The sequence below is a fragment of the Pseudoalteromonas denitrificans DSM 6059 genome (assembly GCF_900112265.1).
Taxonomy (GTDB): Bacteria; Pseudomonadota; Gammaproteobacteria; order Enterobacterales; family Alteromonadaceae; genus Pseudoalteromonas; species Pseudoalteromonas denitrificans.
In genome coordinates, this window is record NZ_FOLO01000010.1 from 57,672 (window position 1) to 115,342 (window position 57,671).

Consider the following 57,671-nt stretch of genomic DNA (forward strand, 5'->3'; position numbering starts at 1 on the left):
CCGGAATGTGATTGTAATTATCTTCATCATTATCAAAAACATAGTGTTTAAATAATTCAAACCATGATTCACGCTGCCCTTTAGGTAAATCTTTAATCGTCATTAAACTATGCTTAAAAGCGCTGTAAGGTGAACCTATATATTTAGCTTGCTGGTTCCACCAGTAATTAACCAATATATTTAAAGTTTCTAATCCTTCAACTTGATGCCACCACATACTAGGTATAAATATAGCGTCACCGGGTTCTAATTCAGCAATTTGTGCATGTTCTAATGCCGTTTTAAAATTTGGATACTTATCATAATCAGGGGCATCAAAGTCCACTAAACTCATAGATCGTCCACCAGGACCATTGTTTAAACCACCAATATAAAGGTTTTTAATTTGTGCTGGTGGAAATAATGTAAATCGCCTTTTTCCTGCCACAACACACGCAATATTGTCAGGTTCATCATAATGCGCTGCAACCCTTGTTTGATTACCAATCCAAATACTCGTTGTTGATTCTGTTCCAGGAATTACCAGATCATTAATATCTTTAAACCCAGGTAAACATGATTCGATAGCCGTTGACCCTATATAAAAAGCAGGAGGAGTATCATCTTTTTGATATTTTTGTATATTATCTAAAATTGTAGTGAGTTTGGTACGAGTATGAGTAAAGTTAAAACCGTTATTATCTTTATTATAAAAAAAACGCCCCTTGATATCAGGCTCACCAATAAGTGCATCTAAATCTGCATTTTTATAAAAAAAATTTAAATACTGAACAGTTTCGACTACTGATTTATTACAGGCCTTCACAGCAGGCCAGTTTTTAACTAAACCTTTAAGGAGAATAGGCTCTTCTGAAAGAGTTATATATTCACTAATTTCATCTGGCTGGCAATTTTCAACTATTTTTATGTTTTTCATACAACAACTTAACGTTATAAAAATAAGGAAGGGTATCGTTATTTGTTCAATTTTATAATTTAGTCACAATGAACAAACCCTTTATTATAAATTACAAAAAGTGAGGCTCTGAAAATTAATATCCAGTACCCCACATTAAATTTATAAAATAGGCTTTATTTTGTAGGGCAAATTACACCACAACAATCATCACTATCAGCTTTAGTACCAGGAGCAAACACATCTTCATCGTAAAGACGTTCAGGATGTGCATTCACAGAAGGTTTTATATTTTCCATGTCTATCGGTTCAGGATCATCATCAATCCAAACTAAACCACCTTTAGCAATTAAATCCATATGAACGTCACAATGATAATCAATTATTCCTCCTTGATTATGCTGACCAAAACCTAAATGGATCCCAGGTCTGCGCTCATTAACATGCGAGTTTTCAGGAACAGCAATATCAACACCATAATTAGTGCCAAAACCTAATTCACCAACATTTTTAGCATTTTCTTTATTAAAGCTTTTATCAATGATTTCGTAAATATCAGGGTTATCACAGTGATAACTAATCACTTTATTGTCTTTTATTTCTATCGTTACCGGGCACTCATTTAGACGCGTATCAATTTTAGTAATCATATTAATATGCAAAGCAAAATTTGCGACTAATGTACCGCTTATTTTTCCAGGGTACGTAGCAACTTCACCTGCTGGTAATATAAGAAAATTCCCTGGTCTAAATATACCTCTGTTACTTATCCATCTATGCTCTTTACTTAATTCAATATGAAGGTCTGAGCCACTTTCACTGGTTAGATGTAAATGCTTAGCGCCCATACAACGCTCTAAAATAGTTGTATTTCTTGCTGAAAGCTCTTGAGGGTCGGCTTGAATACCATAATTAAAGAAACCATATGCTTCACTCATAGCACGAACAATAATACATTTATCATCGGGATACTGTTTCATCGCTTCTCTTAGCTCAGTCGTATTTGACATAGTATCGCGTTCTAATGTGATAATAACGAGCTTGCCTTTTAGGCTATTAACTTTAGGTAAAATTGATTCAAGTTTAGCTGAGAATTCATTATCGGTAAGGGGTTTTGTTCTGACTAGCTTCGCTGAGATCCCTCTTTGTTCTAACGCTGTAGAAATCCAACCTGTTGCTTCTATAGAATCAGGAGCATATACAATAACTACGACATCTTCTTTTTCAACATGTGCATAGTTATCTAGTAATATATTGACCCCGTCCCAAAGTTTTTGATTTAGCATGTGTGAGATACCCTTTTCTTGCCGATATTATTATTGATTTATTCAAAAAACGTATAACAAACAAGGTTCCGAGGAACCTTGTTATGCTTTCAGCTTATACTGGCGAAGACGCAGTACTGTAGCTGATGCTCCAAGAAACTTGGTCTTGCTCTTGAGCGCCACCAGCAACATCTTCAAGAAGATCTGAACTTTCTGTTTCATTAAGGTCTTGAATTACTTCTGCTGCTTTTTTTGCTTGCTCTGCTGTAAGTGTTTTATTAGTCATTATTTTTTACCTTTAAAATAATTTGATATGAATTTCTTCTTAAATGAAGAAAAGAAGTACTAAAACGTTATTAAGAACGACATTTCAGGTACATCTAAATAGTACAAGAAACAAAATTCTTATCGAATCAAATTAAAGCCAAACATGGGAAGATATCAGACAAGATAACAAAAATTATGATTTAGATTCAGAAAAAATATTAATATTTATTGTAGGCCAAACTATCAGGAATAATTGATGTTATAAATTGAGAAATCACAAGAAAATTAACAAAGATTAATTACTTAGTGAACAATAAAAAAGCCGCTAATTTTATTAAAATTAGCGGCTTTTTAAAATATAACAGCTTATTATTCTAAGTGATTATTTAGATGCAATGAGTGAGGTTTTACCACTTTTATCTTTTAAATATTGAATAGCCACATTTAAAACAAGATCTTTTTTGGTTAAATAATAAGACATTTTACGTTCTACATTTATATCTGGTTCTATGCCAAAACCCACAAAATCACGGCCATCTGCATAAGTATCACGTTTCGTACAAATTTTAGCCGTTCCATTACCTGGTAAGTCAATTATTAATGGCTGTCCTGTACTACCAAATGTAGGCTCACCTATTGTTGTGAAATGTTCAGCTCCACTGGCATAAATTAAGAAGTTTTCAGCTGAACTTGAGGTATTTCGACCAATAAGTATCGCTGTTGGCACAACTATTTTATCTAGTTTATTTACATCATCAGAAGATATAATATCTGGGTCTAACTCAGTCCAAGCTTGATCAAGAAAATAAGACTCATACTTCTTAGCCCAAGTATAGTTTTGAGCAAATTTACCCCATGCTTTAAATGTCGCATTGTGGATGCGCATTTTACTTTTTGCGCCAGTCAAATCATGAAATGTTAGATATTTAAGTATATCTTCAACTATCATAGTATTGCCGCCACGATTAAAACGTAAATCTAAAATGAGCCCTTTAGCAGATTGCATTTTTGGTATTAATTTTTTAAATTTATCAACAAGTTCAATATCATTAAAATTATTCAAAGCAATATAAACAACATCTTTATCAAGAAAACGAACCGAAATAGCTTCTTTATTTTCTATTTCTTTACGTGCGACTCCCTCAGAAGAATGCCAGGTTATTTTATTAGCAGCTAAATCTCGTTTTAGCTGTACATTTTTAATACTTGCATCTGGAAGCTGAAGTTTAATATCAACAATACTTCCCGGTTTTCCAGCTAATAATCCATAGCCATGGCTTTTGTTTCCCTTAATCGCCCAATCAAGCCTAATGTGATCTGTAGAGCTACTGATATACGGAAAAACATCTGTTTTTAATACATCTAATGTTTTTAGTCCATCAACTTCTAGTACAATTGAGCCTAAAGGAATTTGTTGTTTATATTTGTCTTCTACGGCAATAACAATCGCCATACCTTCAGCTTCAGCTAATTTAACTCTAGGAAAATCAACATATTGATTTACTAGCGATTCAGGGATCTTAATATAAGTCATGCCATCATTAAGTTTTGCGGCAAACTTGCTCATTACTCTATAGTATTCAAAGTTATTTTTTGTCGCTTTTACTTTTGGAATATACGATAAATAAGTGGCATCCCAATCTAAATCTTCTACCTGATCGAAATATGCAAAATTATAGCTAACCTCTTTCCAAAATAGAGAAAGACCATAAATTTTTTCTTCACTGGTTAAATTATTGCCTGAACTTGCATGAGACAGTCCAAAAAAATTACTTATCAAAAATATTGTCAGCAATAACATTTTTACTTTATTCATGAAAAACATCCTCAAATATGAGTTATATATATTATTTAACAATCTTCAATTTAGAATGAGTACTTTCTGATTCTGGCTTAATTTGGTGATCGTCATTATTTAACTTACTCAGATCTATGATCCGATCAGCCATATTAATTGTTTCTTGCCTGTGTGAGATCATTATGCGTGTTATGCCCATATTTTTAAGAGCAATGTTAATTTGCCTTTCAGTTTGAGTATCCAATGCACTACTTGCTTCATCTAAGAAAAGTATCTTTGGATCTTTATATAGGGCTCTTGCTATCAAAATTCGCTGAACTTGTCCCCCTGAAAGTGTACTGCCCATATCACCTGCCAAAGAGTGAAATCCCATTGGCATAGCCGTAATATCGTCATAAATAAATGCATTTTTTGCGACGGCTTCTAGCCTCTCCATATCTTGTTCAATGGAAAAAAAGCTAATATTGTCACCCAAAGAACCTGATAACAGATCATCACCTTGCATTACAGCAGACGTAACATTTCTATAGTTGCTCAGCCCTATTTGTAAAATATCTTTACCATCAAGCAAAACAGAACCTGTAGAAGGTGGCAATAAACCCATTATTATTTTCATTAATGTTGTTTTACCAAACCCTGAAGGTGCTATTAATGCAACACATTCACCAGACTTAATAGTTAATGATAGATTTTCAAATATATAAGGTTCATTGTCGTTGTACCTATATGAAACATTTTTAAGTTCAATTTTACCTTCAACACGCTCTAATTCAGGATGCTCTGTTTCAAGTGCAGATTCTTGCTCTTCTAATGCAATATCAGCAATTCGACTTAAATGTAACCCCATCATTCGCCACTCGAATAATTTTTCGATCAGTATTTGTGCACTTGTAGTGAATTGCTGTCTATAAGCTAAAAACGCAAATAATATACCTACAGTCATATCTCCATCGAGAATTAAATAAGCGCCAATCCAAATTAATAGTACGTATTCCATGCCATGTAATAATTCTTTAAATGTGACATAAGCGATTGTTAACTTTCCTAACTTTATGTCTGCATTCATCCAATCTGCATTAGCATTTTCAAGTTTTGACTGACGAATTGCTTCACCACTGAAAATTTTAACCGGTTGAACCGATCTAACCGATTCATAAAATAAGCTATCTGAAACAGCCTTTAACTGTAATTTTTCCTTAGTGTGATTACGCATGGGCTGAAACAAAGCAAATCTTGAAATAGTATAAAAAATGAATGCCGTTGTTGTCAGTAATGCTAACTGAGGAGAAAATACATACATCATGATCAAAGTGATAATAGCCATCATGCCATCAACGATCCCCTCAACAAAACCACCACTTAATAATTGTTTTATATACTCTAAAGAGTTAAATCTTGAAGTAATATCGCCGATAAAACGCTTACCAAACCAAGACATGGGGAGTCTTAACATATGCCTAAATAAATTAGATACTAACTGTATTCCCAGTGTTGTTCTTAGATAAACCACAACCCATGAGCGTATAGCTTGAGTAGCAACTTTAAGTAATAACAACAAAGAAAACCCTAACCCTAATACAAATAGAAATCGCCGGTCATCTGTGATTACAACATTGTCTACCACTAACTGAATAAAATAAGGCGCTAACAAAGCAAGAAACTGTAATACCAAAGATAAAACAATAACTTGTGCTAGACTACGTTTTAATCCTGTAATACTTTTCCATAAAACCCCTAAACCTAACTTTAATTCCTCATCTTTTTCTATAAAATCATCTGTTGGTCGAATTTCCATTGCAATGCCTGTAAATGACTTTGAAGCCACTTCCATTGAAATAAAAACCTCCCCTTTAGCTGGATCATTAATGATTATACCGTTACGTTTCACAGCTTTTAAAACAACAAAATGATTTAGATCCCAATGTAAAATTACTGGTGTATTAAGACTTTTTAATTGATTAAGCTCGACTTTTAGCGCACGCCCAGTCATTTTTAACTGAGCAGCTATATTAACAAGCTGCTTAAGTGTTGCACCTTTCAAACTGATAGGGTATTTACGCCTTAAACTAAATAAATCAATTTTATGCCCATAATAATTAGCAATCATACAAATACAGGTTAATCCACATTCAGCGGCTTCACTTTGTAAAAGAACAGGAAGCTTTTTCTTATTGCTAAAGCTCAGCTTATTTATCACGTTATCCATACTAATTCCTGCTGATTAAAGAAATAACTGGTTCAAAAATCCAGCCAAACATGGTTCGAGTATCACCAATAACATCAGCATCAAGTAGCATACCTGTTTGCAAATGGATTGCTTTTTTATTATTAATTCCAATATTTTGATTTTTAAGTGCCACTGTCGCTTTATATGATGGACCTTGAACTAAATCTTCGACTTCTGCTTGAAATGGCTTTATGAGTGTTTTTGAAATACTCGAAATCTCACCTTCGAATAAACCAAATTTTTGATAAGGGAATGCATGGTATTTTAGGTTTATGGCCTGACCGACTTCCATTTGTCCTATCGCACTAGTTGGAATATATATTTCTGCTACCAGCAGGTCATCTTCTGGTAACAAAACCATCAAAGGTTTATTAATTTCAACAAAGTGACCCTGTCTATACAAAACATTAGCAACAATTCCTGAATTAGGTGCATTGATAATATAAAACTGCTGAGATTCTATATTTGCCAAATCGCGCTCTAAGTCAGCCACACTTTGCTGGTAGCCTACTATCATAGACTTACCCTGTAGCTTTATATTTCTTTTTGTTTTTTCAGATGTTTCTGCTTGATCTATCAGCTCTATACGGCTTCGAACAAGAGACTTTAAAGCTAATCTAGCCTCAAGAACTTGAGCATATTTAGCGTTGTACTCTACTTGAGATGCTTGTTGTGATGCCTTTAATTTTGAAATTATCGATAATTCAGAACGCAATAACTTCATATAATCTTTTTTTATTTCTATTTCTTCAACTGTTTGAACTGCTTTTTTTCTGTAAGTAGCAACAGCCCTTGTTATATCTTCAACTTCAAGTTTATTAAGCTCTTGTTGATAGTTTATTTTTTTATTAATAAGCGCAATGCTACCTGTAATACTGTCTATTAATTTATTATTAACTGAACCATCCTTTCCTTGTTTATCAGTTCTTATTTTATAAATAGGATCCCCTTGTTTAACGACAGCACCTTCTTTGATATACATCTGCTCAATAACCCCAGGTTGATAGGCCATAATTTCGGTATCACCTGCATAACTTTTTAAAACGCCTTTAACGGGTATAGAGCGTGTGTACTCACCAAAAGATAAAAATAACAAGACCATGAATAAAATACATAATATAAAACCCATAATTACACTAAAGCTGACAGGCCTGATCAATATAACTTCGCCATGTCTTGCAGTCATCGCTTCTATAACTTCTGTTCTAAATATTTGTCGTTTCTTTTTAACCATTATTTTTCTCGAAGTTAGGTTTTAATCAAAAGTTGTTATTATTGGAATATCTGAAATACTTTTTAAATTTGATTTTAAATTTTGCGCTGGACAAGCTAATTTTGATAAATTAATTTCTTCAAAACCTTCAGTCCAAAATGAAAATTTATTATCATCAACCTGCAATCTGCCATCATCACAAATTTTTCCAATTTTATTATCATCTTCATGAAGTTTTACAGTACATTTTGACAAGCTCCCATCGGCTCGAATAACAACATGTCTAGGCATGGATGCATAACAAATATAAATATCTTTTATATTTGGTGTATTTGTTAAATCTCTATAAATCGTTTTTAACTGTTCAAGTTTCTGTTTCAAGTTAATAGGAACAAGTGCTTTGACATTTCCTGAATTATGACCCGTACCAAAATCACTAATATTCTTTAAAATAACTGAAAATCTTTTATCTAAAGCAAAGTTACTTTTTATTTTTTTTCCAAGCAAAATCACTGAGGATAAGTTTTTTTCAGTAATATGTATTCGTAACTGAATATGAAAAGACAGATTTGAGTGTGAGAAAGCTAAAAGATTTGACCAAATTTGGTTGAAACTCCCCTTACCACTTAGTTGAACTCTTGTTGAATCATGTAATATTCGATCGCCATCTAATGAGATCTGAAACTCACTTACGCCAAACTTAACCAGCTGTTCAAGCATTGTAAGATCGAGTAAATAACCATTTGTTGTCATATTCGCACTATATTTGAAACCGAATTCAGATTGTAAAAGTAAAATATGCTCAGATATGTCAAATACTGCAGCTGTATTTAATGTAGGCTCACCACCAAACCAAGTAATCACCAAGTTTTTTAACGTTGGGGCAGAATGAGATAACAAGTTTTTTATAGCATGAACTGTTTTAACGTCCATCTTTCCAATTTGGAAGTCTTCATAACAATAAACACATCTAAAATTACATTTTTCTGTAGGCATTATGGTCAAAAATAAAAAGCCATCAGAACTTGCCTTGATATATTTTTTTTTAAAAGTGTCATCGAACTGCTGTTTTTGATATTTAGACATCTCGATATCAGCTAGAGAAATTTTATTATCAGGAGCACTCAATTCTTCAGGCTTAATTACAAGATCTTTTAGAAATTGAACTTTCCTATTCTGAATTAGTTCATTCACCTTGAGTGGTTTATATATATCCACAGTGCATCCCATTAGACTTTTAACTTTTATCTTACAATCTGCCATATCGCATTAAAAACAAAATCCAGCCAAGCACTGTAAAATATCAGCCAACAAAAAAGCGAGACAAATTTAAAGACAAATATAAATAATAACCAGACAACTTATTTTTAAAAACTTTTAAAATCAACTCATTCCTCTATGCTGATGTATGAATAATTTTACTTTTCAACTTAAAGGAACATAGTCATGCTTGATAAAAAAAATGAAGATTTAGATGATCAAATTGAATTAATCGATTTAGAAGATGATATTTTATTAGAAACAGGGGGTGGTAATAACCCTAATATCGGCTGTGAAATACAGTCTAGTAATAATGCAAATATCGGCTGCTCAATAGAAATTTCGTAATAGGGCATAAGGCTCTCAAATTTTTTCACGCAACACCTGCAAAATTTGATCTATATGTACTTGGCGAAATACCAATGCAAGATCTAAAATTATTTCGGAAATTAATGGCATTGGCAAACCCTGCAACTCCTGCAATTTCCTCAATACATAATTCAGTATCCTCTAAATATGTTTTTGCAAGTGACAGTCTTTTTTGAGTTAACCATTCTTTAGGACTCTGTTGATATACAGCCCGAAATTGTCGATCAAAATTTCTTCGAGACATAAAAGCACGATCGGCCAACATGTCTATTGAGTGAATATCGGTTAAATTAGCTTCAGCCCAGACTAATACTTTTTTTAACCTCATAGAGCATTTTGATAAATCTGAAGTATTCTTTTTTAATATAAGAGATACTTTATTAGGACATAAACTAAGACGCTCAGCCATATCTTGTGCAATATGTAATCCTTTTTTCTCAGCGACATACTCTATAGCCCATTCAAGAACACTTAAACCCGAATTTAAAAGTAATATCTGTTTTTTAGCACTAAATAAATCAATATTAATATGCTGTCTAAGTATATTTATTACACTCTCACCAACAACAACGATATTTCCCTTTTGATACAAAAATTCTTCTATTTTATTTATGACAATTCTTGATAAATTTACTTTTTGATCCCATCCACAAAATATGACTATGCTCGATTGATCCAAATTCAGAGGTAACTCGGAGTCTTTTGAAGCTTGCAATTCAATTCCACTATCTACAACTTGAGGTAATGAAAACACCTCATAAAGACAGCCTAAATCAAAACTTAAAAAATTTTCTGGAGATACAATATTAATTTTGTACATATCTTGCCTTTCAATTTTATTAAACGGAAATGTCATAATGGTATAAAAAAGAATGATGTACAAATCACAAAAAAAAAGATTAACTGATTAAAATTAGTAACTTAGATTTAATTGTTATTTTAAAATAACATTTAAATAGCTTATATATATGTTTATATTTTTAAGATAAAAAAACTAAAATAAAGATAACAGTTTGAACTGTATAAATGGCGACTTATAAAATCGATTGATGGGTACTGAACTATAAAATTAGTGAAGTAAAAATCTGTAGAATTTATTTTTGAATAAAAAAACAGCCTTTAAAGGCTGTTTATAGATTTAAGTTCTTATCAAGTTGTTAATTTACTCAATTTTAAACATATAATTCAACACCACATCTAGTTTCTGTAGGATCGCTTGTTTGAACAAAGTCACCTCTACCAGCAGCTATTTTTGCGGTCATTTCAACAGGTAATTTTTTATAGTCTTTAGATAAGTTTTTTAGTTTTTTCTTATTTAATTTAAATTTCATATTTTGCCCCTTTAAATAATACTAATTTTTAGTTAATAATTTTTTACTACGCGCAGCTATCTTACCAATATTTAAGAAAAAATTACTTATAAAATAATTATAAATTACCATAACAATCTAAACTAAAGTACTGATTATTATGATGATAATGTTTCAGTAACATTTCAAAGAATCACTTAAAACAACTGTTCTTTTATTTTCGTCATTTTTATAAGTGAATTAGGATTATTTTTCATTAAACTAAAATATAAAGTTTTTGAGTTAGAATTTTGATTACTTGATAATGAAGTAATTATTTCTAAATCTTTATTAACTTTGTAAACTTCCTCAACAGGAGATTTATCATGAATTTTTTTTCTATAGATAAAAACATGATCTGAGTAATACAAATTATCACCATCATGGGTCCATACAACTTCAGCCTCAGCTCCTAAGTCTAATATTTCCTCTATTTGATTATCTTCTAGATTTTGCAAAATAAACTGATATTGATCATCTAAATAAATGATATGTGTATCAGATATCATTTTTGCATCAAGAACATTTGAATTTGAAACCTGTTTATACTTTTGGTTATTAATATCATAAATCCAAATATACGCTTTATTTAAATCGGATGAAGATACAGTATAAATGACTGTTTTGTTATTAGCTCCCCAAGCTGCAGTTTGAATTTGCCCGTCAATTTCAACTTTATGAATAAGCTGATTATTTCCTAGAGAATAAAAATATAAGTAGTTATTTCGTGCTACTAATAATTGAGTTTCATTCGGAGAAACAGCAATCGCAACGGTATCTAAAAAATCTAACTCTATTATTTTTTTTCTTTGACTTGCTTGTACATGCCAAATAGCATGCTTTTTACCTTCAACTAATAAAATAGCATCCTGATGTTGCGCTAAAGGGGCTACTAACCTTTCTTTCAAAATCATATTTGAAAAACTAGAAACTTGTTTTGTATCTAACTCTAGATTTACTAAGTCATAATCACTCCACTTAGTTGTTATTAATAAATTATCATTTGCATCAAGAATTAAATCATTCACTTCTTCTTTAGAATTAATCACAAATCTATCTAAGTTGTTGGTAACGATATTATATTTATTTAGCTCTTTTTCAGTTCTGTTAAACCAAGTAATGTTTTTTGATGCCTCATCCCAACTGGCTGTTCTAATTATATAATTAACATCCGCAATCATTTTTTGATTGCTACCATCAATATTTGCAATAAAAACTTGAGTCCCATAATGTTGAAAACGTAAAAAAACTAACTTATCAAAGTTTTTTGAAATTTTAACAAAATAATCACCTAATGCTTTTTGACCTGGTAATGACACTTGAAATTCTTTTCCTGTTGATAGGTCTCGTGTCATTAAAGCTGCGGTATTTAGCCTACCTCTATATCCATATTTAGTATAAATTATCTTATTTTTATAACTACTCGCACTTAATATATAAGATGATTTACATTCAAAAAGCTTTTTATGTTTAGATTTATTTGGTTCAGCTAATAAATTTACCATCCAAATTTCACATAACTCAATATCACCTATACTGATCAATTGGTAAATTAAGTTATGACCTTTGTTTGACCAACCTATGGGATATACATCATATTGGCTTTCTACAATTGTATAATTTATTAAACTTTCCATATCTTTGACATGTAAATTACTTACAGGTGAATTAACCCCTTTAAATGCAAAACCTAAATACTTACCACTAGGAGATAAAGTTGGAAATTCATAAGTACCTTTTTTCCAAGAAAATATGTCTGATACATAATTAATATTATTGATGCTTGTATTTTCTTTTGGAGTTATAAAATAGTACGCGTAAAAAACTAAGCCTGTGACTAATAATATAACCATGAAAAAAAATAAATTTTTGGGTTGTTTTTTTTGCTTACCCACTAATTTTTTATCATTAGTAACTAGCTCATGGTTGGTATTAAGCTCCATATCATTAGCATCTATAGAGACATTTATATCATCCTTTTCTTGATATTCTACAAATTGAACATCAAGTAAAAAGCTATAGCCTTTCCTGTAATGGGTTTTTAATACAAGGCCTGGTTGCAAGTCTGACTTACATACCTTTCTCAGTTCACTCATTGCCCTATTAATCGCATTATCATCAACATAAGACTGTTGCCATACCTCATCGACTAACTCTTCTCTGGTAACAATACCTTGACGATTTAATATTAAATAGGTCAATAGTTTATACAAAAGCGGTTCAAGTTCCTTCTTCACATCGCCATCAGTTATTGTTTGTAATCTTGGATCCAAACACCAAGCTCCAAACTTTACCGTTTTAACATTTGTCGAAAAATTAACTTTTTTTATTTTCATTCTTCTTTATTTTATTATGTAACAGGTACGAAGGCTCAACCTAAAATAAAAAGTGCTTAAAAACAACTTTTTTATAACAATCGAAAGATTTAATAGGAGTTTTTCATTAAATTCTCATCAAATGATGAAATATTATTAATACTGCAGACTAAAAAGCTAATTTACAGACATAAAAAAACCACCCTAAGGTGGTTTTTTTATAACCTGAAAGGTTATTTACGCATCATTTGCAGTACTTTAAGTTGTGCTATTGCATGTGACAATTCTGCCGCTGCTTCTGCATAACTTAAATCTGTAGCTGATGAATTCGCTAAATGCTCTTCAGCTTTGCGTTTTGCATCAAGGGCTATTTGCTCATCTAAGTCTTCAGCTCTTGTTGCAATATCAGCTAACACGATTACAGATGAAGGTTGAACTTCAAGTGTACCGCCAGCAACAAAAATCACTTCTTCTTGACCATGTTGCTTTACTAAACGTACCATTCCAGGTTTTAGGGCTGTCAGTAATGGAGCGTGACCTGGGTGTATACCTAGCTCACCTTCACTTCCTGTTACTTGGATAGTTTCAACTAGCCCAGAAAAAATTGTTTCTTCTGCACTAACAACATCCAACTGTACAGTCATAGCCATGACAAACTCCTAATTACATGTTTTTAGCTTTTTCTATCGCTTCTTCGATAGAACCAACCATGTAGAATGCTTGCTCTGGAAGATCATCAAATTCACCGTTTAAGATGCCGTTGAAGCCAGCAATAGTATCTTTAAGAGATACATATTTACCAGAAGCACCAGTAAATACTTCAGCTACGAAGAAAGGTTGAGAAAGGAATTTCTCAATCTTACGTGCGCGCATTACTGTGTTCTTATCTTCATCAGACAATTCATCCATACCTAAGATAGCGATGATGTCTTTAAGCTCTTTATAACGTTGAAGTACTGTTTGAACACCACGTGCAGCATCGTAATGCTCTTGACCAATCACTAATGGATCAAGTTGACGTGAAGTTGAATCAAGTGGATCAACCGCTGGGTAGATACCTAGTGATGCGATATCACGAGATAATACTACTGTTGCATCTAAGTGAGCAAAGGTAGTAGCTGGAGATGGATCGGTTAAATCATCCGCAGGTACGTATACCGCTTGGATTGAAGTGATTGAACCATTTTTAGTAGAAGCGATACGCTCCTGTAAAACACCCATTTCTTCAGCTAATGTAGGCTGGTAACCTACCGCTGATGGCATACGACCTAGAAGTGCTGATACTTCTGTACCTGCTAGTGTGTAACGATAAATGTTATCTACGAAGAAAAGTACGTCACGACCTTCGTCACGGAACTTCTCAGCCATAGTAAGACCAGTTAGTGCTACACGTAAACGGTTTCCTGGTGGCTCATTCATTTGACCGTAAACTAGCGATACTTTATCAAGTACGTTAGATTCGTTCATTTCATGATAGAAATCGTTACCTTCACGAGTACGCTCACCAACACCAGCAAATACAGAGAAACCACTGTGCTCGATAGCGATGTTACGGATAAGTTCCATCATGTTTACAGTTTTACCAACACCGGCACCACCGAACAGACCAACTTTACCACCTTTAGCAAATGGACATACAAGATCGATAACCTTGATACCAGTTTCTAAAAGTTCTACAGAGCTTGATTGATCTTCATAGCTAGGTGCAGCGCGGTGAATAGCCATACGCTCTTCTTCACCAATTGGACCCGCTTCATCAATAGGTTCACCAAGTACGTTCATGATACGACCAAGCGTTGCTTGACCTACTGGAACTTGGATACCTTTACCTGTGTTTTCTACTTCAGCGCTACGACGTAAACCATCAGTAGTACCTAGTGCGATTGTACGAACCACACCGCCACCTAGCTGCTGTTGGACTTCTAGAGTCAAACCCGCTAAATCGCCATTTTTAATTTTTAGTGCGTCATAAACGGCTGGTACGCTATCTTGTGGAAATTCAATATCCACAACAGCGCCGATTATTTGGACGACCTTACCTAAACTCATGTCTATTCCTCTAGTTTAACTTTGCCTAAACAGTTTAAACTGCTGCTGAACCCGCTACAATCTCACTGATTTCTTGCGTGATTGCTGCCTGACGAGCCTTGTTATATACAAGTTGTAACTCGTCCATTAAATCGCCTGCATTATCTGTTGCGGCTTTCATCGCAACCATACGTGAGGCTTGTTCAGAAGCTGCATTTTCAACAACACCTTGATATACCTGAGATTCAACAAAACGAACCATTAATGTATCCAAAATTGCTTTTGGATCAGGTTCATATATGTAATCCCAACGGTGTGAAAGCGCTTGGCTTTCTGCTTTTGGCAAAGGCAACAACTGATCGATCTTTGGCTCTTGTTTCATCGTATTAACAAAGTTGTTATATACTAGGAACAAGCGGTCTAATTTTCCTTCATTATATGCATCAAGCATAATTTTCACAGGACCAATAACGTCTTGTATAGAAGGTGCATCTCCCAAACCTGAGGCTTGTGCAAGTACTTTATCTTCAAAACGGCTTAAGAAGTTAGCAGCTTTATTACCGATTGCGGCAAAATCCACTTCAACATCTTGAGCTTTAAACGCTTGAACATTTTGTACTAATGTTTTGAACATATTCGTGTTCAAACCACCACATAAACCACGATCTGTAGAGATAACAATATAACCAACACGTTTCGCTTCGCGCTCTTCCAAATATGGATGATTGTACTCTAAGCTACCGTGTGCAATGTGACCAATCACTTTGCGTATATTTTCAGCATATGGACGGCTTGAAGCCATACGTTCTTGCGCCTTTTTCATTTTAGACGCTGCAACTTTTTCCATTGCGCTGGTGATCTTCTGAGTATTTTTAATACTCCCGATCTTGCTTTTTATCTCTTTACCGCTGGCCATGGCTCTTCTCCGAATCTTGGTGATGTAACTGCTTTCGCTATCACATCACCTAACTAAATTACCAAGTTTGAGTAGCTTTGAACTTCTCTAGAAGTTCTTTAAGCTGAGCTTCAATCTCGGCGTTGTAGTTACCAGTTTCGTTAATTTGAGCCACAAGCTCTGCATTTGCGCTATTTGCATATGAAATAAGGCCTGCTTCAAAATCTAAAACCTTTTCGATTTCGATATCTTGCAAGTAACCTTTTTCAGCAGCAAATAAAGACAGAGACATATCAGCAACAGTCATTGGAGCATACTGTTTCTGTTTCATTAACTCTGTAACACGCTCACCATGCTCAAGCTGAGCACGAGTTGCATCATCAAGATCAGATGCGAACTGAGAGAAAGCCGCTAACTCACGGTACTGAGCTAACGCTAGACGGATACCACCACCTAGTTTCTTAACGATCTTAGTTTGCGCTGCACCACCAACACGAGATACCGAGATACCAGCATTTACAGCTGGACGGATACCTGCATTAAATAAATCAGTTTCTAAGAAAATCTGACCATCAGTGATTGAGATAACGTTAGTAGGTACGAACGCTGAAACGTCACCACCTTGAGTTTCAATGATAGGCAATGCTGTCAATGAACCTGTTTTACCTTTTACTGCGCCGTTAGTGAATTTTTCAACGTAATCTGCGTTTACACGAGATGCACGTTCAAGAAGACGACTGTGAAGATAGAAAACGTCACCTGGGTACGCTTCACGACCTGGTGGACGCTTAAGTAGTAATGAGATTTGACGGTAAGCAACTGCTTGCTTAGACAGATCATCATATACAATTAGTGCGTCTTCACCGCGGTCACGGAAGTATTCACCCATAGTACAACCAGAGAATGGTGCTAAGAATTGTAGTGCAGCTGATTCAGAAGCTGAAGCAACAACAACAATTGTGTTCTCTAAAGCGCCATGCTCTTCTAGCTTGCGTACTACGTTAGCAATTGTAGAAGCCTTTTGGCCTACAGCTACGTATACACATTTAACGCCAGTGTGTTTTTGAGCAATGATTGCATCGATTGCTAAAGCAGTTTTACCTGTTTGACGATCACCGATTACAAGTTCACGCTGGCCACGACCTACAGGGATCATCGCATCGATAGATTTGTAACCAGTTTGAACAGGCTCATCTACTGATTGACGTTCGATAACGCCTGGTGCGATTTTCTCTACTGGTTCGAAACCATCGTTGTCTACCGCGCCTTTACCATCGATCGGAGCACCTAGTGTGTTTACAACACGACCAAGTAAACCAGGACCTACTGGTACTTCAAGGATACGGCCTGTAGATAATACTTTAACGCCTTCTCTAAGGTCAGCGTAAGGGCCCATAACTACTGCACCTACTGAGTCACGCTCAAGGTTTAGTGCGATAGCATAACGGTTACCCGGAAGCTCAATCATCTCACCTTGCATACAGTCAGCAAGACCGTGGATGCGGATGATACCATCAGTAACAGATACAATTGTACCTTCGTTACGAGCTTCACTTACAACTTCGAACTGCTCAATACGTTTTTTGATTAGTTCTGAAATTTCAGTGGAATTAAGTTGCATGCTCTTTCTTCCTAATTACGATTGAAGTGTTGTGGCTAGACGGTCTAATTTACCGCGTATAGAGCCATCGATTACATTGTCACCAGCTTTTACTACAAGGCCACCAACAAGTGTTTCATCAACACTACAATTCAGCTTAATTTTGCGTGAAAAACGTTTTTCTAACGCGCTAACCAATGCTTCTTGCTGATTTACAGCAAGTTCTGTTGCAGAAGTGATGTCTACATCAATTTCTTTATCATATTCAGCTTTAAATTCAGTGAATAATTCAGCAACAGCTGGCAGAGCAATTAAACGTCCATTTTCGGCTAAAACTTTAATTAAGTTTTGGCCGTATTCGTTGATTTGCTCAGCACAAACTGAAATAAATATTTCAGCTTGTTCTTCTGAGGCTTTGCTTGATACATATGAAAGTACTTGTTCGTTGCTTGCTACTTGTGCAGCAAACTCCAACATGTTGTTCCAATCAGCAACAGCATTATTATCAACGGCAAATTCGAAAGCCGCTTTAGCGTAAGGACGAGCGATAGTAGTCAATTCAGACATGCTCAGACCTCCAATTACAGCTCAGCAACAAGTTTTTCAACAATGTCACTATGTGCAGCTTCGTTAATTTCGCGCCCAATAATCTTCTCAGCACCGACAACCGCTAAAGAAGCAACTTGCTTACGCAGGTCTTCTTTAACACGATTACGTTCGGCTTCAATTTCTGAGTGACCTTGGGCAATAATGTTTTCACGTTCTTCGTGACCGCGGTGAGTTTCCTCATCAACGATTTGCGTAGCACGTTTTTTAGCTTGTTCGATGATTTCAGCAGCTTGAGACTTAGCATCTTTAAGTTGAGCAGTTGCTTTATCACGCGCAAGTTGCAAATCTTTTTCAGCTTGGTCTGAAGCGGCTAAGCCATCTTCAATTTTTTTCTGACGTTCTTCAATCGCACCGTTAAGTGGTGGCCATACAAATTTCATGCAGAACCATACAAAAACGATAAACGCGATTAATTCGCCTATTAGAGTGGCATTAATACTCATAACCGCTCCTCCTTTTCATTAAAAAAATAATAAGAATTTGATTCGTTTAGTAAAACGAAAAAAACTATTAAGTGAAAAGGATGAATAGACCGATACCAACACCGATCATAGCGATCGCATCGATAAGACCAGCTACGATAAACATTTTTACTTGAAGTGAAGCAGCTAGTTCAGGTTGACGAGCAGCTGATTCTAAGAATTTACCACCTAAGTTACCAAAACCGATAGCAGTACCTAGGGCACCAAAACCGATTAGTAAAGCTACAGCGATAAGTTTTAAACCTTCAAAGATTTCCATTTTTGTCTCCGATTGACATTTTAAAGTTAAAGTTAAAGTTAAAGTTAAAAAAATTGTTCTTATATATCTAAATTAGTGATCCGTAGACGCTAAGCTTAGGTATACAATTGTTAGCATCATAAAGATGAATGCTTGCAATACGATTACTAATATGTGGAATACAGCCCAAACAAAATGAAGCGGTAATTGGAATAAACCAATCGCAGCAATCAAGATGAAAATAAGCTCACCAGCATATAAATTACCAAATAAACGTAAAGATAGAGAGATAGGTCTAGCAAGTAGCGTAATCGTTTCCATCATAAAGTTTACTGGGATAAGCAGTGCTTGTACAAAAGGGTTTTTAGCGCTAAACGGATGTAATGTAAGCTCTTTAATGAAACCCATCATGCCTTTAACACGAATTGAATAGAATATAATTAACGCAAAAACACCAATCGCTAAAGCAGCAGTTAGATTTAAATCTGTTGTAGGCACTACTTTCATGTATACATCATGGGAGCTTTCAACAGCACCAGTCGCTACGCCAATCTGACCAGCTAATGCAGGTAAAAAATCTACCGGAATTAAATCCATTAGATTCATCAAAAATACCCAAACAAAAATAGTTAGGGCCAGTGGAGCTATTAATTTGCTTTTACCGTGAAAAGTATCTTTCACATTTTGATCAACAAATTCAACAACCATCTCAATTAGACACTGCCATTTTCCTGGAACGCCAAGTGTTGCTTTATTTGCAGCACTTTTAAATATCCATAAAAATATCAGTCCTAAACCAATGGACCATGCAAGGGTATCTACATTAAGTACCATAAACGAATTTGTCGGATCGTCGGTTAGGGCAACCTGTCCATTCGTTAAATGGTGCTTGATGTAACCCTGTAGGGTTTGCTCTTCAGCAGCCATGTTTTATCCTAAAGTTAAAGTTTAAAAGTTAAAGAAAAAGTTAATTTCACCATTATTTTTTAAAAAACAAAGGTGCAAACCACTGCATGAACATAATCAGTATGTAACAGGCAAAAAATGCTAATGGCACCACCTGAACAGACTTAAAAATCAATGCAAATAAAAATATGGTTAATAAAAATTTTAATCCACTGCCTCGTTTAAACGAAACATATACTTGATTTGCTTGTCTAGCACCAGAATATCTAAATGCATAGACTGCAAATACTAAATTGGCGATAACGCAAACAAATCCGCCAGCAACTGCTGATAAACCTGCTTTTGACCCCCAACCCATAAAAATTATGGCTGCAGCAATGAGTGCTACACTCGCTTGAAATATGATTAATTTAAATGCTGCGGTACGTAATGGCTGAGCTAAGCGATTATTCACGTTTTGTTAACCTTTACGTCGCTAAAAATTTCAAGTTACAAAAAAACTGGCGAAATTATACTTATTTCTGCCAGTTTTGCAACTTGTGATGCACATTAATAGCGCAAAATAATTGTAACTTGAGTGCAAATAAATATAAGAGAAAACCCTCTGAAAGGCTGATATTTATTCGAAGTTTAGATATGAGTTAGATATTTATTCATTCTTCAAGTGTGTCAGAATTAATTCTCTCAATAATACCGTCAAGTTCAGCTAAGTTTGTATATGAAATAACAAGCTTCCCTTTGCCTTTTTTATTGTAACTTATGTCAACTTTAGCTCCCAAGTTATCAGTTAACTGCTTCTCCAACTGTTTGACATCTGGGTCTTTTTCAACCTTAACACTTTCAGGAATCGGTTCTAAAATTGATTTCACTAATTTTTCAGTTTCACGTACAGTTAATACTTTAGCCACAACCTGGCGCGCAGTATCCGATTGTACATAACCTTCAAGAGCTAATAGACAACGTGCATGGCCCATTTCTAAATCACCATGTTCTAACAACTTTTTAACATCTTCATTTAAGTTATTTAAACGCATTAAATTTGTTACTGTTGTACGCGATTTACCAACTGCATCGGCAACTTGTTGATGCGTGAGTTCAAATTCATTTAATAATCGATCAAGTGCAACTGCTTCTTCCATTGCATTAAGATCTTCACGTTGAATATTTTCAATGAGTGCAATTGCAACAGCAGCTTCATCTGCAACATTTTTGATAAGACAAGGTACTAAATCTAAACTAGCAAGCTGTGCTGCACGCCAACGTCGTTCACCTGCGATAATTTCATAACTATCTTTAGATAATTCACGAACAACTATTGGCTGTATTACACCTTGCGAACGAATCGAGCTAGCTAAATCTTCTAATGCTTGCTCAGACATATCCTTACGAGGTTGATATTTACCAGGTTTAATAAACTCTATTGGTAGATTTTGTAATTCGCTTTTTTCTAAATTTTGTGTGATTTCAACCGAATCGATTGATGTCTGTGCTGTTTTAGCTACAGCAGGTTTGCTTGATGTCAATAAGGCATCTAAGCCACGACCAAGACCACGTTTTTTAGCAGACATTGTAATTTACTACCTTTAAAAATTATGCAACTTCGACCTGTTCTTTGCGTCTCAGTATTTCACCTGCCAATGCCAAATAAGCTTTAGCGCCCGTAGAAGTGCGATCATAATACATCGCGGGAGAGCCAAAACTAGGCGCTTCTGCTAATCTTACATTTCTAGGAATGACAGTTCGGTAAACTTTTTCGCCAAAATGTTGTTTTAGTTGCTCAGATACATCATTGGCTAAACGATTACGAGGATCATACATGGTTCGCAAAATACCTTCAATTTTCAAATCAGGATTAACTAGTTTTGCTAATTGGGTGATCGTTTCCATTAATGCAGTTAAACCTTCTAATGCGTAATATTCACATTGCATTGGTACTAAAACAGAGTCAGCAGCTGTCATTGCATTAACTGTTAACATATTAAGTGAAGGTGGGCAGTCAATAAAAATGAAATCGTACTGCTCTTTAACTAGCTCTAAAGCATTTCTTAATCTGACTTCACGAGCAAATAATTCCATTAATTTCACTTCAACAGCAGTGACATCACCGTTTGCTGGAATTAAATGATATTCACCTGAAGTTTCTTTTTCTACAATTTCTTCAAAGGGCTTTTCATCAACTAAGAGATCATAAACAGTGGAAACATCACCATACTTATCAATGCCACTACCCATAGTGGCATTACCTTGAGGATCTAAATCGATTAATAATACTTTTCGTTTTGTTGCTGCCATCGAAGCAGCTAAATTAACCGCAGTGGTTGTTTTACCAACACCACCTTTTTGGTTAGCAATGACGATAACTTTTGCCACAGTATCCCCTGATTAAGTTTTTATTATGCTTTATTTAAAATAATTAAATGCCTTTGCGCATCTAATCCAGGAACTTCAAGTATTATATTTTCTTCAAATTTAATATTTTCAGGCAAAGATGCAAGTTCTTCATCAGGATATTGACCTTTAAGTGCAATAAATTTACCTGAATCATCAATTAAGTGTTCACACCATTGGAGCATATCTTGTATTGAAGCAAAAGCACGACTTAAAACACCATCTAATTTTACCGGAGCTTGATATTCTTCAACTCTTGATTGTACAGGCGTCACATTAGATAAACCAAGTTCGTGTTTCACTTGAGTTAAGAATCTAACACGTTTACCTAAACTGTCTAACAAAATAAATTGTGTGTCTGGTAATGCAATCGCTAAAACAATTCCTGGAAGTCCTGGTCCAGTTCCAACATCAATATAATTTTTACCATTAATATGAGGTGCAACAACAAGCGCATCTAAAATATGTTTAACCATCATTTGAGAAGGTTCTCTCACTGAAGTTAAGTTATAAGCTTTATTCCATTTATCTAACAGCTCAACATACTTTACTAATTTTAATTTTTGCTCATCTGTTAATTCAATAGATGTTTGCGCGAGTAATTCATTTAATTGTTCTAATAACACACGATACCTTTAATTGCATATTTTGTATTCAATATTGATATTACTATCAAGTAATGAAATTTAAGTTACGTTTATAATACAACATAAAAAATATCCCTAATGAGAACATTAGGGATAACAAGTTTTTACTAAGCCATCTTTTTAATCAGGCCCTGTTTTTTCAAGTATACCAGTAATAGTGATATAGCAGCAGGTGTGATACCAGAAATTCGCGATGCTTGACCAATTGTTTGTGGCCTTGCATCTGTTAATTTAGCAACGACTTCATTTGATAAACCCGAAACAATTGAATAATCATAATCAGCTGGTAATAAAGTTTCTTCATGGCGAAGTTGTTTATTTATCTCTTCTTGCTGACGTGCAATGTATCCAGCATATTTTATTTGGATTTCAACTTGCTCTAATGCCTGCTTGTTTTCAATTTCAGATCCTAAACCAGGGATCTGAGTCAATGTTTTATAATTAACTTCAGGGCGGCGGATCAGATCTTCTAAACTTGCTTCTCTAGATAAAGCTGATTTTAAGAGATCATTAACTGCATTTATTTGTTCATGCTCTTTATGGATCCAAGTACTTTTTAATCTTTGACTTTCAATTTCAATCGCTTGCATTTTCTCATTGAAAGCTTTCCAACGGGCATCACCAACTAATCCTAATTCACGGCCTTTTTCAGTTAATCTAATATCAGCATTATCTTCTCGTAATAATAAACGATATTCAGCACGGCTAGTAAACATACGGTAAGGTTCTTTTGTGCCCATAGTTGCTAAATCATCAATCAATACGCCTATATATGCTTGATCACGGCGTGGCGTCCAAGCATCTTTACCTTGTTCTTTTAATGCTGCATTCAAACCGGCAATTAAGCCTTGCGCTCCCGCTTCTTCATATCCAGTCGTGCCATTTATTTGACCAGCAAAAAACAAACCTTCAATAAACTTTGTTTCAAGTGATTGTTTTAAATCTCTTGGATCAAAAAAATCATATTCAATAGCATATCCAGGTCGACAAATATGTGCATTTTCAAAACCTTTCATAGATCTGACAATTTGAACTTGAACATCAAAAGGTAAACTTGTTGAAATTCCATTAGGATAAAGTTCATGAGTTGTTAAACCTTCAGGCTCTACAAAGATCTGATGCTGATCTTTATCAGCAAATCGCATTACTTTATCTTCAATTGAAGGACAATAGCGCGGACCCACACCTTCGATCACTCCTGCATACATAGGAGAGCGATCTAAATTATCGCGGATCACATCATGAGTTTTTTCATTTGTATAAGTAATATAGCATGGGATCTGTTTTGGATGATCAGACTGTTTACCCATGAATGAAAAAATGGGTGTTGGTGTATCTCCAGGTTGCTCTTGCATTACAGAAAAATCAACGGTACGCGCATCTATACGTGGTGGTGTTCCTGTTTTTAAACGATCTACTCTAAATGGTAATTCACGTAAGCGATTCGCAAGTGCTATTGAAGGCGGATCACCGGCACGGCCACCACTAAAATTTTCAAGTCCAATATGAAGTCGGCCACCAAGAAAAGTTCCAACAGTTAGAACAACTGATCCAGCGGAAAAACGTAAACCCATTTGAGTTACAACGCCTGTTACGCGATCATTTTCAACAACTAAGTCATCGCAAGATTGTTGAAATATTTTTAAATTTTCTTGGTTTTCTAAAATATCCTGAATAGCTGCTTTATAAAGCATTCGATCTGCTTGAGCTCGCGTAGCTCTAACTGCTGGGCCTTTAGATGAATTAAGTGTTCTAAATTGAATACCAGCTTTATCAATAGCTTTTGCCATTGCACCACCTAAAGCATCAATTTCTTTTACCAGATGTCCCTTACCTATCCCACCTATTGCGGGATTACATGACATTTGACCTAAGGTATCTATATTTTGAGTTAACAGCAAAGTGTTCATACCCATTCTTGCAGATGCTAACGCAGCTTCTGTACCCGCATGTCCACCACCTACAACAATTACATCAAAATGTTCATGAAAAATCATCTAACGATCCTACTCCAATAAGCCATCAATTTTCAAAAGGGAGCGTATTCTACCTAGAATTTTAAAGAAGTGAAATGGTTATTTTTTACTCACGATCTTTTAAAGGATCTTATATAAATAAAGGATCTTTTAAAGAGATCTTTATTGATCTTACTACTATAGAGCTTAATTTCTGTATATAAGTCACTTTTATATATTTAGTTCAATAGCTTGTAGAAGATCTTACTTGTTAATATGATCGGATCATCTCATGTAAAAGCTCTGATCAAAAGACCTTGTTATACACAGAGGAATGGATGCAAATATTTATCCAGTGGATAATACTCCCTATATACGCAACTTGATCAAGGTTTATTAACAGTTGGATCTAAAATTACTATATATTGTGTATAACCTATTAATATTAGATCTTAAAGGTTCTTTTGTGAAATAGAAGATAACCAGTTAGGTAACCAAGCGATCGCTATATCTTCTGGTAAGTTTTCATCCATTGCATCAATTTCTAACACTTCCATTATCTGATTAGCTTGTTTAGTTTTTAATAATAGATCTACATCTTTAGCTGCTTTATTGTAAGTATCATAACTTGTATCACCAAGCCCTATTACAGTATAACTTAAGCTTTTCAACTGCGAATGATTATTTATTTGCTTTATAAGTAATTGTAAATTATCAGGTAATTCTCCAGCGCCATGCGTAGAAGTGCAAATTAACCAAATTACATCACTGATAGGTATCTGCTCTAAATTGGGTTGTTCATGTAGCTGGCAACTGTAACCTTTACTTTGTAATATGCCATTTAGTTGATCTGCAACATATTCAGATGATCCCATTTGGCTGCCAACAATAATGTGAATGATTTTTTCTGTCATGATCTGTTTGTTTATTAATTTTATTATCTTTTTATGATCATAATTTATTTTTAATAAATGGGATAGATCGATTGTGAATATAATTTTATAGTGTTTGTTTGTTTTTTATTCTTATTTAACCTTTCTGTTTTTAACTTGATGTTTTTTAATGTTTTATTTTTAATTTCAATGATCACAAATATGAGATCATCTTGTTGATAAACTTGGGGAAACTCGTTATTAATTTGTCATTAAATTGATCTTACTTTTACTTTAAGTGCCATTATGTATTTTAGTTTGTTTGATCTGTCTAATTATTTTGCTTTTTGATTATAGATCAGTTGTTTTTTATCGTTGATCTTACATTGTGGATAGATCTGATATAAAAATTTAATAAATACAGCTTTTCTTCTTTTGTTATAGATCTAAAAGATATTTTTTTAGATCTAATTAATATAAAAAAAGTCAATTGATCGCATTTTAAAAGTGATCCGCTGGCTTTATTTCTAGATTTTTTATTTTAAATTATAGTTTTTGACTAGTTTAAAGATCTTATTAATTACATAATGACAAAATGTTACGTTTATTATGGTGTTTTGTATGGGGATCATTTTTCATAAGATCAAAGAAGGGGAATTTATTCGTTTGGTAGAAGCAAATGGGATCCATGAGTTTTTTGCTCAAGAGTCTCAATTAGAGTCTGATAAGTATCACTTATTAGGGGTCAATACGCAATCAAAAATTGGCTATACTGTACGTCATGGTCGTATTGATGAGATGAGATCATGGAGGTTAGATCGCTTAGCATTACTAATAAAAAAACTTGGAATTAAAGGTTTTAATGTAAGAAATATATGATCTTTCTAAGTATCATAAATACAATTAAAACCCTTAAAAAGCAAATAAGCGACAGGGGATAGGGGTTTTAACCGTGTTTTATGTATTATATATTTTCGATAAATAGCATTATTTACCAATACAAAATGAGCTAAATATTTGACCTAACAGATCATCGGAGGTGAATTCCCCCGTAATTTCGTTTAAATATTGTTGTGTTAATCTCAGTTCTTCGGCTAATAACTCACCTGCAATGTGCATTTCTAATTGAGTTTGACCTATCTCTAAATGTTCAGCTGCATGATTTAAAGCTTCTAAATGACGTCTTCGAGCCATAAATCCGCCTTCAGTAGAACCTTTATATCCCATAATTTGTTTTAAATGATCTTTTACTAAATCGATACCTGAGTTGTTTTTCGCACTTAAATTAATGACTGTTTGGTTGTTAATTTCTTGCGAACAAACTTGCTCATTTGATAAATCTACCTTATTACGGATTACTGTAATTTCCATTTTTTTAGGTAATTTATCAATAAATTCTGGCCAAATTTCATGTGGGTCTGTCTCGATACTGTCAGTTGCATCAAGCATAAATAAAACGCGATCTGCTTGATTTATTTCATCCCAAGCACGCTCTATACCTATTTGTTCGACTATATCTGGGCTTTCTCTTAAACCTGCTGTATCAATAATATGTAATGGCATACCATCAATATGTATATGTTCTCTGAGTACGTCTCGAGTCGTGCCAGCAATATCAGTTACTATAGCTGCGTCTCTACCTGCTAAAGCATTTAATAAACTAGACTTACCCGCATTAGGTCTGCCAGCAATAACAACTCGCATGCCTTCACGCATAATTGAACCTTGCTTAGCTTGTTGCATTACTTCATCTAATTGTATGATGATGTTATTTAAATCACCTGACACTTTTCCATCAGATAAAAAATCGATTTCTTCTTCAGGAAAATCAATAGCAGCTTCAACATACATTCTTAGATGTATTACTTGTTCAACAAGGGTGTTTATATGCTTTGAAAACTTTCCTTGTAAAGAGTGTAGGGCACTTTGTGCTGCTTGTTCTGAATTTGCATTGATTAAATCAGCAATGGCTTCAGCTTGAGTCAAATCCATTTTATCGTTTAAAAATGCACGTTCTGAAAATTCACCTGGTCTGGCGATGCGTACTTTTTCTATCTTGCAAATTTCTTTAAGGAGCATATCTAGTAATATAGGGCCACCATGACCTTGAAGCTCTAATACATCCTCACCAGTAAAAGAGTTAGGTCCTTCAAAAAAAAGGGCGATCCCTTGGTCTAGTTCGTCACCTTTAAGGTTTTTGAAAGGTAGGTATTCGGCATATCTTGTTTTAGGACACTTACCTAATATTTTATCTGCAACTTCACGTGCAATAGAACCTGATACACGAATAATGCCAACACCACCTCTACCTGGGGCTGTTGCTTGTGCTGCGATTGTTTCTTGAATTTCCATTATTTGATACGAATTCTATTAATTAGATAAGAATGAGCTAATTGTATAATAAAGTGCAGATCCCTGCCATTATCATCTAAATAATGGCAATTCTGGTGTAAATTTTAGGCATTAAAAAAGGCGACCTAAGTCGCCTTTTTATTCATAAAGCTAAATTAGCTTTTAACTTTTATACCTTTCTTTTCCATGCCTTTATAAATAATGAGCATCTGAACAATTGAAATGATATTAGATACTAACCAATAAAGCACTAGACCTGATGGAAACCATAGGAAGAACACTGAAAAGATAACAGGCATCCACATCATCATTTTTTGCTGCATAGGATCTGTGGCTGTCATTGGTTGTAGTTTTTGTGTGATGAACATACTTAAACCAAATAAAACCGGTAAAATAAAGTATGGGTCCATTGCTGATAAATCAGTTAACCATAAACCAAATTCAGCATGACGCAGTTCTACAGATTCAAGGAATACATAAAATAATGCTAAGAAAATAGGCATTTGTAGTAAAAGAGGGAAACAACCACCGGCTGGATTCACTTTCTCTTTTTTGTACATTTCCATCATAGCTTGACCAAACTTTTGTTTATCATCGCCATATTTTTCTTTCATTGCTGCAATCTTAGGTTGAAGATTACGCATTTTAGCCATTGAAGTGTATTGCGCTTTTGTCAGTGGGTATAAAGCTGTTTTAACGATAATAGTGATCGCTATGATTGCAAAACCCCAGTTACCCAAAATGCTGTATAACCATTTTAATAATGAAAATAAAGGTTGAGATATAAAAAATAATATACCGTAATCAACAGCAAGGTCTAAATCTTCATGTAATGCTTCTAATGCATCTGCATCTTTAGGACCCATGTAAAAAGTGGCTGTTAATGCATGATTGGTATTTGCAGAAATATTAATTTGTGGACCTTTTATGCCCATAATTGCTGCGTTACCAGAAAGCATACGCGTATATAAATTGTTTTGCTCATCTTGATTCGGTACCCAAGCGCTTACAAAGTAATGTTGGATAAATGAAACATAGCCGCCTTTAGAATTTACATTGATATTTTTTTCTTCTATGTCTGAAAAGTCATATTTATTATATGGATCTTCAGTCGTGCCATAAGCGAAACCTAAGTAAGTTTGGTCCGTCATACTGCTTTTTTCGGCAACTGTATGTTTTACTTGGGTATATAACTGTACAGATAAAGTATCACTGGTGTTATTATTGATTTGATATTCTAAACCAACATCATATTGACCTCTTTTAAATATATAAGTCTTAACAAATTTAACACCGTTGTCATCAATATATGAAAGTGGGACTTTTAGTTCATCGCCATTTAATACATAAGCAGTCTGTGAACTAGTATAAATAGGACGACCTTTAGCATTTGCATCAGGACCATTTTTACCTATTAAACCACTTTGAGAAAAGTACTGTCCGTCGATTTCACCTAATAATTTATAAGCGGTATCACCGTTTTGTTCAGTAGGGTAAGCCAAAAGGTTCGCTTCAATGATATCACCACCTTTTGAGTCTATTTTAACTGTAAATACATCAGTTTCAATAGAGATCACAGAGCGGCTTACTTGTGCGATTTGGCTAGGTATGGAATCGTCAGATGATGAAGGTACAAAATTACCATCATTACTTTGATTTGTTCCATTAGTTTGATTATTTATTTGTTTTGCACTTTGTTCGATTTGTTGACTTGGATTGTAATCATTATTCCATTCTTGAAATAATAAAAATGATACAAGCATCAAACCGATAAATAAAAACGTGCGTTGAGATTCCATAACAGCTCTTATTTCTCGTCTTTTAAATTAATGGGATTGCCAGGAACAGGATCTTCTCCGCCTGAATGTAAAGGGTGACATTTTATAATGCGTTTTAGCGTAAGCCAACTTCCTTTAACTGGGCCATGCAAATTAATTGCATGCATAGCATAGCTAGAGCAGGAGGGATTAAAGCGACAATTAGATCCTAAAAAAGGGCTTATAAATTTTTGGTAACCTTTGATAAGCAGTAATAATAAGTTTTTAGGTAATCGTAAAATTATATTCATAACTATTTGTTAATTATATAAGTTTACATTACATATAGCTTCTATATTGTTCACTAATAAATTTCACTAAATGGCATGACTAAAAGGTAGGCTAAAGATACCCTAAAACTGCATTTAATACCAATTCTATCTAGTTGGAGATGGCTTATTTAATTTAGATTTGTTGTTTTTTTGATTTCGAGGACGTTTTTTAAATGGAGCTGGTTTTGGTGCGCCTGGTTTACATCTTTCATTTAATTTCAGCCACATTTTATTAAGCTGTTTAGTTAGCTCTGCATTGTCTTGTAATTCACAGCCATTTTTAACCATTAAAACAATATCAATGTTATCTAATTTGTGCTGACTAAGGCGAAAGCTTTCACGTGCAAGGCGTTTGATGCGGTTTCTATCACAGGCTTTTTTTACACGCTTTTTGGCTACAGTTAAGCCTAAACGAGGATTTGATAAATCATTAGCTTTTGCTAAAAGTGTGAAACAGTTTGTTGCAGCCCGAACAGGCTCATTGAAGATTCTTGAATAATGCGAGGGAGTTAATAAACGTAACTCCCTGCCAAAGCCAAAGCTTTCCACTGAATAATCTTAAAGATTAAGCAGAAAGAACTTTACGGCCTTTCGCACGACGGCGATTGATAAGCTTACGACCATTTGTCGTTGCCATGCGAGCACGGAATCCGTGGCTACGTTTACGTTTTAGTACACTTGGTTGAAAAGTTCTTTTCATTTTATTACTTCCGATCGGTTTAAGTTAAAAACATCCTATGCAGGTCGCGATCCTGGCACAGGTGCCATTGCGAGCGCGAGATGTTATAGAGGCCCGCACTTAAAGTCAATATAAAAGCACTATTTAAACTGGTATTTCATCATTTATTTAAATTAATTTAATAAACAGACTAAATAATGGTAAATGCTTTTAAAAGTTTGTCTTAAGTATAAGTTGAAAAAGTTTATGGTGCATTTATATATAAGCAAATTTAAAGTAGGAGGATTATCTCTTAAAGAAAGGGTGGGATCGTTGCGAGATCATTTCATTTTGATCTCAAAATAAAGGAAGTTATTAGATCCTTATTAAATTTATTTTAGCTGTTAATTTTGAGATCCTGCTTTCTATATGCTTGGCTAAAAATAGTTTTCCACAAGTATCATTAATAATTTGCGCAAAAGCTTTGGAAAACGTGATTAGATCCGTTGATGATAAAAAGATCATTGCAAATATTATAATAATATTCACAAGATGTTATAAAAAATATAAGGCATAAAAACAATGGCTTAGGTTTCTTTTTGACGTTTAATTGAAATTAATAATAAATGAATCTTGAAGTTGTGGATAAGTCGCTTCATAATGACGTGTTTTTATTAATATTTAGCAATAATATCCTGTTTATGATGAACGGGAATATATGCTCTCTTTAGGAGTTAATCGTGTATTTGTCTGTTTGGCAAAGTTGTTTATATGTGCTTCAAGACGAACTACCTTCACAACAATTTAGTATGTGGGTACGTCCGTTACAAGCCGAAAGTACAGAAGATACTTTAACTATTTTTGCACCTAATCGTTTTGTGTTAGATTGGGTACGTGATAAATACTTAAATAGAATAAATGAATTATTAATAGAGATTTGTGGGGATGAAGCCCCTAAATTGCATTTTGGTGTTGGTGGAAATAAACCGAATGTTTCTGCTCCTGTACACAAAGAGCAAGAAACCGTAGAACCAAGGGAGACTGTCACTGCAAGCCAATCTCGAAAAGTTAAACCAGTCCCTGCTGTGGTAGAACCAGCTCCAAAATCGTTTCCTAAAGCAAATATTAAAGATACCTATACTTTTGATAGTTTTGTTGAAGGTAAATCTAATCAGTTAGCAAAAGCTGCTGCTGTTCAAGTTGCAGATAATCCAGGTACTGCATTTAATCCTGTATTTATATATGGCGGAACAGGTTTAGGTAAAACACATTTATTGCATGCAGTTGGTAATGGTATTATTGCAAATAAACCGGATGCAAAAATTGTATATATGCATTCAGAACGTTTTGTGCAAGATATGGTGCGAGCTTTACAAAATAATGCAATTGAAGAGTTTAAACGTTATTACCGTAGCGTTGATGCATTATTAATCGATGATATTCAGTTTTTTGCTAATAAAGAACGCTCACAAGAAGAGTTTTTTCATACCTTTAATGCTTTATTAGAAGGTAATCAACAAATAATTTTGACGTCAGATCGATATCCTAAAGAAATAGATGGTGTTGAAGATAGGTTAAAATCTCGCTTTGGTTGGGGTCTTACGATTGCAATTGAGCCTCCAGAACTTGAAACTCGCGTTGCAATTCTAATGAAAAAAGCACAACAAAGTCAGATTAAACTACCTGAAGAAGTTGCTTTTTTTATCGCTAAAAGATTGAGGTCAAATGTTCGCGAATTAGAGGGGGCACTTAATAGAGTCATAGCAAATCATAACTTTACAGGACGTCCAATCACAATTGATTTTGTAAAAGAAGCTCTAAGAGACTTATTAGCACTACAAGATAAACTTGTTACGATAGATAATATTCAACGAACAGTTGCAGAATATTACCGAATTAGGGTCTCTGATTTATTATCTAAAAGGCGCACGCGTTCGATTGCAAGGCCGCGACAGGTGGCTATGGCACTTTCTAAAGAATTAACTAACCACAGCTTACCAGAAATCGGTGATGCTTTTGGTGGACGGGATCATACAACTGTGTTGCATGCATGTCGTAAAATAAAATCACTTCGTGAAGAAACTCATGAAATAAAAGAAGATTATCAGAACTTGATCAGAACACTTTCATCCTAGGGTTAGATTAAAAATGCAAATAACAATTTCAAGAGATCAGTTTCTAAAGCCTTTGGTTCAAGTATCAGGTGCAATTGAGCGAAAACATACATTGCCTATTTTATCTAATGTTCTGTTAGAAATAGAACAAGGTAAGCTTTCAATGACTGGTACTGATTTGGAAATAGAACTTGTTGCTAGTGTTATATTAGAACACGACTTTGAAGATTATAAACTTACTTTACCGGCTAAAAAACTATTAGATATTTGTAAAAGTTTACCTGATGGTTCAGAAATATCTATTTCATTAAAAGAAAACCAAATAATAATAAAGTCTGGTAAAAGTCGTTTTTCACTTGCTTTTTTATCTGCTGATGATTTTCCTAATTTAGAAAAATGGGATGGTGAGGTTGAGTTTCAATTAACGCGCTTAGAGTTAAGAAAGTTATTAGAAAGTACGCATTTTTCTATGGCCAATCAAGATGTACGTTATTATTTAAATGGCATGTCATTTGAAGTTGATAATTCTGAAATTAAAACGGTAGCAACTGATGGCCATCGTTTGGCGTTGGCACAGAAAACATTGTCTCAATCACTTAATACTCAAAGGCAACTTATTATTCCAAGAAAAGGCGTGCAAGAAATTATGCGCTTGATGAATAGTGATGATGCTTTGGTGACTATACAATTTGGGGCTAATCATGTTCGAATATTAGATCAGGAGTTCATGTTTACCAGTAAACTGGTTGATGGTCGCTTTCCTGATTATCGTCGTGTAATTCCAAGAGGTGGAGACAAAATTGTTACTGCTAATCGTGAATGGTTACGTAGTGCATTTGCGCGAGTTTCTATTTTATCAAATGAAAAGTTTCGAGGCGTCAGACTTAACTTTTCAGCAGGACAATTAAAAATCAGTGCGAATAATCCGGAGCAAGAACAAGCTGAAGAAGTGGTTGAAGTTGCTTATGATGGTCCTGACTTAGAAATAGGTTTTAATGTTTCTTATGTTTTAGATGTATTAAATACGCTTAAAACTGAAGATGTGCAATTTACGTTACTTGATTCAAATAGTAGTGCACTTGTTGAAGGTTGTGGTGATTCTGAAGCTATGTATGTTGTGATGCCAATGCGTCTTTAAAATTTAATTTTGAATTTAGTTTTTCATCTTCAGGTTTGTTTAGTAAAAGTTATTAATGAGGAATATTTTTAAATTTGTCTCTAGAATTTTTAACAATTAAAAATTTTCGTAATATTGAAAGTTTATCTTTTTCTCCAATTGAAGGGATAAACTTAATTTATGGTGAAAATGGTAGTGGAAAGACAAGCTTATTAGAATCGATTTATTATTTGTCTCATGGTAAATCATTTCGTACATCTAAACATAAAAATATAATTAAAAAGCAGCAATCAAAATTTATTATTCACGGGAAAAAATCCGTGAATGATTTATCTATTCCTGTTGGTATTAGTAAAAATTTACTTGGGGAATCGAGTTTAAAAATTCAAGGTAAGTCTTCACAGAAAGTTTCTGATTTAGCACAACTAATACCTGTTCAACTAATTACACCTGAAAGTTATTCATTATTTTTTGGTGGACCAAAAGAGCGACGAAAGTTTCTAGATTTTGGGTTGTTTCACGTGGAACATCAGTTTTTCTCTTTATGGCAATCATTTAATAAAATTTTAAAACAGCGAAATGCATTATTAAAACAAAAACCGAAAAACTATTATGATGAAATCAGGTTTTGGGATAAAGAATTTGTTAGACTGTCAGTTAGCATAAATAATCTACGTTTATCGTATATAAATAAGTTTAAACAGCAGTTTTTTGATAAAATATGTGTTGATTTAGATTTAGTGAAAGATCTTAGCCTTGAATTTAACTCTGGCTGGAAAACAACTAATGAATTGACTGATATTTTATCTGAGAATTTTGAAAGAGATTTAAAACAAGGTTTTACCAGTAGAGGTCCACATAAAGCCGATTTTAGTTTTTCAATTGATGGTATTAGTGTTGAAAACTATCTTTCTCGTGGACAATTAAAACTCTTGTTATATGCATTAAAAGTAACACAAAATAGCCTTATAGAGACTGAAACAAATAAACAGTCAATATTACTTATAGATGATTTACCATCGGAATTAGGTCAAGATACAAGAGGCAAAGTGGGCAAAATATTAGCTCAGTGCGATTCTCAAATCTTTATCACGGCCATAGAATCTGACAGTATTTCTGCCGTAGTGGAACCAATGAAGCGAAAATTAGAAATGTTCCACGTGAAACATGGCAAATTAATAACAAATTGAGTGGAATAAAGCATGTCTGAAAATTATGATTCGTCGAGTATTAAAGTACTAAAAGGATTGGATGCCGTTCGAAAGCGTCCTGGAATGTACATCGGGGACACTGATGATGGTTCAGGCCTGCATCATATGGTGTTTGAAGTTGTAGATAACTCTATAGATGAAGCCTTAGCTGGGTTTTGTGATGATGTTTATGTCACTATTCATGATGATAACTCTGTTTCTGTCAGAGATAATGGTCGTGGTATTCCTACAGACATACATGAAGAGGAAGGTATATCTGCTGCGGAAGTTATTATGACAGTACTACATGCCGGTGGTAAATTTGATGATAACTCATATAAAGTTTCTGGTGGCCTACATGGCGTAGGTGTATCAGTTGTAAATGCGTTATCAGTTAAATTAAAAATGACTATTCGCCGTAGTGGACATATTCATGAGCAAACTTATACCCATGGTGAACCTGATTCTCCTTTAGCAATAGTAGGAGATACTGACACTACAGGAACTGAATTACGCTTTTGGCCAAGTGAAGAAACATTTACAAACATAAATTTTCATTTCGATATTTTAGCTAAACGATTACGTGAATTATCTTTTCTAAATTCTGGTGTGAGTATCATCTTAACGGATGAAAGAGATGATAGAAAAGAACATTTCAAATATAAAGGCGGAATTGAATCGTTTGTAGAATATTTGAATACGAATAAAACACCAGTACATAAAGATGTTTTTCATTTTACTACTCAGCGTGAAGAAGATGGTATTTCAGTAGAAGTGGCAATGCAATGGAATGACGGTTTTCAAGAAAGTATATATTGTTTTACCAACAATATTCCGCAAAGAGATGGTGGTACTCATTTAGCCGGTTTTCGCGGTGCATTAACTCGTACTTTAAATAATTATATGGAAAAAGAAGGCTTTAATAAAAAAGCCAAAACAAGTAGTAATGCTACTGGTGATGATGCCCGCGAAGGTTTAACAGCGGTTATTTCAGTTAAAGTTCCAGATCCAAAGTTCTCTTCTCAAACTAAAGATAAACTTGTTTCATCAGAAGTTAAATCTGCGGTTGAACAAGCTATGGGTGAAAAACTTGCTGATTTCTTGTTAGAAAATCCAGCTGAAGCTAAATCTGTGGTTATGAAAATTATTGATGCAGCTCGCGCACGTGAAGCTGCTCGTAAAGCAAGAGAAATGACACGTCGTAAAGGAGCATTAGAACTTGCAGGTTTACCTGGTAAACTAGCTGATTGTCAGGAAAAAGATCCTGCACTTTCTGAACTATATATAGTGGAAGGAGACTCTGCTGGCGGTTCAGCCAAGCAGGGACGTAATCGTAAAAACCAAGCTATACTACCGTTGAAGGGTAAAATATTAAATGTAGAAAAAGCGCGTTTTGATAAAATGCTTTCTTCTCAAGAAGTTGCTACGCTAATTACGGCATTAGGCTGTGGTATTGGCCGTGATGAATATAATCCAGAGAAACTTCGCTATCATAATATTATCATCATGACAGATGCCGATGTGGATGGTTCTCATATTCGAACTTTATTACTGACATTCTTTTATCGTCAAATGCCTGAGATTGTTGAGCGTGGTTATATTTATATTGCACAACCACCTTTATACAAAGTTAAAAAAGGCAAGCAAGAACGTTATATTAAAGATGATCCTGAATTAACAGAATACTTAACAACCTTGGCTTTAGATAATGCAGGCCTATATGTAAATGATACTTCTCCTGCAATTTCTGGTGTAGCGTTAGAAAACTTGGTTAAAGATTTTCAAAATACAGAAGTAGTTCATACGCGTTTGACTCGTAAATATCCGATTGAAGTATTAAAGCGTTTGTTATATCAAGCTCCGTTAACTGCTGATGATTTAAAAGATAGTGCAAAAATTTTAACTTGGACAAATTCTTTTATTGATGATTTAGTTAGCAATGATACAGATGCAACTATTTTTACAGGATCAACAGTTGAAGATCCAGAGCGTCATTTAACATTACCTGTTGTAACGATACGTCAGCATGGTATTGATAAAGATTATATATTTAATTATGAATTTATTATTTCAAAAGATTATCAAAAAATAGCAAAAACGGGTGAAAACATTACTGATTTAATTGAAACTGATGGTTACATTCAAAGAGGTGAAAAAACCAATCCAGTTACAAGTTTTGAAGATGCTCTAACGTGGTTAATTTCAGAATCAAAACGTGGATTGTATATACAGCGTTATAAAGGATTAGGTGAAATGAATCCAAGCCAACTTTGGGAAACGACGATGGATCCTGAAGCTCGCCGAATGCTTCAAGTCACAATTGAAGATGCAGTTGCTGCTGATCAACTATTCTCAACATTAATGGGTGATCATGTTGAACCTAGGCGTGATTTTATAGAAAAAAATGCATTACGAGTTGTAAACTTGGATGTATAAAAATATAAGTTAATCAGATTAAATAAAAAGAGACTTTATAGTCTCTTTTTTGTTTAAATATTTATCACTTTAAGCATACTAACAAATTCATAAAAACTATTAAAACGGGTATACTTGTTAGTAATCATCTACATTTGACCGCAAAAGAAACGAATAAATCCACTATGCAAAATATAACGCAAAAACATAATACAAAAACCTTTCAAGGTTTGATCTTAGCATTACAGGAATATTGGGCAGAGCAAGGCTGTGTCATAGCCCAGCCTCTAGATATGCAAGTCGGTGCTGGCACATTTCATCCATTCACATTTTTAAAGTCTATTGGCCCGGAGCCAATGGCGAGTGCATATGTTCAACCATGTCGCCGACCTACAGATGGTAGGTATGGTGATAATCCAAATCGCTTACAACATTATTATCAATTTCAAGTTGTGATAAAACCTTCACCTGAAAATATTCAACAATTATACTTAGACTCCCTTGCTGTTATCGGTATTGATACCTTAACTGATGAAGTGCGCTTTGTTGAAGATAACTGGGAATCACCAACTTTAGGTGCGTGGGGTCTTGGTTGGGAGTTGTGGTTAAATGGCATGGAAATATCACAGTTCACATATTTCCAGCAAGTTGGTGGCCTAGAGTGTTCACCAGTAACAGGTGAAATAACTTATGGTTTAGAGCGATTGGCTATGTATATCCAAGGTGTAGATAGTATTTATGATCTTATTTGGACTGATGGTCCGTTAGGGACTGTTACTTATGGTGAAATTTTTCATCAAAATGAAGTAGAACAATCAACTTACAACTTTGAACATGCAGACGTACCAGCATTATTTACAGAATTTGATCATTGTGAAAGTGAAAGTAAAAAACTAATTGAAGCAAATTTACCTTTACCTGCATATGAACAAGTAATGAAAGCATCTCATGCATTTAATTTATTAGATGCTCGCCATGCAATTTCTGTAACAGAACGTCAACGCTATATTTTGCGAGTAAGAGCATTATCTAAAGCATGTGCAGAAAGTTATTATGCTGCACGTGAAGCATTAGGTTTTCCACTTTGCAAAGATAATTCTGTAACTAAGAAAGGAGCGTAATGATATGACAACTGAAAATCTATTAATTGAAATTGGTACTGAAGAATTACCTCCAAAATCGTTACGTACTTTAGCAGAAGCTTTTGCAGCAAATATTAAAACCGAATTAACGGCATTAGAATTAGAAAATACAGATGTAACTTGGTATGCATCACCTCGCCGTTTAGGTATAAAAGTTGCAAATCTAGTTGCAAGGCAAGCGGACAAAATTGTTGAAAAACGTGGTCCGGCTGTAAAAGCTGCATTTGATACTGATGGAAATGCAACTAAAGCAGCTCAAGGTTGGGCACGTGGTTGTGGTATTGATGTTGCTGATGCTGAACGTTATGAAACAGAAAAGGGTGCTTGGTTATTACATAAAGCTAAGGTAGCAGGTAAAGGCGTAGATGCTTTATTACCTGATGCGATTAGTAAAGCTTTAGCTAAGTTACCTATTTCAAAACCTATGCGTTGGGGAAACTCAAAAATTCAATTTATTCGTCCAGTGCATACTGTGACTGTCATGTTTGGCAGTAATTTAATTCAGGGTAATATTCTTGGTAAAGATATTAAAAATGAATTACAAGGTCATAGATTTCATCATCCTGAGCGTGTCAGTATTTCCCATGCTGATGAAGTTGAGAGTGTATTAAAATCAGCATACGTTATTGCTGATTATGAAGAACGTAAAGCACTTGTCCGTGGTCAAATTGAAAGTGTTGCTGCAAAAAATAATGCTGTTGTTGCTATGGATGAGGCGTTACTTGAAGAAGTGACTTCATTAGTAGAATGGCCAGTTACTTTAGTTGCTACGTTTGAAGCATCATTTTTAGATGTGCCTTCGGAAGCACTTATCTATACCATGAAAGACGATCAAAAGTATTTTCCATTGTTAGACCAAGATGGTAATTTACTTAATAAGTTTTTATTCGTTTCCAATATCGAAAGTAAAAATCCTGAGCAGGTGATTAAAGGTAACGAAAAGGTTGTGCGCCCTCGTTTAGCTGATGCTCAGTTCTTCTTTGAAACTGATAAAAAATATACTTTAGAAAGTCGCTTAGAGTCATTGGATACAGTATTGTTTCAAAAGCAATTAGGTACTTTAAAAGATAAGTCTATTCGTATATCTGAACTTGCAGCATTTATTGCTACAAAACTAGGGGCTGATGAAACAAAAGCAGCTCGTGCTGGTTTATTAAGTAAAACTGATTTAATGACCGAGATGGTTATGGAGTTTACTGATGTGCAAGGCGTTATGGGTATGCACTATGCGCGTTTTGATGGTGAAGATGAACTTGTTGCTGTAGCACAAAATGAGCAGTATATGCCGCGTTTTTCAGGTGATAATTTGCCATCAAATGAAATTAGCCAAGCGGTTGCATTAGCAGATAAATTTGATTCTTTAGTGGGTATTTTTGGTATAGGGCAAGCACCAAAAGGTGATAAAGACCCTTTTGCTTTACGAAGAGCTGCTATTGGTGCTTTACGTATTATGGTTGAAAAGGAGTTAGAGTTAGATATCCTAGAAATCGTAGCAAAATCACAGGAGTTATTTACAGATAAGCTGACAAATGAAAACGTTGCTCAAGATGTATTTGATTTCATGTTAGGTCGATTCCGTGCATGGTACCAAGATCAAAATATAGCAGTTGATGTAATTCAAGCTGTTTTAGCACGTCGTCCATCTTACCCTGTTGATTTTGACCGTCGTGTTAAGGCTGTGAGTCACTTCCGTAGTTTAGATTCTGCAGAAGCATTAGCTGCAGCAAATAAGCGTGTTGGCAATATATTGGCTAAAAACGATCTGGTTATTGCCAATAAAATTGATGAAACTTTATTAAGTGAAGATGCAGAAAAAGCATTAGCTGAAACAGTTTTATCATTTAAAGCTAAATTTGAACAGCTTGGTCAGGGGAGTTATACAAACAAACTCACTCAGTTAGCTGATATCCGTGAAACGGTTGATACTTTCTTCGATAATGTAATGGTTATGTCTGATGATGAAGCTGTTAAATTGAATAGACTGGCCTTGTTAAATCAGTTAAGAAATTTATTTTTAGATATTGCCGATATTTCAGTGCTCCAGTAAAACTTAAGTTTTACTATAAGTGATGTGAATAGTCTCAATAAATTAAAATGATAAAAGCCGGTTTTTATACCGGCTTTTTTGTGCGATTATAGCTAATAGCCATATTGGGAAATGAGAATAATAATGAAAAAAATATTACCGATCATCTTTTTGGGGTCAGCAATAACAGCATGTTCAAGCACTGATTCATTTGAAGAAAATGCAGTTTCAAAAACAGATATTATGACGCCTATTTATTTACGAGGAAATTTTAATACTTGGGAAGCGCAGCCCGAGTATCAGTTAAAAAAAATAAATAAAGATATATTGCAAACAAAGGTAAAATTTTCTACTGCAGGTGAAACTTATGAATTTAAAATTGCAGATAAAAATTGGAGTCAAGGTTTAAACTGCGGGTATATGAGTGAAGAATTAGACCAATTTATAGAGTCAGGGATCCCCGTTCAAGCAAACTGTAATAGTATTTATAACTATTTTAGTTTTACACCTTATGAGTCGGGTTGGTATCAGGTCAGTATCAACTTTAGGCAAAAAACAAAACCATTAGTAACTATCAATCAAGTATTTGAATGATTTACAGGCCTTTTTTTATTAAATAACGAAAGGGCTCCGATTCAACTTCTTGAGTTAAAAGGGTGTGATCCATGAAACGACAGAAACTGGGAATATCTCTAGTTGTAGATGGATCGTCTGCTAGAATTAATAATGTTTCACCTTCTTGCATTTTCCTTACATGACTTCGGATCATCATAATCGGTTCTGGACAACGTAATCCTATCGCGTCCAAAGTATGATCTGGTCTTTTTGTTTGGTTCATGGGTAAATCTGTCATAAAAGTATAATTATATTAAAAGAGTGGTATTTTAGGCTTAATTTAAACCAATTTAAAGCTGATTTTTAACTAACTTCTTCCGATATATTCTGAGGAATTAATATAAATACTAAAAAAGTACAATCATGTTCGAGTTCATATTGTTCAAGTCGCTCTATCGTCACTTCAGTCAATTTTGTATGTTGTGTTAGAAGTATATTACCATTTTTATATTTTACATCATGTGCAATGACCATACCTGGTTTTAACATATCCAAAGTAAAACAGAATTCTGTATTACTGCCAGCTGGAATATTATGAAGCAAATTATCGAAAGCGAGCACAACATTATTATCATAACTTTTATTTGCTTGAGATTTTATATTTTGTAAAGCATCTCTTGGTGATATTTTTTTTCCTGAAGCATAGCCTGATATTTGTTTATCATAATCGCGGATCACTGCAAGTATACGAGCACTAAGTGGAATATCATTTTGATGTCTTTCTCCAGGAAACCCAAGACCATTAAACTTTTCGTATTGGAACCGTAAAATATCTGAAATATTTTTTAAAGAAGGCATTAAATCAAGTATGTCGGCACCCTTAGTTGCCTGCTGATGTAGTTGCAATAGTTCTGCGTTGTTCATTTGTGATTCAGGTTTATTCAGTAAAGAGTTCGATAGGGCTATTTCACCAATAGCATGTAATTGAGCGGCTAAAAATAAATAAGTAACCTCTACTTTTTCTAATCCCATCTGGTGACCTAATAAACGGCATTGTTTTGCAATTCTCATATCATGCTGATGATGATCTTTTCTGTGCTCGGCAGAAATAAGAGTGATCATGTCTATTACTTGCTGTAATTGATTTCTTTGGCTTTTTATTGATTTTTTAAGTTTTAAAACAGTTTGTTTAAGAGTTATAGTGCGCTCTTCTACTTTTTTATCCAGTTGTTTATTTAGTTGTATTAGTTTTTGGTTATTTTCCTGTAATTGAATAGTGAGCTTTTGGTTTTCGATTTCTAACTTTATTGTATGAAGAGCATCATTCACAACGTCTTTTAATTGTTGATTATCCCAAGGTTTAGCCACATAAGCATGAATACCACCTTCATTTATAGCTGCAATCGTACTGGCCATATCGGAATAGCCTGAAAGTAAAATTCTACGTGCCTTTGGCTGATGCTGTTTTGCTTGAGCTAATACTTTATCTCCTGATATCTCAGGCATACGCATATCGCAAATAATAATATGAATAGGGGTCAGCTTTATAAACTCAATTGCTTTTATAGGATCATTAAATGCGATTGTTTCATATTCTCGCCTAAATATTCTTTCAAGAGATTGTAAAACTTCTATTTCGTCATCTATTAATATTAATCTTGGCTTGAAAATTTCTTCCATATTTAAACTTTCCTAAATTAATTTTTATTAGCTCTAACAATATCTTAAAAATATTCCTATCTTTAGTATAGGCATTTTTGATTGGTTGAAAACTAAAATTGAGATAGAAATGGAAAAAGAAATAGCGAATGAATTATTACCTAACAATTTGAATATAAATGAAAATGCTGAAACACCTATGAATCTAGACTTAGAAAATATAATAAAAGGTTTAATGGTAGAAAATACTAAGTTAAAAAAACAATTAAAAGAGCAGGGAGAATATGAACAATCTAAACAACAACAACTAGAGTTTTTAACTTTTTTAGCCACAGTGACATTTAGTAAGAATAAAGTTGAGACGATTATTCAAAGTTTATTAGAGCGTTGTATTAGTTTTTTAGAAACTAGCTGTAGTTATGTTTATTGCCATGAAAAAGCAAATATAACTTTAACTAAAGGTGAAAATAGTGAATTAAATCAATTGTTACAAGATAGTGGTAATAATATCAATGTGGCTCAAGTTATTGAAAATATAAAAAATGCGCAAAATGAAACTTTATTACTTACGGGCGAACAATTCTTTACATCTGAATCTTTGTTATTTTCAAAAATAAAGTATGTTGTTGTTTTGCCATTATTTTCATTATTAAATCAATTTCATATTTTAGCAATTTTTTTTGAAGATGATAAAAACCTTGATAGTTTAAAACTTCAAACATTAGAGTCTGGTCGTCAATTAGTTAGCATAGCAATAAGAAGAAAGTTAACAGAAATTAAATTAGATAAAAAATATACGGAATTAACTAAAGCGAATAAATCTCTTAAAAGTACACAAAAGCAATTAACACAATCAGAAAAAATGGCTTCAATAGGGCAGCTTGCAGCAGGTATTGCACATGAAATAAATAACCCTGTAGGTTATGTCATGAGTAATATTGAATCATTAAAAGACTATATGTCTCAATTTGATAATTTTTTTAGTTTACTTATAAAAGAAAATTTAGAAGTTAACAAAACATCAGATCCAGATAATGAACTTGAATTTTTGTTAGAAGACAGTAAAGAAATTATATCAACTTGTGTGGGAGGGTTAACAAGAGTAAAAGCAATAGTGCAAGATTTAAAAACCTTTTCTCATTCAGGAAATGAAGGGTTTATTTTATTTAGTTTAAATGATGCTGTTGATACAGTTCTTAATTTAATTGCATCGGAGTTTAAATATGATGATTGTGAAATAGAAAAAAACTTGGCTATTATATTACCTGAAGTATTTGGTACAAAAAATCAGATAGAACAAGTTTTAATGAACATATTGATCAATGCAAAACATGCAATTGATGATCAAAAAGGTCTCATCAAAATAGAAACTTTTGCAAACTCAGAATATGTTTTTTTGCATATTTCTGATAATGGTTGTGGCATGGATGAAAAAACAAAACAGAGATTGTTTGATCCTTTTTTTACGACTAAATCTGTTGGTGTCGGTACTGGGCTAGGTTTATCTATTAGCTATAAAATTATTGAAGCGCATAGAGGGTATGTTGAAGTTGAAAGTGAAATAGGTAAGGGCACTTGCTTTAAAATAAGTTTACCCTTACCTGAAAATTTAGCCTAAAAATTATTTAACACGTTCGAATACTGTTGCGATACCTTGACCTAAACCAATACACATAGTTGCTAGGCCATATTTAGCATCGTTATCTTCCATTAAATGAATAAGAGAAGTACTGATGCGTGTGCCAGAACAACCTAGAGGATGTCCTAAAGAAATAGCACCACCATTTAGGTTTACTTTTTCTTCTACTACATCGGTTAAGCCTAAATCTTTAATAACTGGTAAAGATTGCGCCGCAAATGCTTCATTTAGCTCAACTATACCCATATCTTCAATGGTTAAACCCGCATCTTTTAATGCTTTTTTACTTGCTGGAACTGGTCCGTAGCCCATAATAGATGGATCGCAACCTGCTACAGCCATAGATTTAACACGTGCTCTAATTTTTAAACCAAGTGCTTTTGCTTTTTCTTCAGACATCATTAGCATAGCTGATGCACCGTCTGATAAAGCAGAAGAACTACCAGCTGTAACAGTACCATTTGCAGGATCAAAAGCAGGGCGAAGTTGAGATAAACCTTCTACCGTTGTTTCTGGGCGTATCACTTCATCGGTATCAATTGAAATTAATGTCCCATCTGAATCATGACCTAAAGTTGGCAAAATCTCTCGTTTAAAGCGACCTTCGACTGTAGCTGCGTGCGCTAGTTTGTGTGATCTTGCGGCAAATTCATCTTGCTGTTGACGAGATATACCATGCAATTTACCTAAATATTCAGCGGTTAAACCCATCATTCCAGCTGCCTGAGCAACAGATTTAGATAGTTTCAGATTAAAATCAACGCCGTGATTCATAGGAACATGGCCCATATGTTCAACACCACCTACTATATATACGTCACCTGCACCTGTCATAATTGCGCGGGCAGCATCATGAATAGCTTGCATTGAAGATCCACATAAGCGGTTGACTGTAACTGCTGGTACCGAATGCGGAATTCCGGCTAACAAAGAGGCATTACGTGCAATATTAAAACCTTGTTCCAATGTTTGTTGCACACAACCCCAATAGATATCATCAATATCGCTTGGGTCGAGCTGTGGATTTCTATCAACTAGCCCTTTCATCAAGTGTGCGCTTAAATCTTCAGCGCGAGTGTGTTTAAAAATACCGTTTTTAGAACGACCCATAGGTGAACGGATACAGTCGACGATTACAGGAGTTTGCATGTTATAGGCCCTCAATTTGATAAAATTTACGGCCTTGTTCAGCCCATTGACGTGTTATATCTGATACTTGATATATCGCTCCTAAATCAGCGTACTTATCTGCAGTCGCGACAAAGTTAGCTAAACCAATTTGATCTAAGTAACGGAATGCACCACCTCTGAAAGGAGGGAAGCCTATACCATAAACAAGCGCCATATCGGCTTCTTGAGGGGATGCTATAATGTCTTCTTGAAGGCATAAAAGTACTTCATTTAGCATAGGGATCATACAGCGGTCTATGATTTCTTGTTTAGAAAATTCTTTCTCTGAATCACATATTGAGCTTAATAATTCAATTGCAACAGGGTCTAATTTTTTCTGTTGACGACCTTTTCTATCAGGTACATATTTATAAAAACCCGAGGCGTTTTTTTGACCAAAACGATTGTTTTTAGCAAATAATGCAACAGGATCTTTTTCTTGAATTGCCATACGAGTTGGGAAACCTGCGGCCATTACACCTGTACAGTGGTTGGCAGTATCTAAGCCGACAACATCAAGTAAATAGCCAGGGCCCATTGGCCAACCAAATACATTTTCCATTACTTTATCAACTTTAGCGAAGTTTGCACCTTCAACAACTAGCTGGTTAAATCCTGCAAAATAAGGGAATAAAACACGGTTTACAAAAAATCCAGGGCAATCATTTACAACAATAGGAGATTTTCCAAGTTTTAATGCGTAGTCAACAACAGCACCAATCGTTTCATCAGATGTTTTTTTACCACGAATAATTTCAACTAATGGCATTCTATGAACAGGATTAAAGAAATGCATGCCACAAAAGTTTTCTGGTTTTGTTAGTGTACTTGCTAATTCATCAATTTGAATCGTAGAAGTATTAGAAGTCAAAACTGTGCCTTCAGGCATATCTTGTTCTAACTTAGCAAGTACAGCTTGTTTAACTTTTGGGTTTTCAACAACGGCTTCAACAATAATATTAGCTGATTGCATGTCGTTATCATTCAGTGTTGGTTTAATCGCTGATAATGTTTTTACCATTTTATCAAGCTTCATACGACCACGTTCTACTTGTTTTCCAAGTAGCTTAGATGCTTCACCCATACCTAAATCTAAAGCACTTTGTGCGATATCTTTCATGATAATAGGTGTGCCTTTATAGGCTGATTGATATGCAATACCACCACCCATAATGCCTGCACCAACAACAGCAGCTTGTTTTATTTGTGTTGTACTTGCTTTAGCTTGTTTACGCGCTTTATTTTTTAAATATTGGTCTGCTAAAAATATCCCAACCTGTGCTGAAGCTTCATTTGTTTTGGCAAGAGCTGCAAAATTGGCATTTTCAATGGCCATAGCTTCAGTACGTTCTGAGTTTGCAGCTGCCTTCATGGTTTTTATAGCCATGACAGGTGAAGGGTAATGGCCTTTTGTTTTACCTAAAACCATACCTTGTGCAGTCGCAAAGCTCATGCCTTGCTCTAGTTTATTCATTCCAAGTGGAGATAATTTTTGGTTGCGTTTTTCCTGCCAGTTAAGCTTGCCATTAATAGCTTGTTCTAAAACTTTAATACTGGCATTAAATAATTTATCTTTGGCTACTACACTGTCTAATACGCCAACATTTAAGGCTGCTTTAGCGCTATGCTCCTTTCCTGTGGTGATCCAGGTCATTGCATTATCAGCACCTATAATACGTGGCAAGCGTACTGTACCACCAAATCCAGGCATTATGCCTAAGCGTACTTCTGGTAAGCCAATTTTTACATCTTCACTAGCAACACGGTAATCAGTTGCTAATACCCATTCACATCCACCGCCTAGTGCCATACCGTTAACAGCGCTGACTGTTGGAAATGGTAAGTCTTCTAAAGCGTCAAATACATCAGTAGCACTTTTAATCCAAGTTGTTAATTCTGCTTCTGGTAATTCAAAAGTCGGTAGAAACTCAAAAATATCAGCACCAATTATAAAGTGGTCTTTATCACTGGTAAAAACCATGCCTTGAATATCATCGCGTTTAGATAATTCAGCAAATGCAACGCCACACTCTTGCAGCGTTTGTTGTGATAATTTATTTACTGAGCCGGGTACGCAAAATTTAAATTCGGCAATTGATTTTTTTGTAATCGCGTCTTCTATGAAAGCTACTTCAAAAGTATCGCTTTTATATAACATTATTTATCTCCCTGGTTATTCTTCTAACTCAAACTTTAGTTAAGAAGTTTTAATTTAACTGGTACGATGAGTGTGGTTTTTATTCAGTTTGTCTTCTTTAAATAAAAATAGCAATAAATTTTGTCGCTTTCTTAACATTTGATTAAAAACTACATGTTATGGTGAGGTAATCAACATAGTTAAAACGATTTGTTTGAGCTAGTTTATTTAGTTAGGGAATATTCAAAAGGATTATTTTTTAGTGATAATGTTAAAAAAATTATTTATTGCAGCTGCGTTATTTTCAAGTATTTCGATTGCTTCTTTTTCAGCTAATGCAATTTCTGTTGAACATAAAAAGTTTCTTTCTGCTGAAAAAATTGCTTTGTCTGGCAATAAAAAAAGATATAAAAAGGCACTGGAAAAATTAAACCACCCCTTAAAACCTTATGTCAAAATGGCTTATTTAAAAAAATACCCATATTTATCAAATGAAGCCGACATTAAAGATTTTCTGCGTATCTATCAAGGCACCCCTTTAGAGTGGCCTGTTAGAAAAGCTTGGTTGAAGAAATTAAGTAAGCGAAATAAAAAAGCATTATTTATTAAATATTTTAAACCAACAAAAAATGCAGCTTTAACTTGTACTCATTTGAACTATCAGTTGCAGTTAGGTGCACCCGAGAGTGCAATTATGCAACAAGTAACAGACCTATGGTTAGTGGGTAAATCTCAACCAAAAGAATGTAATGCTATTTTTAAAAAGTGGCGAAAACAAGGTTATATGACGCCTGAGAGAATATGGCATCGTCTTACTTTGGCTGCGCAAAAGGGTAAACATACTTTAATTCCTTATTTAAAATTGCAACTTCCTAAAGAAGATCATTACCTTGCTGACTTGTACTATAAAATGCGTAAAGATCCTTCTGCATCTGCAGGGCTATACCGTTTTAAAAAAGCGAATCAAAAAGAATCTGAAATAGCCATTTATGGCATTAAACGTTTAATTTGGCGTGATGAAAACCTTGCTTTACGCGCTTGGCGTAAACTTGAAGTGAAATTTAATTTTACTAAAGAGCAAAAAGAAAGCGCGTATTATACTTTTGCTTTAGCACTAGCTTCTAAAAAGCATAAAGAAGCTAAATTTTGGCTTAATAAAGTACCGCACAAAAATCATGATAAAAAACTGATGCAATGGCAGTTGGCTAATATGCTGCAAAGTAGTGATTGGCCTGGAATCATTGCATATTTTACCGGTAAAGAAAATTTATCTAATGGTCAAAAGTATTGGTTAGCTTTTTCGTATCAAGAACAAGGAAAAAAACTAAAAGCTGATGAAATGTGGTTGTCTCTTGCACAAAAACGTAATTATTATGGTTTTATGTCTGCCGCTAGGCTGAATTTGCCTGTGCAATTAGAATATCAAAAAACTTTGATTGATAAAAAGTTAATTGAAAAAGTATCGCAAGCTCCGGGATTTGTTCGGGCTAAAGCTTTATCTGAAATAAATCGCACTACATCATCTCGCCGAGAATGGAATTATTTGATTAATACTTCAAGTAAAGATGAAAAATTGGCTGCAGCTCAATTAGGTAGTAAATTAAATTGGCATGACCGCGTCATAGTGACTATGGCGCAACTAGAGTTATTTAATTATTTAGACTTACGTTTTCCAGAAGCTTTTGATGTTTTATATAAAAAATACAGTCAAAGAAGCAAAATTGATTTGACCTGGAGTTATGCTATTTCTCGTAGAGAAAGCTCTTTTGCACCTGATGCTTATTCTGGGGCGGGTGCACTAGGCTTGATGCAGTTATTGCCAAGTACGGCTCGGTATATTTCAAAAGCTAAGGTTTCTCGCAAAAAATTATTTGATCCTAAAACAAATATTAAATTAGGTTCTGCGTATTTAAGTTATTTAAAACGTAAAAATCATGGAAATGAAATATTGGCTACTGCATCATATAATGCAGGGTATCACCGCGTCAGTAAATGGTTGCCAAAAAAAGCGATGCCAGTTGATTTGTGGATAGAGTCGATTCCATACCGTGAAACTCGTGATTATGTGAAAAATGTTTTTGCTTATCGTCAGGTATATCATACAAGAATGGGAAAGGTTGATAATCTATTTGATGATTTATTAACAATGAAAATTCAAAAGTGATCGAATGATCTTGACCGGCAATCATGTGTTAAACTTGAAAAATTCAATATTATTTTAATCTCATACATTTAGGAAAAGTAATGGATAAACTCGCTTCTTTATATGCTGAACATATTTCAACTTTACAGCTACGTACAAAAACGCTTCTAGAGCGAGAAGGGCTTGAAGGTTTAGTGATACATTCAGGACAGGCAAAACGTCAATTTTTAGATGATATGAGTTATCCATTCAAAGTAAATCCTCATTTTAAAGCCTGGTTACCTGTTGTTGATAATCCACACTGTTGGTTAGTTGTAAATGGAATTGATAAACCTAAACTTGTTTTTTATCGTCCAGTTGATTTTTGGCATAAGGTACCAGATGAACCTAGTGATTATTGGTCTGAATTTTTTGATATCGAACTTTTAAAAGTACCTGATCAAGTGGAGCAGCTATTACCATATGATAAAGAAAAATATGCTTATATAGGTGAATATATTGAAGTAGCTGAAGCCCTTGGTTTTAAGCAAAGAAATCCAGAACCAGTTTTAAATTATATTCATTACCATAGGGCATATAAAACAGACTATGAACATGTTTGTTTACGTGAAGCCAATCGTTTGGCGGTAACGGGTCACCAAGCTGCCAAAGATGCATTCTTTGCGGGGGGATCTGAGTTTGACATTCAAAATGCGTATTTATTGGCTATTCGTCAAGGAGCTAATGAAGTGCCTTATGATAATATTGTTGCATTAAATGAAAACTGTTCCATTTTACACTATACCCATTTTGACCAGTTACCACCAAAAACAATGCGTTCATTTTTAATTGATGCTGGTGCAAGTTTTAATGGTTATGCCTCTGATATAACACGTACCTATGATTTTAATAAATCGGGTCAATTTTTTGAACTGATCGGTGAGTTAAATTCACAGCAATTGCAAATGTGTGATGGTTTAAAACCAGGCGTTAAATATGGAGACTTGCATATTGATTGTCATGCCCGTATCGCAAAATTATTATCTCAGTTTAATATTGTAAATTTATCAGCTGAAGCGATTATTGAAAAAGGCATATCTAAAACTTTCTTCCCTCATGGCTTAGGTCACCATCTTGGTTTGCAGGTTCACGATATGGGTGGGTTTATGGCTAATGAAAGAGGTACTCATCAGGCAGCGCCAGAAGATCATCCTTTTTTACGCTGTACTCGCACGATAGAAGTTGGTCAGGTATTTACAATAGAACCTGGTTTATATTTTATAGATTCATTACTAGGTGATTTAGCTAAAACAGATAATAACCAATATATAAATTGGGATAAGGTGTCGGAGTTTAAGCCTTATGGTGGTATTCGTATTGAAGATAATATTATCGTTCACCGTGATCATAATGAAAATATGACACGAGATTTGGGTTTAGCTTAATAGAGTTGCTGTGCCTATGAGTATAGGTACTTAGGTTTAGTAAAAGTTAAAATCTGAGTACTTATATGATGCCCCAACGTGATGCTTATTAATAAGGCAGACTTATCAGTCTGCTTTTCATTTTATAGATTTTATTATGCCAAAAGAATATAGAATTCCTACCGAAACCATTTTTTATCAAGAAGATATAAAAAAAAGCAAATTTATAGTGCATATTGCACATACTCCAGATTTAGAATCCGCTAAAGCATTTATTCAAGAAGTTGGAATTAAATACCCTGATGCCAGACATAATTGTTGGGCACATGTTGCAGGTGAACCTGGAGGAAGCCATGTTTTAGGTTTCTCCGATGATGGAGAGCCAAATGGTACAGCAGGTAAACCTATGTTAAATGTTTTGATGGGATCAGGTATTGGTGAGATTACAGCTGTGATAACACGTTACTTTGGTGGTATAAAGCTTGGTACTGGTGGGTTGGTACGTGCCTACGGTGGAAGTTTAAATAATGCGATGCTGGAATTAAAAACAGCAATTAAAATACCTGAGGCAATTATTTATGGTATTTCTGAATATAGTCAGCAAGGATTAATAGAAAACATTTTATCTGGTTATCAGGTTTTAGACATAAAAAAAAATTTTACAGCACAGATTGACTGGCAAATAAAGATTGATAGTCGAGAAACCAAACTTGCTTTAGCTGAGGTTTTTGAAAAAACCAATGCTAGAGTTGAATTTAAGTTAAAAGAATAAAGGTGCTGTTCATTTCTATTTAGGCCACTGCGTGGCATTATACTTTGATTGTTTAAGCTAGATTTAGCTTAACAAGTTTAATTTTTTAATCATGAGAATAAAAATAAACCTATGCAGTTTCGTACCATAATCAGAATATTAGGCTTACTCGTAGCACTTTTTAGTGTCACGATGATCCCACCAGCATTAGTTTCTTTAATTTATAAAGATGGTGGTGGTGTTCCTTTTGTTCTCGCTTTTATTTTTAGTGTCATCATAGGTTTATTTACCTGGTATCCAAACCGTAATGAAAAAGCAGATTTAAAGGCAAGAGAAGGGTTTTTAATTGTTGTTTTATTTTGGTTGGTATTAGGAGCGTTTGGTTCTTTGCCTTTGATTTTTCTTGAGGAGCCTAATTTATCTTTAGCTGATGCTGTATTTGAATCATTTTCTGGGTTAACAACTACAGGGGCAACTGTTTTAACCGGTATAGAGTTTTTGCCTAAGTCAGTTTTATTTTATCGTCAACAGTTGCAGTGGTTTGGTGGCATGGGGATCATTGTTTTAGCCGTTGCTGTATTACCTATGTTAGGGGTCGGTGGTATGCAGTTATATCGGGCTGAAACTCCTGGTCCGGTTAAAGACTCTAAAATGACACCCCGAATTGCAGATACAGCAAAACACCTTTGGTATATATATGTATCACTTACTTGTGCTTGTACTTTGGCGTATTGGAGTGCTGGGATGGAATGGTTTGATGCGATTTGCCATGCTTTTTCGACTATCGCTATCGGTGGGTTTTCAACATATGATGCTTCAATGGGACATTTTAATAGTCCATTAATTAATATTATATGTGTCATATTTTTATTAATTGCAGCTGTTAACTTTTCTTTGCACTATGCGGTTGTCGCCAATCGAAGTTTAAAAAGTTACGTTAGAGATCCCGAGCTTAAGGTTTTTTTGTTTATTCAGGCTGCTTTAGTTTTAATTTGTTTTACTGTTTTATCTTCTCAAAATGTATTTGAAACGGGTGATGAAACATTAAATCAAGCCTTATTTCAGGCTGTTTCAATCAGTACGACAGCGGGCTTTGCAACAGATAATTTTTCGGCATGGCCGATTTTTCTACCTATGTTATTAATTTTTTCTAGCTTCATTGGTGGCTGTGCAGGCTCAACGGGTGGCGGTTTGAAAGTAGTGCGCGTGTTTTTGCTCTATTTACAAGGGATACGAGAACTCAATCGTTTAGTTCACCCCAGGGCTATTTACTCTATTAAGTTGGGTCGAAAAGCATTGCCAGATAAAGTAGTAGAAGCTGTTTGGGGTTTCTTTTCTGCTTATGCTTTAGTTTTTGTCATTATCATGTTGATGCTAATGGGCACTGGTATGGATAATATTACTGCATTTTCGGCAACCGCAGCCTGTTTAAATAATTTAGGACCAGGTTTAGGCGATGTTGCATCTCACTTTGGTGATATTACAGATACTGCTAAATGGATTCTTACAATTGCTATGGTATTTGGCCGTTTGGAAATATTCACTTTGTTAGTATTGTTTACACCCACATTTTGGCGAGGATAATAGAGTAGGCGCGACTTTAGTCGCGCTTATTGAATTATAAACATAGCTTTAACTACGCTTACGAAAAGACTATATAAATATTGCACTTACTTGGAATAATTTTTCAACTACGTATATATGTTTTTTATCTATCAAAAACATAATCACATGATCTCCTGATTCAATCACAGTGCTATCGTGAGCTATCAAAACATCATCGTTTCTGACGATAGCACCAATCGTTGTGCCAGCAGGTAATTTTATATCTCTAATTGCTCTACCAACAACTTTGGAAGTTGTTTTATCGCCATGAGCAACCGCTTCGATGGCTTCAGCCGCACCTTTTCGTAATGAATATACATTGACGATATCACCACGGCGTACATGAGTAAGCAATGCCGATATGGTTGCTTGTTGTGGTGAAATGGCAATATCAATTTCACCACTTTGTACCAAGTCTACATATGCACTACGTTGGATCAGTACCATGGTTTTTTGTGCCCCCATGCGTTTTGCCAACATCGCTGCCATGATATTTGCTTCATCATCATTGGTAACAGCAATAAAGACATCTACTTGTTCTATATGCTCTTCTGATAACAACTCCTGATCAGAAGCATCACCGCAAAAAACGATGGCTTTATCTAGTTGTTCAGATAATTGTATAGCACGTTCAGGGTTACGCTCTATTAATTTAACCGTATGGTTTTTTTCTAGTGAACGAGCCAAGCCCGCACCAATATTACCACCACCGACAATCATTATTTTTTTGTAAGATTGTTCAAGTTTTTGTAATTCACTCATTACTGCACGAATATGTTTTGTTGCAGCGATGAAAAAAATTTCATCATCAGCTTCAATAACTGTTGTACCTAAAGGTTTTATAGGACGACCCTGACGATAAATTGCTGCTACACGAGTTTCAACATTAGGAATATGTTCTTTTAAAGTAGATAGTGCATAGCCTACTAATAAACCCCCATAATATGCTTTTACGGCTACTAGAGATAGTTTACCTTCTGCAAATTGTAAAACTTGTAATGCTCCCGGATAATCAATTAAACGACGAATATATTTTGTGACTAATTGTTCTGGTGCAATATAGTGATCTACAGGTAAATCATGGTTATGAAATAGTTTTTCTTTATATCGCAAATATTGTTCTGATCGAATGCGAGCAATTTTTGTGGGTGTATTAAAGATACTATAAGCAATTTGACAGGCGATCATGTTTACTTCATCAGAGCTGGTTACCGCAATGATCATATCTGCATCTTCAGCTCCTGCTTGACGTAAAATATCAGGATGGGCGCTATGTCCAGTTACAACTTGTAAGTCGTATTTATCTTGAAGTTGGTGCAGTTTATCACCGTTAATATCTATCACTGTGATTTCGTTTTTTTCACCAACCAGGTTTTCAGCTAAAGTGCCGCCAACCTGACCTGCACCTAAAATGATAATTTTCATGATCTACCAAATATTTTTTATTAAGAGTATTTTTTAGTTAACTTTGCATAATAAAAACCATCAGTTAAAGCAGGCAATAACTGCCATCCTGGAGTGGTTAAAGTATCATCAGAGTTTATTGCCATATGTTCAGCATCCGTTTGCTGTTCAAGGAAGTTCAAAATTTGATTTTTGTTTTCTTGAGGTAAAACTGAGCATGTAGCATAAAGCAAAGTACCACCAGGTTTTAATAAAGGCCATATTTCTTGTAAAATTTGTCCTTGTAATTTAGCCAGTTTTTCAATGTCATCTGCTCTACGTAACCACTTTATATCTGGATGGCGGCGTATGACACCGGTAGCGGAACATGGTACATCTAATAAAATACGATCAAATTGCTTACCATCAAACCAGTCATTTGGTTTGGAGGCATCGGCACAGGTTAATTTTGCTTCTAAGCCAATGCGGGTTAAGTTTTCTTGTACGCGCTCTAACCTTTTAGCATCGGCATCTAAGGCTAAAACTTCTATCTTAGCAAGCTCTAATAAATGACATGTTTTACCGCCTGGTGCTGCACAAGCGTCAAGTATGTAATCACCATCTTGTGGGTCTAATAATCTTGCTGCCATTTGAGCTGCGCCATCTTGTACTGAGCTGCCGCCAGTGTCAAATTCTGGTAAACTGAAAACATCGCATGGTTTTTCCAATAAAACTGCATCAATAAAACCATCTTGTAACTGATGGTCTATATTTTCTAGATTTAGCTTTTCACTGTACTGCGTAGTGTTATGTTGTGCTTGATTCACACGTAACCACATAGGAGCTTGTAATTGGTTTGCATCTAAAATTTGCTCCCATTGTGTAGGGTAAGCAGTCTTTACTTGATTAATAAACCAACCTGGATGGTTATACTTACAGGCATTAATTTCATGTGCTTGTGCTTCTAACTCTGTTTGTTTGCGTTGAAAATTACGTAATACAGCGTTTATTAGACCTTTTAGGCCCGTCGCATTTAAAGTAGTTAATGCATTTACTGTTTCAGCAACAGCGGCATGTGGTGGTGTGCGCATATGTTGTAATTGATAAATGCCAACATACAGTAAAAATTCAAATACTTTTTGTTTACCTTTTAACGGTTTGCTTAATAATTTAGAACAGTAAAACTCTAAGCTTGAATAGTGACGTAATACGCCATAACAAAGTTGCTGTAATAAAGCTTTGTCTTTGACCGCAATTTTAGTGCTAGCTGCTGGTAAAGCTTGATTAAGAGATTGCTTTTCAATGATAACTTGATAAATAACTTCAGCTGCTAAAGCTCTTACATCGCTCATTCGTTTTCACCTTTGTTACCAATAATACTATTAATTTCGACCCAATCAGCACGACCATTTAAAAAATCTTGTGCAGTCATAGGTTTTTTACCTTGAGGTTGTAATAGCTCTATTTTTAGTGACTCTTTGCCTGTAGCTATGGTTATACCTGTTTTATCACTTGCTAAAACTGTACCTGGTTCACCTGTTAACTCAACCACTTTCGCTTGGTAAATTTTAACGGTATTACCCAACATCTGAGTGAAACAAACAGGCCAAGGGTTAAATGAACGAATATTTCGCTCTATTTGTTCTGCATCCATAGACCAATCTATATCAGCTTCTTGTTTTGATAGTTTATGAGCATAGTTAGCTTGTGTTTCATCTTGAACAGTTGCTTTAGCCGTGCCGTTTGCTATTTCTGCAAGTGTTTCGATTAACGCTTTTGGTCCTAATTGTGCCAGCTTAGTATATAAAGACGCGCTTGTTTCATCTTGGTTGATATCGCAAGTGGTAATATTGAGCATATCACCCGTGTCTAAACCTAAGTCCATTTGCATGATAGTGACGCCAGACTCTTTATCGCCTGCCCATATTGCTCTTTGAATAGGTGCAGCACCGCGCCAGCGAGGTAAAATAGAGCCATGCACGTTAATACAACCTAAGCGAGGTGTATCTAAAATGGTTTGCGGCAAAATTAACCCATAAGCAACAACAACCATAATATCAGCGTTTAAATCGGCTAATATTTGCTGTTCACTTTCAACTTTTAATGATTCTGGTTGATAAACGTCAATATTATTTTCAACAGCGAGTTGTTTTACTTCACTGGCTTTGAGTTTTTTTCCTCGACCTGCAGGGCGGTCCGGTTGACTATAAACAGCGATAACTTGATGTTCTGATTCGATAAGTGCTTGAAGGTGGTGAGCTGCAAAGTCAGGTGTACCCGCAAAAACAATACGTAAAGCTTGTGTCACTAAAATTTCCTTAAATGATAGAAATGCAAAATATCTCTATATAAGGCCACTGTGTGGCCGTTAAAAGTGGAAGAATAAGGTTTGTTATTAACCTCTAGCGGCTTCTTTTGCTGCTAATTTTGCTTCTTTTTCTAATTTTTTACGAATACGTTGACGTTTCAAAGGTGATAAATAATCAATAAATAATTTACCAACCAAATGATCAAGTTCATGTTGGATGCAAATAGCTAATAACTC

At 34.6% G+C, this 57,671-nt stretch carries 51 protein-coding genes (2 of these 51 cut by a window edge); 14 read left to right on the top strand and 37 right to left on the bottom strand.

The window, feature by feature from the left end:
• The 7 genes from BM088_RS08835 to BM088_RS08860 form a co-directional block, all read right to left on the bottom strand.
• Nucleotides 1–916, bottom strand: the 5' portion of a protein-coding gene (locus BM088_RS08835) for a cupin-like domain-containing protein (RefSeq protein WP_091982884.1). The gene continues 83 nt to the left of window position 1, outside the view; the window shows 916 of its 999 coding nt (coding positions 1–916); its start codon is at nt 914–916; its stop codon lies beyond the left edge, outside the window.
• A 155-nt stretch (nt 917–1,071) separates the two neighbouring features.
• Nucleotides 1,072–2,181 carry a 2,5-dihydroxypyridine 5,6-dioxygenase NicX family protein gene (locus tag BM088_RS08840; protein ID WP_091982887.1) on the bottom strand — a complete coding sequence of 370 codons (1,110 nt, stop codon included), beginning with the start codon at nt 2,179–2,181 and terminating at the stop codon, nt 1,072–1,074.
• Between the two features lie 94 nt (nt 2,182–2,275).
• The gene (locus BM088_RS27175; protein ID WP_177207991.1) at nt 2,276–2,446 is read right to left on the bottom strand and encodes a hypothetical protein; all 171 of its coding nucleotides are present in this window, start codon (nt 2,444–2,446) and stop codon (nt 2,276–2,278) included.
• Nucleotides 2,447–2,809: 363 nt separating this feature from the next.
• Complete coding sequence (locus tag BM088_RS08845; RefSeq protein WP_177207992.1) at nt 2,810–4,243, bottom strand: S41 family peptidase; 1,434 nt, start codon at nt 4,241–4,243, stop codon at nt 2,810–2,812.
• 31 nt (nt 4,244–4,274) lie between these two features.
• Nucleotides 4,275–6,431, bottom strand: a complete 2,157-nt coding sequence (locus BM088_RS08850) for a peptidase domain-containing ABC transporter (RefSeq protein ID WP_091982892.1) — start codon at nt 6,429–6,431, stop codon at nt 4,275–4,277.
• A gap of 1 nt (nt 6,432) precedes the next feature.
• Nucleotides 6,433–7,686: an HlyD family secretion protein gene (locus BM088_RS08855; RefSeq protein WP_091982895.1), complete on the bottom strand. Its 1,254-nt coding sequence runs from the start codon at nt 7,684–7,686 to the stop codon at nt 6,433–6,435.
• Nucleotides 7,687–7,707: 21 nt separating this feature from the next.
• Complete coding sequence (locus tag BM088_RS08860; protein WP_177207993.1) at nt 7,708–8,883, bottom strand: radical SAM protein; 1,176 nt, start codon at nt 8,881–8,883, stop codon at nt 7,708–7,710.
• A 228-nt stretch (nt 8,884–9,111) separates the two neighbouring features.
• Here BM088_RS08860 and BM088_RS27180 point away from each other — a divergent pair, with 228 nt between their 5' ends.
• Entirely contained in the window at nt 9,112–9,273 is a 162-nt protein-coding gene (locus BM088_RS27180) for a hypothetical protein (protein ID WP_177207994.1), read from the top strand.
• A 25-nt stretch (nt 9,274–9,298) separates the two neighbouring features.
• On the opposite strand, the gene BM088_RS08865 is transcribed toward BM088_RS27180, so the two are convergent.
• The 17 genes from BM088_RS08865 to mioC form a co-directional block, all read right to left on the bottom strand.
• A complete protein-coding gene (locus tag BM088_RS08865) occupies nt 9,299–10,114 on the bottom strand; it encodes a helix-turn-helix domain-containing protein (RefSeq protein ID WP_177207995.1) in 816 nt (271 codons plus the stop codon).
• 352 nt (nt 10,115–10,466) lie between these two features.
• Nucleotides 10,467–10,625 carry a hypothetical protein gene (locus tag BM088_RS27185; RefSeq protein ID WP_177207996.1) on the bottom strand — a complete coding sequence of 53 codons (159 nt, stop codon included), beginning with the start codon at nt 10,623–10,625 and terminating at the stop codon, nt 10,467–10,469.
• 176 nt (nt 10,626–10,801) lie between these two features.
• Nucleotides 10,802–12,916, bottom strand: coding sequence for a winged helix-turn-helix domain-containing protein (locus tag BM088_RS08870; protein ID WP_177207997.1), 2,115 nt, complete (start codon nt 12,914–12,916; stop codon nt 10,802–10,804).
• Between the two features lie 275 nt (nt 12,917–13,191).
• Nucleotides 13,192–13,608, bottom strand: a complete 417-nt coding sequence (locus tag BM088_RS08875; protein WP_091982902.1) for a F0F1 ATP synthase subunit epsilon — start codon at nt 13,606–13,608, stop codon at nt 13,192–13,194.
• Nucleotides 13,609–13,621: 13 nt separating this feature from the next.
• A complete protein-coding gene (atpD, locus tag BM088_RS08880; RefSeq protein ID WP_091982904.1) occupies nt 13,622–15,007 on the bottom strand; it encodes a F0F1 ATP synthase subunit beta in 1,386 nt (461 codons plus the stop codon).
• A 34-nt stretch (nt 15,008–15,041) separates the two neighbouring features.
• A complete protein-coding gene (atpG, locus tag BM088_RS08885; protein ID WP_091982905.1) occupies nt 15,042–15,902 on the bottom strand; it encodes a F0F1 ATP synthase subunit gamma in 861 nt (286 codons plus the stop codon).
• A gap of 58 nt (nt 15,903–15,960) precedes the next feature.
• Nucleotides 15,961–17,502, bottom strand: a complete 1,542-nt coding sequence (gene atpA / locus BM088_RS08890; RefSeq protein ID WP_091982907.1) for a F0F1 ATP synthase subunit alpha — start codon at nt 17,500–17,502, stop codon at nt 15,961–15,963.
• Between the two features lie 15 nt (nt 17,503–17,517).
• Nucleotides 17,518–18,048, bottom strand: a complete 531-nt coding sequence (gene atpH / locus BM088_RS08895) for a F0F1 ATP synthase subunit delta (protein WP_091982909.1) — start codon at nt 18,046–18,048, stop codon at nt 17,518–17,520.
• 14 nt (nt 18,049–18,062) lie between these two features.
• Nucleotides 18,063–18,533 carry a F0F1 ATP synthase subunit B gene (atpF, locus tag BM088_RS08900; protein ID WP_091982911.1) on the bottom strand — a complete coding sequence of 157 codons (471 nt, stop codon included), beginning with the start codon at nt 18,531–18,533 and terminating at the stop codon, nt 18,063–18,065.
• A 67-nt stretch (nt 18,534–18,600) separates the two neighbouring features.
• A complete protein-coding gene (gene atpE / locus BM088_RS08905) occupies nt 18,601–18,831 on the bottom strand; it encodes a F0F1 ATP synthase subunit C (protein ID WP_091982913.1) in 231 nt (76 codons plus the stop codon).
• A gap of 72 nt (nt 18,832–18,903) precedes the next feature.
• Nucleotides 18,904–19,737: a F0F1 ATP synthase subunit A gene (gene atpB / locus BM088_RS08910; RefSeq protein ID WP_091982915.1), complete on the bottom strand. Its 834-nt coding sequence runs from the start codon at nt 19,735–19,737 to the stop codon at nt 18,904–18,906.
• Nucleotides 19,738–19,789: 52 nt separating this feature from the next.
• Nucleotides 19,790–20,170, bottom strand: a complete 381-nt coding sequence (locus BM088_RS08915) for an ATP synthase subunit I (protein WP_091982917.1) — start codon at nt 20,168–20,170, stop codon at nt 19,790–19,792.
• Between the two features lie 199 nt (nt 20,171–20,369).
• Nucleotides 20,370–21,284, bottom strand: a complete 915-nt coding sequence (locus tag BM088_RS08920) for a ParB/RepB/Spo0J family partition protein (RefSeq protein WP_091982919.1) — start codon at nt 21,282–21,284, stop codon at nt 20,370–20,372.
• Nucleotides 21,285–21,306: 22 nt separating this feature from the next.
• Complete coding sequence (locus tag BM088_RS08925; protein WP_091982921.1) at nt 21,307–22,086, bottom strand: ParA family protein; 780 nt, start codon at nt 22,084–22,086, stop codon at nt 21,307–21,309.
• A gap of 23 nt (nt 22,087–22,109) precedes the next feature.
• Entirely contained in the window at nt 22,110–22,730 is a 621-nt protein-coding gene (gene rsmG / locus BM088_RS08930; RefSeq protein ID WP_091982923.1) for a 16S rRNA (guanine(527)-N(7))-methyltransferase RsmG, read from the bottom strand.
• A gap of 128 nt (nt 22,731–22,858) precedes the next feature.
• Nucleotides 22,859–24,748, bottom strand: coding sequence for a tRNA uridine-5-carboxymethylaminomethyl(34) synthesis enzyme MnmG (gene mnmG, locus BM088_RS08935; RefSeq protein WP_091982925.1), 1,890 nt, complete (start codon nt 24,746–24,748; stop codon nt 22,859–22,861).
• Between the two features lie 410 nt (nt 24,749–25,158).
• Entirely contained in the window at nt 25,159–25,620 is a 462-nt protein-coding gene (gene mioC / locus BM088_RS08940; RefSeq protein ID WP_091982928.1) for an FMN-binding protein MioC, read from the bottom strand.
• 579 nt (nt 25,621–26,199) lie between these two features.
• On the opposite strand from mioC, the gene BM088_RS08945 reads away from it, so the two are divergent.
• Nucleotides 26,200–26,457 carry a hypothetical protein gene (locus BM088_RS08945; RefSeq protein ID WP_091982930.1) on the top strand — a complete coding sequence of 86 codons (258 nt, stop codon included), beginning with the start codon at nt 26,200–26,202 and terminating at the stop codon, nt 26,455–26,457.
• Nucleotides 26,458–26,565: 108 nt separating this feature from the next.
• Here BM088_RS08945 and mnmE read toward each other — a convergent pair whose 3' ends face one another.
• The 5 genes from mnmE to rpmH all read right to left on the bottom strand — a co-directional run bounded on the left by mnmE (nt 26,566) and on the right by rpmH (nt 30,719).
• A complete protein-coding gene (gene mnmE / locus BM088_RS08950) occupies nt 26,566–27,930 on the bottom strand; it encodes a tRNA uridine-5-carboxymethylaminomethyl(34) synthesis GTPase MnmE (protein ID WP_091982933.1) in 1,365 nt (454 codons plus the stop codon).
• Between the two features lie 155 nt (nt 27,931–28,085).
• Nucleotides 28,086–29,729 (bottom strand): membrane protein insertase YidC, encoded by a 1,644-nt coding sequence (yidC, locus tag BM088_RS08955; RefSeq protein ID WP_091982935.1) that lies wholly within the window; start codon nt 29,727–29,729, stop codon nt 28,086–28,088.
• 8 nt (nt 29,730–29,737) lie between these two features.
• On the bottom strand, nt 29,738–29,998 hold the full coding sequence (yidD, locus tag BM088_RS08960) for a membrane protein insertion efficiency factor YidD (RefSeq protein WP_091982937.1): 261 nt from the start codon (nt 29,996–29,998) through the stop codon (nt 29,738–29,740).
• 126 nt (nt 29,999–30,124) lie between these two features.
• Nucleotides 30,125–30,568, bottom strand: coding sequence for a ribonuclease P protein component (rnpA, locus tag BM088_RS08965; protein ID WP_091982939.1), 444 nt, complete (start codon nt 30,566–30,568; stop codon nt 30,125–30,127).
• Nucleotides 30,569–30,584: 16 nt separating this feature from the next.
• Nucleotides 30,585–30,719, bottom strand: coding sequence for a 50S ribosomal protein L34 (gene rpmH / locus BM088_RS08970; protein WP_042147707.1), 135 nt, complete (start codon nt 30,717–30,719; stop codon nt 30,585–30,587).
• A gap of 767 nt (nt 30,720–31,486) precedes the next feature.
• Between rpmH and dnaA the strand changes: the two genes are divergently transcribed.
• From dnaA to BM088_RS09005, 7 genes are all read left to right on the top strand, one after another.
• On the top strand, nt 31,487–32,812 hold the full coding sequence (gene dnaA / locus BM088_RS08975; protein ID WP_425439292.1) for a chromosomal replication initiator protein DnaA: 1,326 nt from the start codon (nt 31,487–31,489) through the stop codon (nt 32,810–32,812).
• A gap of 13 nt (nt 32,813–32,825) precedes the next feature.
• Nucleotides 32,826–33,929, top strand: a complete 1,104-nt coding sequence (gene dnaN / locus BM088_RS08980) for a DNA polymerase III subunit beta (protein WP_091982943.1) — start codon at nt 32,826–32,828, stop codon at nt 33,927–33,929.
• A 74-nt stretch (nt 33,930–34,003) separates the two neighbouring features.
• On the top strand, nt 34,004–35,098 hold the full coding sequence (gene recF / locus BM088_RS08985; RefSeq protein WP_091982945.1) for a DNA replication/repair protein RecF: 1,095 nt from the start codon (nt 34,004–34,006) through the stop codon (nt 35,096–35,098).
• 12 nt (nt 35,099–35,110) lie between these two features.
• Nucleotides 35,111–37,534, top strand: a complete 2,424-nt coding sequence (gene gyrB / locus BM088_RS08990) for a DNA topoisomerase (ATP-hydrolyzing) subunit B (RefSeq protein ID WP_091982947.1) — start codon at nt 35,111–35,113, stop codon at nt 37,532–37,534.
• Between the two features lie 164 nt (nt 37,535–37,698).
• A complete protein-coding gene (gene glyQ, locus BM088_RS08995; RefSeq protein ID WP_091982950.1) occupies nt 37,699–38,634 on the top strand; it encodes a glycine--tRNA ligase subunit alpha in 936 nt (311 codons plus the stop codon).
• A 4-nt stretch (nt 38,635–38,638) separates the two neighbouring features.
• Nucleotides 38,639–40,702: a glycine--tRNA ligase subunit beta gene (glyS, locus tag BM088_RS09000; protein ID WP_091982953.1), complete on the top strand. Its 2,064-nt coding sequence runs from the start codon at nt 38,639–38,641 to the stop codon at nt 40,700–40,702.
• A 123-nt stretch (nt 40,703–40,825) separates the two neighbouring features.
• Nucleotides 40,826–41,275, top strand: coding sequence for an early set domain-containing protein (locus BM088_RS09005; protein WP_091982955.1), 450 nt, complete (start codon nt 40,826–40,828; stop codon nt 41,273–41,275).
• 1 nt (nt 41,276) lies between these two features.
• Here the strand turns inward: BM088_RS09005 and tusA are convergent, their stop codons facing one another.
• On the bottom strand, nt 41,277–41,519 hold the full coding sequence (tusA, locus tag BM088_RS09010) for a sulfurtransferase TusA (protein WP_091982958.1): 243 nt from the start codon (nt 41,517–41,519) through the stop codon (nt 41,277–41,279).
• Between the two features lie 80 nt (nt 41,520–41,599).
• Nucleotides 41,600–42,916: an HD domain-containing phosphohydrolase gene (locus BM088_RS09015; RefSeq protein ID WP_091982961.1), complete on the bottom strand. Its 1,317-nt coding sequence runs from the start codon at nt 42,914–42,916 to the stop codon at nt 41,600–41,602.
• Nucleotides 42,917–43,001: 85 nt separating this feature from the next.
• On the opposite strand from BM088_RS09015, the gene BM088_RS09020 reads away from it, so the two are divergent.
• A complete protein-coding gene (locus tag BM088_RS09020) occupies nt 43,002–44,513 on the top strand; it encodes a sensor histidine kinase (protein ID WP_177207998.1) in 1,512 nt (503 codons plus the stop codon).
• Between the two features lie 3 nt (nt 44,514–44,516).
• On the opposite strand, the gene fadA is transcribed toward BM088_RS09020, so the two are convergent.
• Entirely contained in the window at nt 44,517–45,683 is a 1,167-nt protein-coding gene (fadA, locus tag BM088_RS09025; RefSeq protein WP_091982965.1) for an acetyl-CoA C-acyltransferase FadA, read from the bottom strand.
• A gap of 1 nt (nt 45,684) precedes the next feature.
• Nucleotides 45,685–47,862, bottom strand: a complete 2,178-nt coding sequence (gene fadB / locus BM088_RS09030; RefSeq protein WP_091982968.1) for a fatty acid oxidation complex subunit alpha FadB — start codon at nt 47,860–47,862, stop codon at nt 45,685–45,687.
• 247 nt (nt 47,863–48,109) lie between these two features.
• Between fadB and BM088_RS09035 the strand changes: the two genes are divergently transcribed.
• The 4 genes from BM088_RS09035 to BM088_RS09050 all read left to right on the top strand — a co-directional run bounded on the left by BM088_RS09035 (nt 48,110) and on the right by BM088_RS09050 (nt 53,722).
• A complete protein-coding gene (locus BM088_RS09035; RefSeq protein ID WP_091982970.1) occupies nt 48,110–50,005 on the top strand; it encodes a transglycosylase SLT domain-containing protein in 1,896 nt (631 codons plus the stop codon).
• An 80-nt stretch (nt 50,006–50,085) separates the two neighbouring features.
• Nucleotides 50,086–51,408 (top strand): Xaa-Pro dipeptidase, encoded by a 1,323-nt coding sequence (pepQ, locus tag BM088_RS09040; RefSeq protein ID WP_091982972.1) that lies wholly within the window; start codon nt 50,086–50,088, stop codon nt 51,406–51,408.
• A gap of 136 nt (nt 51,409–51,544) precedes the next feature.
• The gene (locus BM088_RS09045) at nt 51,545–52,159 is read left to right on the top strand and encodes a YigZ family protein (RefSeq protein ID WP_091982974.1); all 615 of its coding nucleotides are present in this window, start codon (nt 51,545–51,547) and stop codon (nt 52,157–52,159) included.
• A 111-nt stretch (nt 52,160–52,270) separates the two neighbouring features.
• Nucleotides 52,271–53,722 carry a TrkH family potassium uptake protein gene (locus tag BM088_RS09050; RefSeq protein WP_091982975.1) on the top strand — a complete coding sequence of 484 codons (1,452 nt, stop codon included), beginning with the start codon at nt 52,271–52,273 and terminating at the stop codon, nt 53,720–53,722.
• 69 nt (nt 53,723–53,791) lie between these two features.
• Here the strand turns inward: BM088_RS09050 and trkA are convergent, their stop codons facing one another.
• The 4 genes from trkA to def all read right to left on the bottom strand — a co-directional run.
• Nucleotides 53,792–55,168 (bottom strand): Trk system potassium transporter TrkA, encoded by a 1,377-nt coding sequence (gene trkA / locus BM088_RS09055; protein WP_091982977.1) that lies wholly within the window; start codon nt 55,166–55,168, stop codon nt 53,792–53,794.
• Nucleotides 55,169–55,188: 20 nt separating this feature from the next.
• A complete protein-coding gene (rsmB, locus tag BM088_RS09060) occupies nt 55,189–56,478 on the bottom strand; it encodes a 16S rRNA (cytosine(967)-C(5))-methyltransferase RsmB (protein WP_091982979.1) in 1,290 nt (429 codons plus the stop codon).
• A complete protein-coding gene (gene fmt, locus BM088_RS09065; protein ID WP_091982980.1) occupies nt 56,475–57,434 on the bottom strand; it encodes a methionyl-tRNA formyltransferase in 960 nt (319 codons plus the stop codon). Before fmt ends, rsmB begins: the two co-directional genes overlap by 4 nt.
• Nucleotides 57,435–57,521: 87 nt before the next feature.
• Nucleotides 57,522–57,671: the end of a peptide deformylase gene (def, locus tag BM088_RS09070; protein WP_091982982.1), read on the bottom strand. The gene runs 372 nt beyond the window's last position; only the last 150 of its 522 coding nucleotides appear in the window; the start codon falls outside the window, past its right edge — the gene reads right to left on this strand; it ends in the stop codon at nt 57,522–57,524.

What these genes read in the sequence shown, in the direction of transcription:
- BM088_RS08840 (WP_091982887.1), bottom strand. Translation starts at nt 2,181, where the DNA reads ATGCTAAATCAAAAACTTTGGGACGGGGTCAATATATTACTAGATAAC.
- BM088_RS27175 (WP_177207991.1), bottom strand. Translation starts at nt 2,446, where the DNA reads ATGACTAATAAAACACTTACAGCAGAGCAAGCAAAAAAAGCAGCAGAA.
- BM088_RS08845 (WP_177207992.1), bottom strand. Translation starts at nt 4,243, where the DNA reads ATGAATAAAGTAAAAATGTTATTGCTGACAATATTTTTGATAAGTAAT.
- BM088_RS08850 (WP_091982892.1), bottom strand. Translation starts at nt 6,431, where the DNA reads ATGGATAACGTGATAAATAAGCTGAGCTTTAGCAATAAGAAAAAGCTT.
- BM088_RS08855 (WP_091982895.1), bottom strand. Translation starts at nt 7,686, where the DNA reads ATGGTTAAAAAGAAACGACAAATATTTAGAACAGAAGTTATAGAAGCG.
- BM088_RS27180 (WP_177207994.1), top strand. Translation starts at nt 9,112, where the DNA reads ATGCTTGATAAAAAAAATGAAGATTTAGATGATCAAATTGAATTAATC.
- BM088_RS08865 (WP_177207995.1), bottom strand. Translation starts at nt 10,114, where the DNA reads ATGTACAAAATTAATATTGTATCTCCAGAAAATTTTTTAAGTTTTGAT.
- BM088_RS27185 (WP_177207996.1), bottom strand. Translation starts at nt 10,625, where the DNA reads ATGAAATTTAAATTAAATAAGAAAAAACTAAAAAACTTATCTAAAGAC.
- BM088_RS08875 (WP_091982902.1), bottom strand. Translation starts at nt 13,608, where the DNA reads ATGGCTATGACTGTACAGTTGGATGTTGTTAGTGCAGAAGAAACAATT.
- atpD (WP_091982904.1), bottom strand. Translation starts at nt 15,007, where the DNA reads ATGAGTTTAGGTAAGGTCGTCCAAATAATCGGCGCTGTTGTGGATATT.
- atpG (WP_091982905.1), bottom strand. Translation starts at nt 15,902, where the DNA reads ATGGCCAGCGGTAAAGAGATAAAAAGCAAGATCGGGAGTATTAAAAAT.
- atpA (WP_091982907.1), bottom strand. Translation starts at nt 17,502, where the DNA reads ATGCAACTTAATTCCACTGAAATTTCAGAACTAATCAAAAAACGTATT.
- atpH (WP_091982909.1), bottom strand. Translation starts at nt 18,048, where the DNA reads ATGTCTGAATTGACTACTATCGCTCGTCCTTACGCTAAAGCGGCTTTC.
- atpF (WP_091982911.1), bottom strand. Translation starts at nt 18,533, where the DNA reads ATGAGTATTAATGCCACTCTAATAGGCGAATTAATCGCGTTTATCGTT.
- atpE (WP_091982913.1), bottom strand. Translation starts at nt 18,831, where the DNA reads ATGGAAATCTTTGAAGGTTTAAAACTTATCGCTGTAGCTTTACTAATC.
- atpB (WP_091982915.1), bottom strand. Translation starts at nt 19,737, where the DNA reads ATGGCTGCTGAAGAGCAAACCCTACAGGGTTACATCAAGCACCATTTA.
- BM088_RS08920 (WP_091982919.1), bottom strand. Translation starts at nt 21,284, where the DNA reads ATGTCTGCTAAAAAACGTGGTCTTGGTCGTGGCTTAGATGCCTTATTG.
- mnmG (WP_091982925.1), bottom strand. Translation starts at nt 24,748, where the DNA reads ATGATTTTTCATGAACATTTTGATGTAATTGTTGTAGGTGGTGGACAT.
- mioC (WP_091982928.1), bottom strand. Translation starts at nt 25,620, where the DNA reads ATGACAGAAAAAATCATTCACATTATTGTTGGCAGCCAAATGGGATCA.
- BM088_RS08945 (WP_091982930.1), top strand. Translation starts at nt 26,200, where the DNA reads ATGGGGATCATTTTTCATAAGATCAAAGAAGGGGAATTTATTCGTTTG.
- mnmE (WP_091982933.1), bottom strand. Translation starts at nt 27,930, where the DNA reads ATGGAAATTCAAGAAACAATCGCAGCACAAGCAACAGCCCCAGGTAGA.
- yidC (WP_091982935.1), bottom strand. Translation starts at nt 29,729, where the DNA reads ATGGAATCTCAACGCACGTTTTTATTTATCGGTTTGATGCTTGTATCA.
- yidD (WP_091982937.1), bottom strand. Translation starts at nt 29,998, where the DNA reads ATGAATATAATTTTACGATTACCTAAAAACTTATTATTACTGCTTATC.
- rpmH (WP_042147707.1), bottom strand. Translation starts at nt 30,719, where the DNA reads ATGAAAAGAACTTTTCAACCAAGTGTACTAAAACGTAAACGTAGCCAC.
- dnaA (WP_425439292.1), top strand. Translation starts at nt 31,487, where the DNA reads ATGTGGGTACGTCCGTTACAAGCCGAAAGTACAGAAGATACTTTAACT.
- dnaN (WP_091982943.1), top strand. Translation starts at nt 32,826, where the DNA reads ATGCAAATAACAATTTCAAGAGATCAGTTTCTAAAGCCTTTGGTTCAA.
- gyrB (WP_091982947.1), top strand. Translation starts at nt 35,111, where the DNA reads ATGTCTGAAAATTATGATTCGTCGAGTATTAAAGTACTAAAAGGATTG.
- glyQ (WP_091982950.1), top strand. Translation starts at nt 37,699, where the DNA reads ATGCAAAATATAACGCAAAAACATAATACAAAAACCTTTCAAGGTTTG.
- glyS (WP_091982953.1), top strand. Translation starts at nt 38,639, where the DNA reads ATGACAACTGAAAATCTATTAATTGAAATTGGTACTGAAGAATTACCT.
- BM088_RS09005 (WP_091982955.1), top strand. Translation starts at nt 40,826, where the DNA reads ATGAAAAAAATATTACCGATCATCTTTTTGGGGTCAGCAATAACAGCA.
- tusA (WP_091982958.1), bottom strand. Translation starts at nt 41,519, where the DNA reads ATGAACCAAACAAAAAGACCAGATCATACTTTGGACGCGATAGGATTA.
- BM088_RS09015 (WP_091982961.1), bottom strand. Translation starts at nt 42,916, where the DNA reads ATGGAAGAAATTTTCAAGCCAAGATTAATATTAATAGATGACGAAATA.
- fadA (WP_091982965.1), bottom strand. Translation starts at nt 45,683, where the DNA reads ATGCAAACTCCTGTAATCGTCGACTGTATCCGTTCACCTATGGGTCGT.
- fadB (WP_091982968.1), bottom strand. Translation starts at nt 47,862, where the DNA reads ATGTTATATAAAAGCGATACTTTTGAAGTAGCTTTCATAGAAGACGCG.
- BM088_RS09035 (WP_091982970.1), top strand. Translation starts at nt 48,110, where the DNA reads ATGTTAAAAAAATTATTTATTGCAGCTGCGTTATTTTCAAGTATTTCG.
- pepQ (WP_091982972.1), top strand. Translation starts at nt 50,086, where the DNA reads ATGGATAAACTCGCTTCTTTATATGCTGAACATATTTCAACTTTACAG.
- BM088_RS09045 (WP_091982974.1), top strand. Translation starts at nt 51,545, where the DNA reads ATGCCAAAAGAATATAGAATTCCTACCGAAACCATTTTTTATCAAGAA.
- BM088_RS09050 (WP_091982975.1), top strand. Translation starts at nt 52,271, where the DNA reads ATGCAGTTTCGTACCATAATCAGAATATTAGGCTTACTCGTAGCACTT.
- trkA (WP_091982977.1), bottom strand. Translation starts at nt 55,168, where the DNA reads ATGAAAATTATCATTTTAGGTGCAGGTCAGGTTGGCGGCACTTTAGCT.
- rsmB (WP_091982979.1), bottom strand. Translation starts at nt 56,478, where the DNA reads ATGAGCGATGTAAGAGCTTTAGCAGCTGAAGTTATTTATCAAGTTATC.